Source organism: Nostoc sp. CALU 1950, from assembly GCF_051172895.1.
Lineage (GTDB): Bacteria > Cyanobacteriota > Cyanobacteriia > Cyanobacteriales > Nostocaceae > Nostoc > Nostoc edaphicum_A.
In genome coordinates, this window is the sequence record NZ_JBDNJQ010000003.1 from 1 (window position 1) to 57,671 (window position 57,671).

The following is a 57,671-nucleotide window of genomic DNA, read 5'->3' on the forward strand; positions in this document are numbered from 1 at the left end:
AGAGAAACTAGCGTTGCTAGTTTCTCTCCCACCCTTTTCATGATTATCATTATTGTATTATTTTTTGGACGGGTATACTACGCAATAATTGTTAAAAGTCAGGGATGCTTTTAGGCTGACAAGATAATATTTTTAACCTCTAATTCCTTTTAATTTGCGTTCTCTCATATCGCTTTTAGTCTAAACTCCAGAATGATAGCAATCGCATTGATATATGGAATTTGGAGACAGGCGAACTAATGCGTACCCTCAAAGCACATTCTCAGCCTGTTCTGTCCATTGCAATTAGTCCAGATGGAGAAACTTTAGTTAGTGGTGATAACAACAGCATAATTAAAGTTTGGAGTTTGCCTACAGGAGAGGAAAAATTTACCATAAATGCACAATCAGGTAGTATTCTTTGTGTTGCTATCAGTCCAGATGGACAGAATCTAATCAGTAGTTGTGGGGATGGCACTATCAAAGTATGGGATTTAAAAACAGGACAGGGAAAAGCTATCTGCAACAGACATGCAGGTGTGGTTCGTTCTGTTGATATTAGCCCTGATGGGCAAACTCTGGTTAGCGGTAGTGTAGACGGGACTATTAAAATATGGGGATTGCCATCAGGTCAGGAAAAAGTGCGATCGCACTTCTGTAATTAAAAATAATTACCCCATAGAGAGCGTATTTATGAAATTAGGCGATTGTAGCGATCGCACTCAATAATTCCATCATATAAATAAAAAGTAAAAGCACGATGTCAAAAAATTCCAATCGCCCAACAGTTTATGATGCTGTCCTTGGTGGTCAAGAAAAAGCGCCTCCTGGTGCTGTAGTATTAGGAGGACTAGAAGGTGTTAAAAGACGGTTGGCAAATCCGGTAGTTGAACAAAGAATCGCTGCACTAGAAGAAGCACTCAAGTATGGCGAAGCAGGTTTGGAATTAGTAATTTGGGCGTTGGACGATAAATTATGGAAAGTACGCCAAGCAGCTTATTCACTACTAGCTTCTCGACCAGAACCTATAGTACAAGAAATACTTCAGGAGTATGGTAATAAAATTGACAGATATGATGCTTTCGTGGCGATGGCGCGTGCTGGCGGAGTGTCCGATGTCGATACGCTGATGGATAATCTAGAATATGACCGCAATAGCGCCACCTACAAGTTAGTTGACTTTACACTGGGCTTAGTTGATACTTCTCAAGGTCAAGACCGAATTCGACATTACCTGTTCAATGGCACCCAGCTACAACGTAATTATGCAGCACTTTACTTTAAACGAAAAGGTGCAAAAGATATTTTAATTGAAGCAGTGCAGCAGGGCTGTATTGACAGAGTGCAAGCATTTTCTAAATAAAACAGCAATGTCAGAAAATCCCAATCAACCAAGAGAATATGATGCAGTACTTGGCGGACAAGTACCACCTCCAAAAGATGGTGTGGTTTTAGGAGGTATTGAAGGTGTTAAACGACGGTTGATCAGCGCTACATCCCTAGAACAACAAATTATCGCCGTTGAAGAAGCCCTAAAGTATGGCCAAGCTGGTACAAAATTGGTGTTTCAGATTGTAAATACTGAATCGGAAAAGTTGGAATTTACAGTATCGTCACTGCTGGGAGAACAAGCATTAGCAAAAGTACAGTTTCATCTACACAGTGATATACCATTAATCTCTGCGGTTGATGTAAACTACAGTCGTTTGCAAAATTTGCTTGCTTCCAGAAAGTGGAAAGATGCAGACCAAGAGACTGCTAGTATAATGCTGCGCGTATGCGATCGCAAACCACAAGGATTTTTAGACCCATCAGACGTTGAAAAATTCCCTTGTGAAGATTTAAACACGATTGAAACTCTCTGGCAAAAATATAGCAATGGACGCTTTGGCTTTGTTGTACAGACGGATATCTGGCAAATTGTTGGCTGTACATCCAATCCTGACTGGGAAGCGTGGTGTCGCTTTGGTAAAGGTGTGGGATGGTTTTCTCAAGGTGCTTGGCGGTATTGGAATGACTTGACATTCGATTTGAGTGCTAACGTAGGACATCTACCCCGTGGCGGTGCATTTATAGGTTGGGGGTTAGGTGACTTTTGGACAGGTTGCAGAACCCTGTCTGCGCTTGCAGAGAAATTAGCAAACTGCAAAATAGCCTAAATTTGGGAACACTGGTATTAGCAACAGGTAAAAAGCGATGTCAGATAATACCAATCAACCCAGAGAATATGATGCTGTGCTTGGCGGAAAAAATCCTCCGCCAGTCGATGGTGTAGTTTTAGGCGGATTGTCAGGCGCAAAACGAAGTTTCGCTAACAGTGATGAAAATTACCGCGTTTTAGCGCTTTCGCAACTCATTAACTATAGACAAGAAGGCTGGGATTTAGTAATTCAGGCTTTAAAAGACCCATCACAACGGGTACAGCTAGCAGCATATAAATTATTGCGGGATATCTCAGAATTAAAAATAAAACAGGCAATTTTAGAATTTAATCCCTATCGGTTTTTTGAGTGTGTTTATACAATTGAACTTAATCAGTATTATGATGCAGCGATCGCCATTCATCCCGATGGCAAAACCCTAGTCTGTTGCGATGCTAGCGACACTTCTGATGAAGAATCTCAAAGAAATAGCAGTATTATTGGTGGGACTTCTCTAGATTTTAAAAAGTGGGATTTGAAGACAGGAAAAAGCCTTCGCACCATCAATAAAACCTTTGGTACCAGAATGAAGCACTACCCAGAACATTTAACTTTCAGTTCCGATGCTCAAACGTTGGCGATAGTTGGTTTTCAGCATGACAAGACCATTATAACTGAAATTTGGAATCTCAATACTGAGCAATTAAGTCATCTTATTAGCGGACAACCGTTGGGGGACTCTAGAATTAGAACGCGTAATACTATTACCGCTACTACTCTTAGTTCTGATGGCAAAATATTAGCTAGCGGTAATGAAGCTGGTCATATTATCGTCTGGGATTTAGAAAATAAACAAAATATTGACATTACCAAAGGACATTTACAACGTATAACTTCTGTCGCTATTAATGCAGATACAAACATCCTCGCAAGCGCTAGTTATGATAAACCTATAAAAATCTGGGATTTTAGAACTGGAAGTGAAATTTACACATTGGTAGGAGAGGATACTTTTGACTATCATTCTAATCGTGTATTGCTGGCAATTAGTCCGAATGGAAGAACTTTAATAACTAGCGACCATCATATGCCAAAACTCATCAGAATATGGGACTTGAGAACTGGTAAAGAAATTCATAAATTATTTAGTAATACCGATCCATTGAGATGTTTTACTTTGAGTGCAGATGGAAAAATCTTTGTTAGTTGTGGCGGTGATATTAATATCTGGAATTTGCAGACACAAGAATTACTTGCTAAACTTCCTGATGCCACAAGGGTTACTATTAGTCCAGATGGACAGACTATTGTCAGTTACGTTGGGAAATTCATTCAAGTATGGCGAGTTCCATAGAATCAAGGATAGGTGCGATTCCAAATAAGTGCGATCGCATTTCCTGAATTGGGAATACTGGTATTAGAGTGGAGGAAGAAAATTATGCCAGAAAATCCTAATCAACCGGGAGAATATGATGCTGTAATTGGTGGACAAACACCACCTCCAGTTTCCGGTGTAGTTCTAGGCGGAATCGAAGGCGTTAAGCGTCGTCTTTTAAGTAATAATTTAGAAGTAAAAATGGCTGCACTCACTGAAGCTATCAACTATGGGGATGCAGGCTTAGAGTTAGTCATTCAAAGTTTACAGAATGAATCAGTGCAGTTAAAAGCGGTAGCATATAAGTTATTACATAAAAGAAAAGAAGCTGGTATTGAACAGGTTATTGCAGCTTTAAATCCATACCATTATAAATTTTTTGAATGTTTAACAACTTTAAGCGGACATACATCAGATGTATTGGGCATAGCATTTAGTCCTAATGGAAAAACTATTGCTACTGGAAGCTGTAATAATGACGTCAAATTATGGAATATTCAAACAAGCCAATTAATTTGTACATTCGACGAAATATTAACTCCTTACTCACTTGCATTCAGCCCAGATGGAGGAACTTTGTATGGGAGTAATTGGAATGAAATAAAAATTTGGGATTTACAAAATAAGCAAGAAATTCGTACTCTGAAAGGAGATTTTAATGCTGTTCAGTCCCTTGTTGTTACTCCTGATGGAACTCTAATTAGTAGTAGCCAAGATAACAATATTTGTGTTTGGGAACACCCTCTTTCAGGAAAATACTATAATTTGGAGCAACATTATTGTCACGTTTTGGAATTCAATATTGTTAATCTTGCACTTAGTATTGATGGGAGAGTTTTAAGTATTGGCAGTGCTGTTGATAGGGCGATAAAAATTTGGAATTGGAAGCAAAGACAACAAATTGCCACTTTAGCGAACGAAACATTGGATTCAAATTATGAGCTACCAGTACTCTCTTGTGTTGCTATTAGTCCAGATGGAAAAATTGTTATTGGTGGTGGAGAAAATCAAGTTGATGTTTGGGATATAGGAAAAAAAGAGAAAATTTATACAATTACCCTGGAAGCAAATAATAGTATTCGCTCAATATCTGTTAGTAAGGATAGTAAAACTTTCTTTGGTGCTTTAAATCGCACTATTAGAATTTGGAATTTACTTACAGGCGAAGCAATTCACGATTTAGAAGGACATTCAGCTAGTGTTACTTGCATAGCTGTTAGTCCTGATGGAAAAACTATAGTTAGTGGAAGCCATTATGGAACTATCAAAATTTGGAGTATACCAGACTAATACTAATTCGTAATTCATAATTCGTAATTAGGACTTTTGCAAGAGGTTAAATATTTAGGCTGGGCATCTTTCCCAGCCCAAGCACTTATTTACACCCAACGCCCTACAACTACTCGCACAGTTCCATCTGCTAATACTTCTTCATCCTCCACATTAAAACCTTGTTCTTGCACTGTTGCCATCAAGGTTTTATGAGCATATTTTTGGCTGATGGAGTTAACAAACTGCTGTTGATTAATTTTTGCTCCCCAAAAGTCTGCAACTATTTCGTAATTTTCACCACTGCGGCGAAAACCTAAATCATAACCATTCTTCTGGCGAATCACATACTCAGCTTGAGTCGTATCGCCTTGATATCCGCGTACATTCGTGTTGCATTCAACTTGATAGTTTAATTCTTGCAAAACTTCATGCAGAATTTCACCGTGTTTGATTTGGACTTTGATAGTTGTGAAATGAGACATAATACCAATTTTGGATTTTAGATTTGGGATTTTGGATTAAATAACGAGGCGTAGGAAACACGTATTTTTTCTATTTTAATCGACTTCTAAAGGGCCTATTCCTTGTTCGGTTGAATATTGCTTTAATTCTTCTACCAACAGCACATCATTAGAGGCGGTTCTGGCACCGGCTTGTGCTGCCCATTGCTTTAATGCTTCAATTTGTTCATGTGCGATCGCAGCTAGTGGCACTGTCTGCGCTACAGCCTGTAAAATATCCTCTGTATTAAAGTCTCGGCGCTGTCCCTCAACTCTTGTGGAAAACGCTTGGTGCATGGCATCAACGATTACCTGCTCAATTTCCGCACCGCTAAAATTGAGACTTTGTTTGGCTAACAAAGCTAAGTTAAATTCTCGCAGCCGATTCGGGCGTAACCGTTGCAAATGCACCTTAAAAATCTCTTGGCGTTCGGCTTCTGTAGGTAGATTCAAAAAGAAAATTTCATCAAATCTTCCTTTTCGCAACAACTCGGCTGGTAATATTTTCACATTATTTGCCGTGGCGACAATAAACACACTCGCGGTTTTCTCCTGCATCCAGGTAATCAAACTGCCAAATACGCGGCGCGATGTCCCCGAATCCCCATCAATGCTACTGGTAATATTGCCAAAGGCTTTATCGATTTCATCAATCCACAAAACGCACGGTGCCATTGCTTCAGTTAGCTGAATCATTTGACGCACGCGGCTTTCACTTTCGCCGACAATCCCACCAAATAAACGCCCAGAATCTAATCTTAATAACGGTAAGCGCCATTCATGGGCAATTGTCTTGGCTGAAAGAGATTTACCTGTTCCCTGAATGCCCACAAGTAACATCCCTTTGGGGTTAGGAATACCGTAGCGTCTGGCTTCTTCGGTAAAAGCATCTTGGCGCATTAGTACCCACTGTTTGAGTTGATCTAATCCACCAACTCGTTTGAGTGATTCTTGGGGTGTGAAAAATTCTAAAATCCCAGTTTGGCGGATTGCTTGCTTTTTTTCTTCCAATACGCCGTCAATGTCAGACTCATTTACCTGCTGTTTAGCAGCTAAAGCTTTTGCCAACACTCTCGAAATTCGGGTGCGACTTAAACCTTGACAGGCTTTAACTAACTGTTCTCGCGCCAAGCCAGAAACATTTAATTTATCTGGTACTACCAACTGTTGAATTAAATTATCTATTTCGCTAACGCTAGGTAAGGGAAAATCCACTACTGTCACTTCTTGCAGTAACTCGTCGGGAAGTTCTAAAGTATGGCTGGTGGTGATGATAATTTTACGCGATCGCTTTAACTCCCGCGTCAAGTTTCGCAACTCCCGCACAATTGGGGCATTTTTCTCCATAGTCGGATTTTTCACAAATGGATGCAAATCCCGCAGTACAAACATTGCAGGTGTTTGGGCATCGGCTTTGCCAATTCGCCCTAACGCCGCCATCACCGAACCTTTATCTGCACCATTGTCACTCCAACCCCGGACAATATCCCAAAATAAAAGCTGTCGTTTGGGCACAGAACGCAATGCAACTTGCTGCAACACTTCTTCCACAGGTTCTTCTTCAACGGAAATCACATACAGTAAGGGATACCTTGCCCGAATCATCAAATCAAGTTGCTCTACTAAGGAGGCGTATTGCTGATTCTCGCTGTTATGAGTTGCATCTCCTTTTCCATATTGATGAAAATTGCTCATTTCTCTTGAAAATGGGTATAAGGGTATAGGAAGAAGAGTTTTTAGCATTGCTGATTTGAAGTATGAAATTCCCAAATCAAGTGTTTAAAACTCTTATCTTTGCGCTTTTGCGCCATTTCAAATGTTATGTTTATTTCTGCCGTGCTGTACTAGTAATTATTTAGTCTTAATTAATACTATATTCTTTCCAAGAATACTAGTATAAATTCATCAAAAAAATATAAAAATTAAGGACTTCCAGTAATCAACAGTCTGTACCAACGTAAAAAGGCTGGCGATCGCCAAAGAAGCAATCCCAGCTATCTGCATCTTTGCATCTTCTGAGGTTTTATTTGGTTTTGTTCATTTTTAGCCAGTTGTAGAGTGGGAACTGAACTCCATTGAGCGCTGTATCAATATGTAGAGCGTTTCTACAGCACTCACGCTTACAACTGGCGTAGTATGGGACACCAGTTGCGGAAAGTTTTGTCCTATCCTTCGTACAACTTCTTCACTGTCCCGTTGCGTTGCTAAATCCATTGAAACTGGAACCCAAAGACATTGGATGCCAAATTGCCAAAATTGTTCAGGGCATTCTCCCATATTCCAACTCCAGAAGCTTCAACAGCTTTTCTTCCACAACGGTAAGATAAGGACGGCTCAACTTCCCCAAAGACTGCAACAGACTTTTGACTGTCTCCAAAGAGCAAATCTGAATACACCCGATTAATGCGATAAGCCTAACGGCATGGCTTCGCTTACCGCCGATTAGCTACATCTGCTGACATCCAGACTCCAGGTAATTCAGTGGCTTCAGGTAGTCAATCCATACAAAAAACAAAAGATTAGCTAATAGTATTTATGTAACACACTATAACCACATAATACCTTTATGCGAATTGAACCATACGAAGATAGCCAACTTGATACCATCAAAAGTCTTTCACTTCGGGCATGGAGTCCAGTCTTTGATTCGATTCAAAAAGCGATGGATATTGAGGTTTACCATTCATTCTACCCTGATGGTTGGCGTGTAAGCCAGCTTAATGCTGTCGAGTCCGTCTGTACTACAGCAGACATGAAGGTGTGGGTTGCCATCGACTCTGATTCAACCGTGGGCTTTGTAGCCGTGAAACTCGATTCAGAGAGTAGTATGGGAGAAATCTACATGATTGCTGTTGATCCAGATTATCAACGTCTTGGCATTGGAGCCGCTCTGGTCGAGTTCGCTCTTAATCAGATGAAAGCTGCTGGTATGTCCATTGCTATGGTCGAGACTGGAGGTGATCCTGGTCATGCACCAGCACGTTGTACTTATGAAAAGCTGGGTTTCGGGTTGCTACCAATTGCCAGGTACTTTAAAAAACTGTAAAACGCATTGAGACAGGATATTTGTAAAAACCTGTATTTCGAGTCTCACTAATGCTTGATTTCTCATTACCGAACAAGGCTTTTTAGTCAAAATTTTATTTTGTAGAATCACTTACAGCATTGTGGCATTGCTTCTTTGTTGCATTAATCTCTAATTTCCGACTCCAAGACAGTCAGCACTTTCTCTTCCAGTCCAGTCAAATAAGCCCGATTCAGCTTCCCCAACGACTCCAGAAACTTCTGCACCGACTCCTCCAGCCCACTCGAATATACCTGATTGATGCGATCGCAAATCACCCGCATCTGCTCACACTCGGCAGGCAGGTAATTATAAGATTTGAGGTGCTGCAAACCAACCGTGTACTCGCCATCCCACATTCTCACAGTGCAACTGAACTCATTTGCTTGGCTGACAATCGCCCAGCACCCAGCTTTGCCTCTAAGTTCGGGGTTGTCCTTTGCAAGGATTTGGCACACTTCACCTATCTGGTAGGTATTGGGTACTTTCGTGCGTTTCATGATCCTTTGCACCACATCTTTCACAATCCTACCAGTCGGCACTTTCCCACCAGCAAGTTCTACTGCTCTTAGCCACACTTCTTGCTGTTCCTGGGGTTCAAGCTTTGTCATGGGTCGCACTTGGCGCTCACTCGTGGGCAGAATTTGTGATCCATTGGTTGTCAAATTCTCATTTGCCACATTTTGACAACCAATGGTTGTCAAATTTTCGTAAACACCAGCTGCTGCAATCAAGTAATTTGACTGTTGCCGACTATGCCCAAAGCGATCGCGGCAGTATTCCTCAAATGTTTTATGCGTGGAGCGATAAAGCCGTCTGTCCCTCAATTCTGTCAGTGCTTTGCCCGCCTCAAAAAACGCCCGTTCCACCTTCCGCTCCAGGTGCAGGCGATCGCGCTGTTCTTCCTCTGTCAACTCTGGAACTTCAACAGCAGTAACCGTAATTGTTGCTGTAGCAGGATCTACTTGCTGGGAGATATCCTCATTTGTAGAGCTAGCTGGTGGTTCCGAGCCACTGGATGCGCCAGAGGTGGCTTTTTTGCGTTTACGAGGTGGTTTGTTCATGTTTCCACCTCTTTTAGTTCAATGGCATTTGCTCAAAGTGTGATAGTTAGTTGCGATAATCTCTCCCAAAGTACTCACCAACAAAACCTGTGGATTGACAGTAGCATGATTAAATATCACAATCTTCCTCCAGGTTTACACCGAAGGAAACTCCCAAAACTTCTTCGATTTTGCGAAGGTTTTCAATTGAAAGCGCCCCTTTAAGAGTTTCCTTTTCGATGTCATACCAGTAAGTGCGCGACAAACCAACTTCATCACATATTTGCTCTAGAGACTTACTCGAATCTAATCGAGCTTGCTTAATCCGCTCTCCTAGCCCCTCAATTTCAATTTCCTTGACTTGTCTTATTCGCATTTTTGCACTAATCACACTACCACCTCCTTAGAGTAAAGCGTTAACTATTAGTTTTACTATACACTACTAACTACTAGTTGACACACTATAAACTAATAGTGTACTATGAAGATGTAGAGAAAGCGCCCCCGACTACCAATCTAGAGCGCTTCTCTAATCCTAATTTCAAGGAGTTTAACAATCATGACATATCCGACATATAGCCAACAACAGCTGCAACTGAAATCTATTGCGCGGCTCAAGCAAATCTACAGCGAAATCGGCTGCACAGTCGAAGTAAGCGACAAACGCTGCAAGGATGCCTGGATTTCCGCCATTGTTAACTATCAGGCAAGCAAGGTTCAGAAACTCGCCCCCACTGCCCCCGACAACCAAGCCCTCGCCCAAGCCGAACTCGACAACTACATCGCCGACCAAGCCCAAACCGTAGCTCCCGAACCCCTCAGAATAGTCGAAATCTCGTTTGACCATCACGAATATTACGCTGATGACAAACTGGTAGCCAGCATCAGCCATGACGACAACCACTTAACGCAACGCTGGGTAGTGATGGTTAACGAGAAAGAAGTATTTCGTGCCAACACTCTAATGCGTTGCGATCGCTTTATCTGCACTCACTACAAAGACGGTTCATTACCTGTGCAGGAAAAAGCAGAGGTGCAGGGAAGCAGGGGTGCAGACGGGAAAAACTTACAACAGCTTTCTCCTCTGCCCCTCTGCACCTCTGCCCCCATGCCTTCCTCTTCTACCGAAAACCGAATCATGGCGCATATCTTCAACGAGTGCCAGAATTATGGGTTTGAAATTCTCGATGATGGCATTTACAACAACAAGGGCGTGAAACTGGGGCAAGTCGGATGCACTGACGGGAACTGGTGGGTGAAGAGGCGTTATTCAGTCCAGCAGCAGTATTCTAACTCGGTGCTTGATGCTGTGCGATCGCTGTCGATGGTGGACGTGTCTACTGATAGTAAATCCATTTTTGATGAATATTTTTTAGAGCAACCGTTAGAACAGCTAACTCGCGATAAATTACAACGGCTGCTGGAGAGAGCGGAGTTAGTCACAGCGTAATTCAGTAGTCAGAATCCAGGAGTCAGGAGTCAGTAAAGAAACAAAGAGCAGGGTGCAGAAGTTAATAAAATCTGCCTTCCTCCTCTTCTTCCCACCTCTTCCCGAAATTCTGACTTCTGAATTCTGACTCCTGAATTCTTCTCTCATTTTCCCTTTATTCACCTATTCACATCTATGCAACCTACAATCTCAATCCCCCAACACTGGGGCTACCCACGCTTTGCTTTGGATCGGCGTACACAACAAGGTTTGATTCTAGGACTTTACCACTACCCATCAGGCACAGAATTGGCTGAACAATTCGGTGATGGCTGGCGTGAGAGTGGCTGCAATTTCAGGATGTTGACCGCCCAAGTCTACTTCATATTAGCAAGATTAATGAACTGGTGAAAACAATTAAAAAACGCATTGCCGCTCTTGATGTTGAAGCGATTAACTACCTATTAGGAAGACGAGCATGATTGACAACATTAACGCACTTCAAACAAGTTGGTATCTTTCTCCACCTTGGCGTGGAACAATTCCACCCATTGCAGTTAATTTACTGGAGAGAGTTTTTCTCCGCACAACAAGAACGTTCGGTTACTGCTGCGGTATCCAATGGAAACACGAATGTTGGATTTATTCAATTGATTGCGGTAAAGAAATACTCCACGCCACACAAAACCAAATCATCGGGACTGGAGAGTTAGAAGTCATCACTGTGCAAAAACCTGTTTTTGTTTTGGGCGAACGAGTGATCCTCTGCTCTCACGACAAAGGAACAAAGCAACGGCTGGTTTTGGGGATTGCACTGGTGCATGATTCTTGGTTTTACCTTGTTGAATTGATGTCACCAACGTTAATTAATACACCAACTATATCGAATCGTTTCTCATTAGTTGGTGAAAAAAGTTTAGTGCGGGTAAATGTTTAATTCTCTTTAATCACACAACTAAAGTTATGTCACAAATTGAAATCGTCGAAATCATCGAACAAATAAAACAAGAGATTCAGGTCAACGCTAATGGTCAGGGTAAAGCCAGTGTTCGGGCAGCAGCAAGACTGGCTGGAGTTGATGAAAAAGCAATTCGTAGCTCTTTAGATAGTGCGGAACTGAAGCCTTCAAGATTAGCTATAATCCTTGCAGAGCATGGTTTTCATCCTGCGGAACTCCGAGAATGGAAAACCAACGGTATCCCCGATATTGCGATCGCTATTATCTTAGACTACTACGCTCACGAAGCAGGGCGATACTGTACTAAACAAGCCAGATTAGTTTGCAAAGCATTTAATACCATTGGCGTTAGAGCATGGATTCAAGACATTTTAGGATGGGTGAAACCGCCAACTGTTCAACAGCCACAATCGCCAATAGAAATCATTCTTCAAAATGCACAGAATCTAGTTGCAATTGCCCAACAACTTTTTGAGCAAGACTGCCGTCAGCGCGAACTAGAGCAAGCTATTCTTGCCCAACAAAATCTCAATCAACAACTACAACACCGTCTCAAAGCGGTTGAAGTTGAACAGGACAGGGTAAACACTCCATGCGGACATAAATATAGTATTGTTGGTTTCGCTAATCTTCAAGGTTTAGAAATATCGGTAAAAGAAGCGGGTACTAAAGGTAGAAAAGCAAGTGCATTGTGTCGGAAACAAGGAATAGAAATCGAACGCATTCATGATCCACGTTTTGGAAAAGTTGGTTTATATCCAGAAAGTGTGTTGATTGAGGTTTTTTCTACTGGTCAAAACTAACAGCAATTGTTTTCCCTATACATTTTTAGCTGGAGAAAAGTATCATGCAACAACTCAATTTGTTTCAGGAATCAACCCCAGTTTTACCCATCACTTATTACCCCGATTTCTTAAGTCAAGAACTTGCAAACGAATTCTACCAACACTGCTTGAAACTGGAGTGGCAGCAGAACCAAATCAGAATTGCGGGTAAAACAATGCCCGTCCCCCGCCTCGAATGTATTTACGGTGATGCTGGATGTGATTATCTTTATTCCAACAGCGTGTTTTTGAAGCCCCTAACTTGGACAGACAATCTGGCTAACTTGCGTGATCGCATCACGGCTTTGACTAGCTACAAATTCCGCATTGTTATCGGAAATCAGTATCGCAGTGGACAGGACAGTATCGGCTGGCATTCCGACAATGAACCATCGATGGGATTTAACCCAGCGATCGCTTCCATAAGCCTGGGGTCATGTCGCAAATTCCAAATCAAACCGAGAAATGGCAAACCGACAGATTTCTGGCTGGAACACGGCAGCTTACTCGTGATGCACCCAGGCTGTCAGTCTACGCATCTGCACCAAATTCCGAAAACCAACAAAGTGGTTAGCACCCGAATCAATCTCACCTTCCGACCACATACCGGAGGTGGGAGATCATTCTGACAAGGCCAGTGATCATGTAAAATGACAGTTTCTTAGTTCATCTGTACTATTAAGTCCGGTTAAAAAGCAGTCAATAGGACGAAAAAAACAACTACCAATACAAGTCCTGTTGATCGCTTCTCTTAAAACCACGCTTCTTTAACTCGTGTCTACGTAACTCACCTAAAAGGCGGTATGACTCAATACCCCAAGCTTTGCATTGCTTCAAAATACTGGAGGGGATATGAATATAATCGAAACCGATTCTCAAGCTCTACACTTACAAGAATGGTTAAATAGTGGCGTTGACGAAGAAATCATTGCTCTGAATGTGCGATCGCTGTCTGGGACTTTACCCTACGAATATCTCCTCTACAGTCCCAAAATCTCCCGTCGCAATGATGGACGATTACGCGATCGCGATTTGAAAAAATATCAGCACATTGAATTCGGCGGCTGGTGGTGCAGTGGCGTTGACCCCCTGAACGAATACGTCCTGATGATGTGGGGCTGCTTCAAACCCGACCACCCCCGAAGAGATCGCCAAAAGATCCACAAATTCATCAAGTACGAACATCCATATAGAGAAGAGACACGCGCTTTCTTCCTCCTAGTCCCGAATCGCATTTGGGTGAAAGTTTCCAATCGCAGCGGCATCCCCATCACTGAGGAAGACCTACAGCATCCTGGCGGCTTCTGGCATTGGGTTTGGAAGCATAATGTACCAGTCACAATTGTCGAAGGGGTCAAAAAAGCAGGGGCGTTACTGACTGCTGGTTATGCTGCGATCGCAATTCCGGGAGTAAACGCTGGATACCGCACACCCCAGGATGAGTACGGTACTGCCATCGGTAAACCATTCCTCATCCCCGACTTGAAACATTTCGCAACACGGGGGAGACTTGTCAACGTTTGCTTTGACCAAGACAACAAACCTGAGACAGTCCAGCGAGTCAGAACCGCTATCAGTCGCATGGGACGGCTGCTGGTAAATGAGGGTTGTTCACTGCGAGTGATTGATTTACCGCTAGGGGCAGAAAAAGGGGTTGATGATTTTATTGTTGCCAAAGGACAATCAGCTTTTGACGCACTCTACAACACTGCCGTTGTACTGGAGTTATGGGAGATTAAGCTGTTCACTCTGCTAACTTACCCACCGTCAATCGCACTCAACCAAAGATTCCTCGGCCATCTGCTTGTTCCCGAAGGCGAAAAACTGATTATCCTCAAAGCTCCCAAAGGAACAGGTAAAACCGAATGGCTGGCAACTGAGGTGGCGAAGGCGCATGACCAAGAGAGACGGGTATTAATAATCACCCATCGTATTCAACTGGGTGAGGCGTTGTGTAATCGGTTTGGTGTTAACTATGTTACCGAAGTCCACACTTCGGAAACAGGCACATTATTAGGATACGGGGTGTGCGTTGATTCGCTGCATCAAGAAAGTCAAGCGCGATTCAACCCCAATGACTGGTCGAATGATGTCATTATTATTGATGAATGTGACCAAGTATTCTGGCATTTGCTCAACTCTGGTACTGAAGTGCAAAAGCGGCGTGTGTCCGTTCTCAAAAACCTCAAACAACTAGTGCAGAATGTTCTAGGGAGTAGTCAAGGAAAGATTTACCTGTCTAGTGCAGATGTGTCAGATACTGATGTGAAGTATGTTTTATCACTCGCTGGAGAATATCGGGTTAATCCTTTCGTCATCGTCAACAACTATCGGCATGTAGCCGGAAACTGTTACAACTATTCTGGCAGTAATCCGAAGAATTTGATTGCTGCACTGGACAAAGCTATTGCCAGAGGGGGGCATCATTTATTATGTTGTTCTGCTCAAAAAGCCAAGTCAAAATGGGGAACCCAAGCACTTGAGGAACGCTTTCGCCGCAAATTTCCACATCTGCGAATACTGAGAATTGACAGCGAATCCGTTGCTGATCCATCTCATGCGGCTTTCGGTTGTATCGCTCACTTGAACGAAATTCTGACTCAGTATGATTTGGTTATCGCATCTCCAAGTTTAGAAACTGGGGTCAGCATCGATATTCGAGGACATTTTGATGGTGTTTGGGGGATATTTCAGGGAGTGCAACCGGTTAATTCTGTGCGGCAGATGTTGGCAAGGGTTAGGGAAACTGTTGACCGTCACATTTGGGTGAGAGAATGGGGGATGGGTGTTGTAGGCAATGGTTCCACATCCATCGGAGGATTGCTGCGAAGTCAACACGTCGCAACACAGGCTAACATTGCGCTGTTGTCGGCGGCGGACAATGACGATTACAGCTTTATTGACCAGAATTTTCAGCCGGAGTCATTGCAGACTTGGGGTAAGCGGGGTTCTGTGATTAACGTGGAGATGCGGCGCTATAGAGAATCTGTGCTTGCGGGGTTGGTCGAGGATGGTTACACCATTATCGATGCCGACGATGTTGATGATGACGAGAGTGGGGCAGTAATCGAGTCGGTTAAGGCGGCATCTGTTGAATTGTATGCTGCGGAGTGTCAAGCGATCGCGCAAGCTGATGAACTCTCTGGGGCTGAACTGAAGAAGCTGCAAGACAAACGGGCGAAAACGAAAACCGAGCGACACCAGCAGCGCAAGGCGGAATTATCCCGTCGTTATGAAGTTGATGTAACGCCTGATTTGGTCGAGAAAGATGACGACGGCTGGTATCCTCAACTGCGGATGCACTATTATTTGACACTGGGACGGGAATTTCTGACGAACCGTGATGCTAAACGAGCTGCATCGCAGTTAGAGGCTGGGGAGAATTCAGTTTGGAAACCGGATTTTAACAAAGGACAGTTATTACCTGCTGTGTTGTTACTCGAAAATCTGAATCTGTTGCAGTTTCTCACGCCAGACGTTCAGTTGCGGGGAAGTGACAAGAGGATGGTGGAGTTTAAGGCTCTGGCTGTTCAGCATAGGCACGTTATCAAAAATTACTTGAATGTTTCGATTTCTGAAAAACTGACCCCGATTGCGATCGCTCAGAAGTTACTTGCCAAGATCGACTTGAAGTTGGATTATGTTGGTCGGTTGGGTAAGCGTGAAAATCGGGAGTGCGTCTATCGGTTTGTTGCCCCTGATGATCAGCGTAATTCAATTTTTGGGCAGTGGTTTAATCGGGATGAAGTGTTTCTTAGTGAGTCGGTGTCAGTCAGTGATAATATAGTTTTATCGACACCAGTGATTGACACAACCTCCCGAATATTAGAAGAGGTAGTGGAAAGCCCCCAAGGACAAGCCTGGAAAGGGCTGAAACTGAAAATACAGCAAGGCTTGGACAGCGCTGGCTCGTTCTACAACCAGTTAGTCTCCACAATTGGCTCGGCTGTTGGGGTGGCTGGTAGTGAGCCTTACTGGAATGGGTATTTGGGGCAGTGGCAGGTTTGGGTCAGCTTTACGGATGGGTGTAAGTCTGTGGTCTGTGATTGGCTCAAAACGGCTTAGACCAATGAAGCTCCCGCTTAATATTGAATAAGTTTTTGTGGTCTAGTGTAGTTGTTCAGATTTGCAGGTACTTCAATATGTGGATGTAATTTGGGATCACTTATGGGCACAGCCGCCGTCAATTTTAAGGGAATTTCTCCTGCCCATACTGGTATTTGATAATCAGCTTCATCATCAATGGGCCCACCAGTGCGAATCTTTGCTGATGCTTCTGTCAGCGGTAAAGATAGGACTATAGTTCTGGCTAATTCGTTATGGCAAGGCGATCGCACTTGCGACCACCGTCCAAGAATAACGTGTTCTGTAAATGCTTTCAAGGCAGCTAATTTTTGCTCTGCATCTTCGACCAGTGTTGCTTTACCAAATACAACTACTGAATGATAATTCATTGAGTGGTGAAACGCCGAGCGTGCCAATACTAATCCATCAATTAAAGTCACTGTTACGCAAACATCAATACCTTGTTGCAGGGTTCGCAGCATTCGACTAGCAGGTGAACCGTGGATGTATAAGGTATCCTCAACTCGTCCATAGGCTGTAGGGATCACAAAAGGCTGTCCATCTGCGACAAAACCTACATGGCAGACTAATCCTTCATCCAATATTTGATAAATGGTATCGCTTTCATAGTTTGCTCGTTGGGGTACGCGTTTAACTGTTGTTCTTTGGCTGGGGGCTTTTTGTTGAGGCATGGCTGGAAATTTGTACTCTATATCGTTAGAGTAATCAGGTAAGTGGAATGGGACAAGTGCCACTTTTTGAATAAATTACCAGTCCACTTATCTCATTTGTAATTCCTAACCCGAATGGATTTTGTTATTAGTATTGACCTAAAAGCAGCTTTGCCTTTGTATCGTCAAGTTTACGCCCAACTACGTCAGGCTATTCTTTCGAGAAGATTAACCCCAGGAAAAAAACTGCCTTCAACGCGAACGCTTGCTCAATTGCTTAGTGTTTCCCGCGCCACTATTACCCAAAGTTATGAGATGCTCCTAAGTGAAGGTTATCTAGAAACAATTGTCGGTTCGGGAACATTTGTCTGTCGTCAACTCCCTGATGAATTACTAAATACCACACCGATTCAGCCAAAATCACAACTACCTCATTCTTCAATATCCTTATCAACTTATGGCGAAAGTTTGAGCGATCGAGCTTTTTTACACCTACCAGAAGCAGAAGTAGAAATTAGCTTTAGTTATGGGCGACCAGCTTTTGATCAATTCCCAATAGACTTGTGGCGTAAGCTCTTGTCTCGCCATTGCCGCTTTAGTCGATACGTGCTTGACTATACTTATGACTCTACGGGATATCAACCTCTAAAAGAGGCGATCGCTGACTATCTGTCACGCTCCAGAGCGGTTAAGTGTGAGCCAGAGCAAATCATTATTGTTGGTGGTTCACAGCAAGGACTTGACTTGATTACACGTATATTAATTGACCGTGGTGATTGGATAGCGGTGGAAGAACCAGGTTATTTAAGCGCTAGACGAGCTTTTTTGGCACAGGGAGCTAGTCTATTCCCTATATCTGTAGATCAATCTGGCTTAATAGTCAGTAGCCTAACAACAGATATCATCCCTAACATTAAATTCGTCTATGTCACTCCATCTCATCAATTTCCTACAGGTGCTACGTTATCTCTTTCTCGCAGGTTAGAGTTATTAGCTTGGGCGCACAAATCAGGGACGATGATTATTGAAGATGACTATGACAGCGAGTATCGTTATGGTGAGCGTCCCATACCAGCATTGCAAGGATTAGACCAAGCTAACTCAGTGATCTATCTGGGTACATTCTCTAAAGTACTATTTCCGGCTTTGCGTCTTGGTTATTTAGTTTTACCACAGAATTTAGTGCATATATTTGCTCGTGCAAAATGGCTCGCAGATCGGCAATGTAGTTTGTTAGAACAGTACGCCCTGACTGATTTTATTACCGAAGGACATTTAGAACGCCATATTAGAAGGATGCGCGCGCTCTACGACCAACGCAGGCAGACTTTGGTGCAGTCTTTGTTTTCTTATTTCGGTGACAAAATTGAAATATCTGGCGAAAATGCCGGAATGCACCTGATGGTCAAAATCAATACTGAACTCGCTGATGATAAAATAGTCCAGCTTGCTGCTCTTGCTGGCGTAAGTATTGGAGCAGCGTATCCTCAATATTTAAAACATAGCCCTGGTAGCGAATTTATCTTAGGATATGCTGAACTCAATGAGCAGAAAATTCAAGAGGGAGTACGCCGACTAGCTCAGATAATACTAATTTAAATACTACCCCAATTACTAACGCACTATGAATGTAAGTAAGAATTTATTGCTCTTGTCTTACTATTAAGTCCAGTTCTATTTTCAATTTTTGACAATCGCTTCAAGCTGACTAAGCAGATTTTCTAGCTGTTGAGTTTTTTTCGGATCACTCCAAAGCATCTTGTTTTTCTTTGCCACCTCAATCGTGTTAGTTAAGCGTTGTTTCAGGCTTACAGGTTCGGACTCGGACAGTGCTTTTTTACTACCATTCAATGCTTTAACTCGTTGCTTGATTTCAGAAAGGCTAAGGAAATTATTGATAGCTTCTTCTAAAACTTTTTGCCTGCTATCTTTGTCTTTGACACTAGCAATCAAAATTCCTTTAGTGTAATGAATTTTACCTTGACGAATAGCATTCAATATTTCTACTGGTTTTTTAAATAAGGGAAGTCGAGTTGCAACGAATGATTGCCAAGTAATTCGCCCGAATGAATTAAATACCTGTTGAACAAGTTCAGCTTCTTGACTAACCAAAACGTTTTGGTTAACAGTATTTTTTGTTGCGTTGTTCATTCGGTAAAGAAAACTAACAACTTGCTCAGTTTCATAGCCCAGTTGAATTTCAAGCACTCGCAAGGTGTTGTCTAATTCCTCTAAAGCACTGAAGTCACGACGATTTGTATTTTCTGATATCGCAGCATAAAAAGCGGTATGATCATCCCAATCAAAAACCTTGACTGGTATCTCTTCCAATTTTAGTATCGCTGCTGCTTTTAATCGCCGAAGTCCTGCAACCAACTCATATTTTTCAGATTGAGTGGGATGGGGACGTACCCACAGAGGAGAACGAATTCCATTGGGTTGAATATCATTTAGCGCCCACTGTTGTAGCTCTTCTAAATCATAGTAATGCCGAACTGGTTTGCCATCTGGAATAAATGTGAATGTACAAACAATTGCGCTGTGCGGAATGATTTGTTCTTGAGCTATTTCCGCTATTTGCACAATTTCCTGAGTAGTGGCTTGTCCAAAGACAAAATTCAGCTCTTCATTGTTAGCAATATTATCCTTGAGTTTTCGTCGAGTCATGATTCTGATTCAAATAACTTCAAAGCTTCTGTTAGGATTTTGACGTAAGCACTTGCCGCCGCTTTAGGAGCTTCTCCCTTCATACGAAACACTGTACTACCTTGTCCAGGTGCATCCTTAATACATTGACGGTCAGGAAGGGTAGTATTAAGCAAAGGTATAATACCGCTTTGCAAAGCTTCTCTAGCTTCTCGTAACAAAATAGTGTTGTCTTTTACTGCATTTAGATAAATCGCTGCTATCGGTAGCCCTCCTCGAATTTCCTTTGCTTGACGCACAAATTGTACAATTTTACCTGTACTTGCTAAATCGATCATGGAGTCCCTGCAAGGAATAAGTACTAAATTAGAACGGATCAAAATTGCTTTTGTCACCTCACTTGCATTTCCTGGTCCATCAACAATTACAACATCATAAGACTCTGCTAACTTTGGAAGTTCGTCAAATAAAACCTCTGGATCACCAATGACCTTACAAGGCAAGTTCAGATCCTTCAACCAACTTGATGAGCTTTCCTGCCCATCTGCATCAACTAAAATAGTGGAATGCCCCATCTGGGTAAACCAATCAACAGCATGAACTGCTCCTGTTGATTTCCCTGCTCCACCTTTCTGGTTAGCAAATGCCAAAATTTTAGGAAGCTTTTCAGATTTGGTCGTAGTCTTCGTAGGCTTGGATTTTACCATAGGAGCAATTCTCACTTTGCAACAATTGTATTAGTCTTCATAGAATTATCATTTCTAAGATAATTTTCAAGTATTCTTTTAAAACAGATTCAGCAGAGTATTTATTATCGAAATAAGTCAATCAACCAAAATATATGGCTTGATGTTATCACTGATTCAAAAAAAAGAATAAAAATAAAGTTAACCAAAACGTTTTGGTTAAATAAAACGAATACAAGTAACCCCTCTGACAGAGAGACTAATGAAATCTACCGAGCGTCCATCTAAAACACCAGAGAAACAAGAGCCAAAGCTCAACGGTCAAACTTCCAAATTTAGCCCTACCCCGGCTGATGACAAATTGCCAGAAGAACTCATAACTGAGCCGCAGCCTGTCAATGAAAAACCCGTAGAGCCGCCAAAAATTGAGCCACAGGTGACTGGCAAGCGCAACAAGAAAAAAATAGATTTGCCACCAGCAACCAAACCTCATATTTCCTTTCAAGACCGTCTCGAAGAACCAGAATTACCGCCAGAACCCTGTCAGCACATGCAATTCCTGGATTGCAACTCGGAGGTAGGGCGTGTGATATTCGAGTGCTACCACTGCAAACAGGGGATAATCAGCGAGTACACCGGAGATCCCGTAATGGGCGAGTACAAAGGACGACCTTCAGTAATTTTCGCAAAAGTAAAATGCCCCAACTGTGGGCAAACAGCGATTAGACTGCAAGCAAGGGAAGTACTTTCGACAACAGCGATACCTTCACCTTGGCAGCAATGATGGTACACACCAAGATCAAGAGTGATTGGTGAAAGATATTTACGATTGATAATGCAAATGAGATTTTTACCCTCAATAATAACTGCACTAACGGCACTGACACTAACTAGTTGCAGTACTACTACTGCTGAACAGTATGAAGCTACAGCGCTCACCAGTTACTCCTGGCAAGTCAAGTATGCGAATAACCTAACAAGTCAACCACAGCCACGTATTGAAATCTTTGCGAATACTTCAGTGGTGAATCGGAATGGAGTAAAACCACCAGGAGCAGTTGTTGGGCCAGACGACCGTGGGCTATGGTGGCCTACTTTACCTCCGCGGCCAAGTGTTGATGAAGTTGAACAACGTAAAAAATCTCAAGAAGAGGCAGGCAAACCTGAATTGATGAAAGATGTTCAGTACAAACTGACCTACGGAGTGGGTAATTTACAGAGGACACTACCTACTAATTATGATGTTTATCGGCAAGTAGTAAAAGCTTACCCCCAAAGAACCCCTTTGGAATTAACTTTGGGTGTGAATGATGATTCAGTTGAGAAAGCTGAACCTGTAAGCAAGTAATAACGCACTCGTTACATAGTCAGCAAGAAGTTAAAGATCAAGACTGAATTGCTTTTCAACAAAATATTGACAGTAAAGTATAAATCAAAGAGTCAACGATGATCTAATTTAATTTCTGCTGCGTTGATAAAAAAGATTTCAAAAAATCCTGATGGGGGCTATATGGGGGCTATATATACCCCAACAATAGCTCAGGACTTTGGGAACATTTTGACCCCTATATAGGGTATATATAGGGGCTAAGTAGGGTATATTTGACTAGCTGACATTTTGTACCCCACTTAGCCCCCAAGGGGTTATGATAAACTCTTGAGATTAGGAAAAAAAGGGGAAGTTATTTTATTTTTCTTTCTCTTGCCCTTGCAGATCACTTGAACAGATAATTTTCACAAATAAAAGTTTATTACTTGGAGCAGATGTCAAACATTCACACCTTACAAAAAATTTTTCCTGCGGGTTTCGATAACGGTTACGGAAGCCTAAAACTTTTAGTCGATGGCTTTGAAGTAGTTCGTGTCCCCAGCTATATAACTAATGCCGAGATGGAAGATGTACCAGGACGGGTAGTTTTTAACGGTAATGCTTACACAGTTGGAGAGTCAGCTTACCGTACAGGAAATTATTTTGACCGCAACACAGACAATAATGAAAATAAAGTCAATAACGCATTATTGACTTTATTGGGTGCATTGGCACATCTACCACACCGTAAGGCTTGGCACTTAAAATTAGTCGTCAGTTTACATGATGTTGCTCTGGCATCAGAACTACAAAAAGTACTAAATGGAGAATATCAGCCAATACTTGCTGGCAAACAATCAGACGTGAAGGTAGAAGTGCTGAAAGTTGTACTAGAAGGTATGGGTGCATTGTTTGGGCATCCACTACCCAAAAAATTAACCATTTTAGACTTTGGCAATGGTACGACCCTGTATTCTCGTTACAACCGGGGTCAACGAGAAGTTCACACTGCCTACCCTATCGGTGTAGAAGTTCTCATCGATGATATCTCCCAAAAAATGAAACATTTAAATGGCGGAAAAATCGGAGATCCATCCAAAATCCGATTTTGTTTGGAAATGGGGCATACCAGATACAGCCGTGACATCGAGATCAAAGATATATACAGCGCTTCTTTAAAAGATTGGTATGAAAAATACTTGAAGAAAGTGGTGAATCTGACATTGGATGCCAAGCACCAAGGGGATGAAATCTGGGCGATTGGTGGAGGCTGCCTTTTACCAGGGTTCAAGAAGCTTTTAGAGAAAAACGGTTTCAAAATTTTGGACAATCCGGTGGAAGCTAATGTCTTTGGGCTTCTAGAAATGGCGAAAACCATTAGCAGCAAAAATCTAACGGGCACATCTCTTAAGTGAATATAACTATGGCAGATAAAAAAGACTTAGCACCGGAAAAAGTTCGCCTCAAAGATAATTACCGAGAGCGCATATTTGCAGAATCGCAAAAACTAGATAAAAGCTACCTGGACACGCTTTACTTTATAGTTGATTGCTATTTTGTTTTCATCAAGGCTGGATTACCTGCACAACTTTTACCTAACTCACCTTTTAATACTGAATCAAACCAACTCACGTCTTGGACTCAAACTCCATTTGCAGACGAGAAAGAAGAGGATTCTTCAGGAGAAACATTCAGCCTTGACTTTGATTTGTAGCCAAAATGTAGGATTTATGTCTGATTTCTGAACAAGCGATCGCAGCACTATAGCGTCATCGCTTTCTTTTGCATAAAGGAGATAATTCTAGCACCTCTGTTTGCTAAAGTAATTCTAAGGCGCGTGAATTTCCGAACAATCCAGAGACATCACAACAATGAGAATACTTCATGGCACCTGGATACCAAACGAGGAAACTGACTTTATTCAGTCAGGGTCTTTTTACTTGTGGGTAGAAACTCAATTATCCCAAAAAAGTCACATCAATAGTCAACAAATTCATCCTGGACATTTGGTTAAATCCGAATTAATCGCCTTTTTAGTACAGGAATTGGGAATTAAAGAACACAATACTCAATTTGTCCAACGCATATCTCCTAAATACTTTGCCTTACCAACCACCAATAATCAGCCCCTACCTTCACCAGAATTAACCAAGTATTTAGAAATTGAGTTGACTGACAGCTATGAAGAATTCCAATACTGGCAGGTAGATTGTTATGAAACAGTAGTATCTACCAAAAATGCCACAGCACTTAATATTATCAAATTACTTAAAGATATCCATTTTTTAGCAATATATAATGCGGAGAAGTTTCAAATTGGTTCAGATTTATTATTTTGGTATCATTACACTCAAAGTTTTAAACAAGTAATCCTCAAAGACCAATTTATTCCCGCCCTAAAATATCGACAGTTATCATCGGAAAATCCGAAGAAAAAAGGCAAAAGCAAGGCTGATAAAGTAGCATTTGAAATTTATGCCACCTGGGAAATTATTTCGTCACAATATGAAGCAAATATTCTTAAATATATTGACTATATGCCACTAATATGTGTGGCAGGTAAAGCAACAGTTAGCTATCCTATTGAGTTTTTTGATCGAGAAACACTATTGCGTCACTTTTCCGAATATGTACTTGATGATTTAGTGACTCACACCCCATCAACAGCTGCTTTTGACAAACAAATTACTGATTCTCTAATTGAATCTTGCTTTTACCCTCGTCAGCATAACCCACTAACAACAAATACTGCCCTCGATGAATATCGGCAATGGTTGATATGGAAAACCAAAATTACCCGCACTCAAGCTGATTCACCTTTTCATCTATGCTTCCAGTTACATTCTCCTGATAATGAACAAATAGACAATTGGCAAATTCAATTTCTAGTAGCCAGTAAACAAGACCCCTCTTTGAAGTTGGCGTTAGCAGACTACTGGACAATGAATCAATTTACCAAAACTGGTGTACATAAAGATTTCGGTAAAGATTTTGAAACAAATTTACTGCTGAATCTGGGGTATGCAGCCCGGATGTATCCCAAACTATGGCTTGGGTTGGAAACAGCGAGTCCAATCGCTATGCAACTTACCTTAGATGAAGCATTTGACTTCCTTCAAGAAAGTGCTTGGGTGTTAGAAGACTCAGGATTCAAAGTAATTGTACCTGCTTGGTATACTCCCACAGGTCGTCGTCGTGCCAAAATTCGCCTCAAAGCATCGGGTAGCAAACTTGCTGCAACGAAAGGGGAAACAAAAAGCTATTTCGGCTTAGACTCACTGGTGGAGTATCAGTATGAGTTGGCAATTGGGGAGCAAACTGTCACACCTATTGAATGGGAACAACTGATTAATGCTAAAACTCCCCTAGTGCATTTTCGCGGTCAATGGATGGAATTAGACCGGGATAAAATGCAGCAGTTACTCGAATTTTGGCAGTCAAAAGGCTCAGAACAACCCCAGATGACCTTACTGGAGTTTCTCCAACGCAGTGCTGAATTGGGGTCAGAATGGGAAATTGAACATGACGAAGCTTTGTCAGAGATGATAGCAAAGCTACAAGATAAAAGTCGCCTAGAACCAATTTCTGAACTTGATAATCTGCAAGGCACACTCCGAGAATATCAAAAGCGTGGTGTTTCCTGGCTACAATATCTAGAAAATTTGGGATTAAATGGCTGTTTGGCAGACGATATGGGTTTAGGTAAATCCGTGCAGGTGATTGCCCGATTAGTGCAAGAGAAGGAGTTACATTCAGCTCTGAAAGTAGGAGAAGAGATTACTTCTTTATCTGCCCTGCCCACACTATTAATTGCCCCTACTTCTGTTGTCGGCAACTGGCAGAAAGAAATTGCCAAATTTGCGCCTCATTTAAAAACTATGGTGCATCACGGTAGCACGAGGCTACAAAATCTGGCTGATTTCAAAGCTGCTTGTCAACAAAACGATGTGATAATTAGCTCCTTTACTCTAGTTCGCAAAGATGAAAAGTTATTGAGCGGCATCGAGTGGCAACGTTTAGTACTGGATGAGGCACAAAATATTAAAAATCCGAAAGCTGCCCAAACCAAAGCGATTTTAAAACTAAGAGCTAAACATCGGCTGGCATTGACAGGCACTCCTGTAGAAAACCGCTTACTGGATTTATGGTCAATTTTTAATTTTCTCAATCCTGGTTACTTGGGTAAAGAAGCCCAGTTTCGGAAAATTTTCGAGATTCCGATTCAAAAAGACAATGACCGTGTGAAATCTGCCACCTTGAAAAAACTGGTAGAACCTCTAATTCTGCGAAGGTTAAAAACTGACCAATCTATTATTAATGACTTGCCAGACAAAGTTGAACAAAAACTTTACACTAACCTGACCAAAGAGCAAGCATCGCTTTATGAAGTGGTGGTACTAGATGTAGAAAAACAATTGCAATCAGCAGAGGGAATTCAACGCAAAGGATTGATTCTTTCAACCCTGATGAAATTGAAGCAGATTTGTAATCATCCAGCCCAATTTCTGCAAGATGGGAGTGATTTTTCACCACTACGTTCCCACAAACTCAGTCGGTTAGCAGAGATGGTTGAGGAGGCAGTTGATGAAGGAGAAAGTTTACTTATTTTTAGTCAATTTACGGAAGTGGGTGAAAAGATTGAAAAACATCTCAAACATAGTCTACATTGCAATACTTACTATTTGCATGGTGGCACTAGTCGCCCACGTCGAGAACAAATGATTACCGAATTTCAAGACCCAAATACAGAACCATCGGTTTTTATCCTTTCCTTGAAAGCAGGGGGCGTAGGTATCACCCTCACGAAAGCCAACCATGTCTTTCACTTTGACCGTTGGTGGAACCCAGCAGTTGAAGACCAAGCAACTGACCGTGCTTTCCGTATTGGTCAAAAAAAGAATGTCTTTGTGCATAAATTTGTTACTATCGGCACTCTAGAAGAGAGAATTGACCAAATGATTGAAGATAAGAAAAAACTTTCTAATACTGTTGTTGGTAGTGATGAATCTTGGCTCACCGAATTAGATAATGAAGCCTTTAAGCGGTTGATTTCATTGAACAAGAGTGCAATTTTGGAGTAGATATTATGGCTAAATTTAGTCGAACTTGGTGGGGCGATCGCTTTATTCAAGCACTAGAAGCTTTTACAGATGATAACCGACTCAAAAGAGGGCGTTCTTATGCTAGCGGTGGTAAAGTCAAAAGTTTTGAGATTGACTTAAATAAAATTACTGCCAAAGTCAGAGGCTCAGTTAATCCCTATTTTGGAGTCTACAAAGAACCAACTTATAATATAGAGATTCAGATTACACCTATTGCTAAAACCCGTTGGAATGAAGCTATCCAAAAGCTTTCTTCTAAAGCCAGTATCATTTCTCGATTGCTGCTAAATGAAGTCCCGGAAAATATTGAAGATACTTTCTCTAATTTGGGACTACATTTATTGCCCCATAGTAGTAAGGATTTCAAAACTAAATGCGATTGCCCAGATTATGCTAATCCCTGTAAGCACATTGCTGGAGTTTACTATTTAGTGGCTTCTCAATTAGATAATAATCCCTGGTTGTTATTTGAATTACGGGGATTACCGAAAGCAGAACTTCAAGCCAAATTAGCTGATTCTCCTTTGGGAAAAGCTCTATCTGAGGAATTGAATACTAAGGAAATTCCTTTAGAACTTTCTAATTCGCTGTACACTAAGCTAGAAAAGCAATCTCTTAACCAAATGCCAAATACCAGAGAATTTTGGTTAGGTACAAAGCGATTACCACAAACTATTGAAGTGGCGACTCCAAGTAGTATCTCTGCAATTTTGATTAAGAAACAAGGGGATTTTCCTGATTTCTGGCACAATGATGCTTCCTTTATTGAAACAATGGAAGAACTGTATCAGCGAGTCAAAACCAAAAATCATCAGTTCTGATTTCAGCGCTGATAACGACATCGTAAAGTAATTTTTTTTAGATGTTAATTGCCGTTATATTTTTTACCTTGAAAAAGCATACGCACATATTTTATGCCTTGAAAAACTCCACTTCTGAAGACGTATTTAATAATGGATTTATTTGACCAGCATCTTGCAAAAATAACTGAAGAATCAGCACCCCTAGCGGCTCGGATGCGTCCACGGACACTTGATGAATTTATTGGTCAAGAGCATATTATCGGGCAAGGAAGGCTACTGCGGCGTGCTATTAGTTTGGATCAACTGTCTTCCTTAATCTTTTCTGGGCCACCAGGGACTGGCAAGACTACTTTAGCGCGGGTTATTGCCAACACCACCCGCGCTCAATTCATCGCTATCAATGCTGTACTCTCAGGAGTTAAAGAAATTCGAGCGGCAATTGAAAAAGCCCAAGAAGAGCGCAAGTTTCATAATCAACGAACTATTCTTTTTGTCGATGAAGTCCATCGTTTTAACAAGTCTCAGCAAGATGCTCTATTGCCTTGGGTAGAGAATGGTACAATCATTCTCATTGGTGCTACCACCGAAAATCCTTTTTTTGAAGTCAATAAGGCACTCGTAAGCCGTTCGCGGATTTTTCAACTTCAGCAATTAACTGATAAAGATTTATACAAAATTGTTGAGCAAACACTAGCTGATTCAGAACGCGGTTATGGCAAGTTAACAGTACAAATTGACACAGATGCTTTAACGCATCTAGTTAATGTTGCCAATGGTGATGCTCGTTCATTATTGAATGCTTTGCAACTAGCTGTAGAGACTACACCCTCCGATACTACAGGTGTTATTCATATTCCCCTAGCAGTGGCAGAAGAATCCATTCAACAACGTGCTGTTTTATACGACAAAGAAGGGGATGCCCATTTTGATACCATCAGTGCTTTTATCAAGAGCTTACGAGGTTCTGACCCAGATGCAGCACTCTACTGGCTGGCCAAAATGGTTTATGCAGGTGAAGACCCGCGTTTTATTTTCCGTCGGATGTTAATTCTTGCAAGCGAAGATGTCGGATTGGCTGACCCACAAGCAGTTGTCGTTACAAATGCCTGTGCTGAAGCCTTTGATCGCGTGGGAATGCCGGAAGGACGTTATCATTTGGCGCAGGCAGTAATTTATTTAGCGACTGCACCAAAATCCAATAGCATCATGGGCTTTTTTGATGCCTTAGCCGCAGTTGAAATTGAAAATGTTGCTCCCGTTCCCACTCATCTTAAAGATGCCAATCGCGATAAAAAAGGTTTTGGGCATGGGGCAGGTTATCTCTATCCTCACGCTTATCGAGATCATTGGGTAGAACAGCAATATTTACCCACCAGCTTGCAAGGTCAATTGTTTTATCAACCTTCAACCCAAGGTTATGAACACCAAATCGCAACACAAGTGGCGCGTCGTCGAGAAGCTCAACTTGCTGCAATAGTAGAAGGTATTGGTGTTGCACCAATGGAAGTTATGACTTATGGAACTGTTGACCAAGCAGATGAGCGCTGGTTGCAACGCACACTTTCTCAGGTAAGTACACAATTAGCATCTGTGCGCGAACGCATTTTCAATTTCGCTCAATTACAACGTCATCATTTAGTATTGGATCTAAATGCCGCCACTGGTTTACTTACTTGGGAAGCAATTCGGCAAGTTCCTGAAGGTGGGGTTTATGCCTGTGTTCGCAATAGCTCTGATGCCAATGCTTTAATAGAACTTGCTGCGGCACTTCCTGAAACAATGCGACCAATAGTTTTTACTGCATCTGTTGCACAGATACCTCCTATGCTGGCATCTCTTGCACCAAATGTACAGTTTGACTCTATTATCGGGCGCAATGTACTAGCCTCGGAACTAGACAAGGGACTTGCTGCTCAAATTTTAGCTCAATTGCTCCTGCACTCAGTCAAGCTTATTTTAGCTGAGACAGTACCTCGTCATACCCAAAGGTTTTACCGCTTACTGCCCAACCAAAATTTCGATGCCCAATTGTATGAGCGATTAGTTTTAGCAGAAGAAGCTATTTATACAGATGCCTCTGACCCCATGCTTAACTGGGACGCTGATGATTTGCGTCACGCTTTTGCCTCAAATGGACACTGCGTACAAGTAGTTCTTCAGCAGTATTTGACACCTATGCACATCTCTGATAATTTTATCAAGCGTTTATTTACTGCTAATCCTAATCGACCAAGTTATGCAGATCGTCTAGCTGCTAATTTGACAAGTGAGGAAATAAATATTATTAAAAATTTATTTTTTCGTTACTTACTCAACCAATCCGTTAATTGGTCAAGCACTGTGGCATTTTTAAATATTAGCGCATGAACATAATAGGCTATCAAATCACAGTCATTTATAATTATGATTTTCACTCCTGCAATTACTCGGAAGTACGTCTTGATCAAGACGGAGAACTGAAGCTGAGGTAATATTTTTCCTTGCCTTCGCTTTATTTGTAGATGAGTATGAACTGTTCAAAAGGATTTTAGAGAATTATGCCAATTAAAAAACACATTAATCTGAATCTTGGAAGTTTTCTTAATACCGCAGATAAAAAGATAGTTGTCAATTTAGCTAGTGAAGATATTTTAACTTTAATCACGCAAGAGTTAAAAACTCGTTACTCTCCAGAAACTCAAAAACAAGCCCTTGAAGGAAGTTCTCAGCTATTACCTGATTTTGTATTACAAGAATTATTAAAGCGCCAAGACCAGGTAGTAAACGTTAACCCCGATACCTTGATAGTGGTTAACTGTCAAATAGCAGAGGTAGAGGTCGATGACTTGGGATTTGATTTAAATGTCGAAGCATATTTTGTAATTGGAGATGCTAATGGTCAAAATCATTTTCGCGCTAATAGGATCGGACTTTGGTCAAATATATGGGGTGATGAAGAACGGCTTTTCGATTTAGAAGATGAACTAGGTGAGCAATTCTGGACAAATTATCAAATCCAATTGCTTTTTAATGAAAAAAATCAGCAAACAATCGAGCTAGAAATATCACTTACAGATGACTATGAAGCAAGATTACAATTTTACCCTTCTTTTCAAAAGTTTTTACCATCCATAGTTCCCTTTACGGATAATGACTTTTAAAATCCGCGATTAAACCAGAATACGCCTAGCAATTCTGGCAGTCCAAGATGTGTCTTTTTTCGCATTCCCTAAGTAAGGCGACAGTTCTATTTTAAACTTTAAACTTACATACGTGTTTCATGCCTCGAAAAACTACAGTTCCATCGCAATCAATTAAAGTAACTCCGCTAGCTCTGTCTCAATTACATATCCGCTTAGAGTTTCTAGAAAAACAACATCAATCACTACTCAAACAGATCAAGAAAAAGCGCACAGAACTGAAGAACTTTGTCGAACAGATGCGTTCTTTTGGTGCGGAATTTCTTACTAAAGCTACTCCACTATTCCAAAGAATGGCTGAGTTAGATCGGGAAATTCATACTCTGTTTGATGAAATTTTTACTACTAGAAAGCTTGGTAAACAAACCCTCAAAAAGATAGAAGCAGTTTACTGGAATCTACAAGTGGCAGGAGTCATCAGTGTAAACCCCAATAGTAGACATTTAGATATAGAGTTAGACAAACCGTTTGATAATGAAGATGAAAATACAATTAGAGATTTTTCAGAGGAAACTACTTCAAAACACTATCAAAATTGGCAATCACAACAGCCTATAGAATCTCCCTCCGTAGCTAGAACAGATGAGCAAAGAAAAATTCGTCAAACATTTCTGAAGTTGGCTGAAATCTTTCACCCTGACAAAGCTAGAGACAGCGAAACACAGAAATATCATACAGAAATCATGAAAGAAATCAATAAAGCTTACCAAGACGGGGATTTAGCAAGACTTCTTGAAATTGAGCGAAGTCAACAAGCTGGAGAAATTATTGATAACAATAGCGAAGATGATTTAACTCGTCGATGCCGAACTCTAGAACAACAAAATCAAATTCTCCTCACTCAATACGAAAAGTTAAAGCAGGAACTGTGTTTGACAAAAAATACTCCCGAAGGAACGATGGTTGCTGATTCTCGAAAAGCTGCTAAAAAAGGTATTGACGCTATGACTGATATGGTAGAAACAATTGACAATCAAATTAACGTCGTTTCTGAGATTCGGGATTTTGTTAAAGGCTTTAAAGAAAAGAAAATCACTATTCAAGAATTTCTTGATGGTCCAGTTTCTTTGCGCTCCACGGACGAGTCAATTATGGAAGATATTCTTGAGCAAATGTTGTCCGAGTTAATGAGATAGTAGTTTAATTATTATTGAATAATATTTGAAAATCCTAACGTAACAGGATTATTCAAAAACTCCTGCTCTTTCAATAATAAACCATTCATGATATAAAACTGCTAAAAAAAATTCCTCTCCCTTCAAGCGATCGCATACCGCGATTGTTATGAAAGTTAAAGATAAATATTATGATTGACCACGACCGCCTTTTCAAAGAATTATTATCTACGTTTTTTATTGATTTTCTTGATTTGTTTCTACCTCAAGTAGCCAGCCAAATAGATCGTAATTCCATCCAGCTTTTACCCCAAGAAGTATTTAATGATGTCACTTCTGGCGAAAAGAAGGAAATTGATTTACTGGCGCAGGTGCGTTATCAACAGCAAGATACTTGTTTTCTAATTCATGTTGAAAACCAGTCTTACACTGAAACAGCCTTTGCAAAGCGGATGTTTAAATATTTTGCGCGCCTACATGAAAAGTATGATTTACCGATTTACCCAGTTGTAATTTTTTCTTTTGATGAACCCAAACGCGCCGAACCCCAAAATTATCGCGTCACCTTTGGAGATTTAAAAGTGCTGGAATTTCAGTTTGTAGCAATCCAGTTGAATCGTTTAAGTTGGCGCGATTTTCTCACGCAGCCAAATCCGGTGGCGGCAGCATTAATGTCAAAGATGAATATTTCCAAGCAAGAACGTCCACAGGTGAAGGCGGAATGTTTGCGGCTGCTGGCGACCTTAAAATTAGACCCAGCAAGGATGCAACTAATTTCTGGGGAAGAGTTGATACGTATTTGAGGCTCGACGATACTGAGAAACAGGTCTTTCAAGCGGCAATCAGTACAATGGGATTAGATGAACAGGAGGAAATTATGGAGATTGTTACAAGTTGGCAACAGGAAGGCGCTCAAAAAACAAGAGAAGAGATTGCATTAAATTTACTCAAAAGAGGAATGATTGTGCAAGAAATCTCACAAGTCACGGGTTTAAGTCTTGAACAAGTTCAGCAGTTACAAGCTCTTCTTTCTCAAGAAAATTAATGTCAGTTGTACAGATGGGTGAAAAAGAAAATGAGTGCGATTACCCTGACAACGAATCGCACCCAAAATCTTATTCAAACCACAACAGAATTAACAGACTTTTTATAGGAAAAACCCCAGTAAGGGCAAAAGCGAATTTTAACAGACTTAATCGGTTCATTACAGCACAAAGTTACTCTTCCTCATCCTCATAATCTGCATAATCTGCATAGTCTTGACCGTGTTTTTCGTACCACAAACGTTCTTGCTCTTGAGCCGCCTCTCGCTGTATCCTTTTCCGTTCTGCCATCTCTGCTTCTAGGCGTTCTTGCGCTAATTTCTCCTTCTCAATTCTTTCTTTCAAAAGCCTTTTCCGCTCTTGGGTTTCTTGCTCTACCCTCTCCCTCTCAAGTCTGATTAATCGCTGCTCGATTCGCCAACAGTAAAAATCTAATGCTTTACCCGTCGCGGCTCCGGTAACTGCACCACCGACTAAAAAGATCAGTCCAGTTTTCCAGCCTTGAATAGGGCCACCACTCCACTCTAAACTTTTTTGATTCAGCCACACCAACACAGAGAAGACAAAAATTCCAAACACTGAGTTGATAAGCGCAAAAATCCTGGGTGTTATCTCAGTCTGTCGCAGTATTAGCCACTGTCCCAGCCAGAGTATTGCACCAAAAATCACCGCAGCGATCGCCTCCGGCGCGCGGGTACGCGATCGCGCTCATTACAGCATTATCTGGATACCTGAACGGATCTAGTGCCATGTTAATGATCAATGGCGTAAATATCAGCGCACAGAGCAAAAAGCCAATTAATAAGCCAGCAACGCTTATCAGGCTCCAGTAGCGACCGAGATAACCAAGGCGGAATTCCAATATCCACTCTTGTACGGGAAGCATTGTAATGTAAAACGCGATTCCTGCACTGACTTAAATCTTGCATTGGCAGTTGTTTTACCTTTGTATTTAGCATATTTGGCATAGTAGGGTATCGGCCGAGATATATGCAAAATCGGACACGTCGTAAAGTTTGGTAAAGTTTATTATCAAAAGCCTTAATTTACCGTTGTTTCAGCCTCGACCTCAACTTGACTATTGAAATGAAAACATTCCCTAAAAGGGTCATTTATGGGCAAGTGTTAAGGACAAAAAGGGGTGAAAGCTCCCTCTGAAAAATCATCACACTCAATGCCGGCGATCGCTACCCTCGACATATCTACCTTGCCTTTATCTGTAGGCATTTATCATAAAGCTAGCTATTTGACAAGATACTTGTTATACTTGTTTACATGAACAATGATTTCGACTTCAAATCTCCTGAGCTATTTGGTTCTGTTGTTTTCAGACCTGATTTTAATAGCTTTAAGACTATCAATGCTTCCCAAGCTTGGTCTTTATTCTTTACAGGTGGTAGAGAAGACAAAAAACTAGATTCTAACCCTCGAATAGGTCTTTTGTTTACTAGTATTTTGCTAGGTCTTACTGTTTCTGGGTTCGCCAGCGCACTGATTACCCGGACAATATTTCCTGCTTAAGTGCTTGACTAGTAGCTAATACGAAGTATAACTCTGAACCACCAACTTCTTGGTGGTTCAAATTTTTAGTGTGTCTTCACTAATATCTAAGTAACGCCATAGTTTCGGCTAACCTGCAAATCTTTTAAAGTCTGACTAACCTTGAGGATATCAGGACAAATATTCATCTAAAATTTGGTATTTTCATCTAGGAGAATTAATGCTAGACTTTAACACCTTGACGGTCTTCTCAAGCACTTACTGCATTGGCATTTGTGCCTTTCTAATCCCACTCAACCTAATTGCTACCTCGTTAACAATAGGTTTGACATTATTGTGTCGTCCACCTATTGAGATTTGGCGAAGTGCTGCAATTGCCAGTACCTTTGCTTTATTAATCATACTGCACGTATTTGCTTGGTTCATGATTGGAGTTGTCATGGCTCCCACATACATTTTATTGGGACTAGGAAGCATCTGTCTGGGAGCAAATCTAGGAGCAATTCTCCTATACAAACGCTTTGCAAATGCGTTTGTAGCGATGAAAGTTGAATTTTCCTAAGTACACTGAAAAGTAGCCTTTTATAGCGCAACCTTCTAGCCTACTTAGTTTTTCAAAAATCAAATCAAGAATTAACGGGAAAGTCAGGATTCAGAATTAGTCCGAGCTAAAAAATCAACTTGAGCAATGGCTAAATAATTCGTAAGAATTCAGGAGTAAGAATTCAGCTATTCTGAATAGTTAAAAAAATTAAATAAAGCTTTGATAAATAAGTATCGTAGTTTTAACAAACTCCTTATATATTCTGGCTCCTGGCTCCTGAATTCTTACAATCTATCTTTGTAAGTCTATTTGTTGTGTTTGAGATTTAGCTAGTATTTTATCAATTTGACTATTCGCGTCCTCAAAAGTTTGCAATATCTGTGGAGTTAGTTTGTTAGTCTGCACCTGACCAGATTGCAAGTTTAAAATTACCTCCCCATTTTTCTGCGAAATAGTTAAATTCCTCTGCTGGGTATTGAAAGCCAAGTCATAAATCTTTCCTAAAACTTGAGTGCTATTTTCATGAGGCTTACCCCAAACCATGCCAATCCTTTGAGCAATTTGAGTCAGCCGACCGATTCTTTCAAGCTCAAATGTATCTTGATTCATTACTGTCAACGCTTCGGCTGATAATTGCTCACCAGCTTTAAATTGATTGGCAACTTCCACAATGCGTTTTTTGTAATTCTCAGACTTCCCTAACTTATCTGCGGTATTGTACCAATTTCTCAAGTCATCAATAGTAACTGATTGAGGTTGGACTTCTTGGTTGGGTGCGGCTCTGTTTTGTGGTTCAGGAAACGGGACTATTTTCCCGTCCACATAATCCCCCAATGGCTCTAGATGTAGTCCTCACACCTGCTGTTTTTCGGTGAATAATTCTGGTAATGCTTTGGGTGAGTGCTTTTCCATGTCAGCCCATTGCTGTTGATAAACGGGGTCAGCAATCATATTAGGTGTGATTTGATACTGCTTACCCACTCGAAAGGCGACTTGCTTATCAATGCCTGTCGCCAGAGCAATATCACCTTCCTTAAACCCATACTGTTTGTAAAGCTCTTTAGCTCTGGTGGTGTGAGTTCTGCCGTATCCGCGCATGGCATCAATGCAAGTATTTACAGGTAGTGGGTTCGGCTCACCATGCATCATTAAAGGGTAGTTCATTGGAATCGGTTTGCCTTTGATGACAGGAGAGGCGACATTTTGAACCTCTTGGCTTGAGTGGAATTGAGCGCTTTGTTGAGGCGGGGATTGTGCTGTTTGTTCTGGTGGTTTCAAAAACTGCGGTCGTGTAGCGAGGGAATTAACTCTTTGTTGATAGTCACTATCCGTTTCAATAATTGCCCCGAATTTCTTGGTCATGCTCGACAAAGTTTTGGCAGGGATGGAGCTATCAACCAAGTTAAATACAGCTAGACCTTTTTTAGTTTCCCTGATAACATCTTCTATTGGTACTTGCTGCCATTCAAGTTTTTGAGCAGTTAACCATTTTGTCACAGTCTCAGCTTTCTGGTTGTCAACAGCCAAGCCCATGACTCCGAGTTTTTTATTTGATTCTGTTGAAAATAAGAAAGTAGGACGTTCTTTAATATGATGTAGAATTTTCGCACTACTCTCAATCATCTCTTGTTGTTGAGGATTAACTGATTGAGTCCCAAAAGCCTGAAATTCCTTCGTCCAAATAGTAGGATATTCAACGGTATTAGGGTCAATTTGAGCGCAAATCACAGAGAAATTACTTTGAATAATAGCGTCGGCGTGTGTAAGTTTTCCGGTTTTGAGCAATCCAAGTTGTCTGAGCGCGTCTTTGTCTTTTTTGAAGTGCAATACTCCCAAGGGTTCACCATTCAAAAATACAGCATCTCTAGTTTTAGAAGCTGAGGTTTCGATAGCCAGTTTTCGGTAATCTTGATCATTGAATGTCTGACCAGAAAAATCATAGAAGTTAATTTTATTAATTTTGAGGAGATTTCCATTGGGAGACTCACCCAGGACAAAAGCTTGATCTCCTGTCTCAGAGATTGACGTGAGCTTTAATTTTAGGGGATTACCATTTTTCAGGTAATCAATTTGTTTTAACTGTTGGACAGAATCACTGTCTAACTCCCCCAGAGTCAAACCATCAATTTTGATTTTTACTGTTTTATCAGGAATCGGCACAGTGCCAAATTCTAAGTTTACGGGTTCGTCGTTAAAAACAAGTCCTGCATAAGAGAAGTTCTTGAGTTCACGGATAGTAATTTCAACCGGCTCGTTTCCTGGTAGTCCAATAGTTGCTGATGCTGTGGCAGGTTCTACCCCAACCATACAAGAGAGCGCTTTCGTACCAATGGGAAGCTGTGCAGTTCTGGTTTCAAGCATGGCGAATTCCTTATATTCGCCGTCACTATCCTGGACAAACATTAGCCTGGAAACGTGGCGCTCATGCCCGACTGGATGGTGAGAAGCTCTGATCTCTATAGGATGTTTTTCATGAGCGTTCCAGTCTCGACCTAAAAATTGATTCGCTTCATTATTCAGTGTGACTAACTTTGGTTCGGTAAATTGCAGTTGCTCCAGGCGAGAAATAATCTCATTGGGGAAAGCAGCGAAGGCGAAATTGGAAACTTTTTTAGCGATCGCTTGGGGATTTGCGTTTTCTTTTCTTGCAACTTCAAGTTCATCTTGGCGGGATGCACAGATGTTCCAAGCGGCGGCGGCTCCTGCAAGTTTTTCTGACTCTGGTATTGAAGCGCAAAATGCTTCTGCTGCATCATTTGCCAAGGCAAAGAGTAGTTTAGTTTGGCTTCTGGTAAGTTCTGGTTTTAGTTCTAAGAGTTTAGCTCCTTGCGTGGTTATCCCCGCCTTGAGGTTGTGGTCAGTTACAGATTGCTGGCTAACTGTTCCCAACTGACGGTATGCAGGTTTTCCATCTTTATCGATTTCTTCATTAATCTGAGCGACTGCTAGTAATTTGTGGGGGCGTTCGCTACTTGTAAATTTAATTTCTTCTAGGCGAATGTTAAGTGTCTGGGCTTTCCAGATTAGGGGATGCCCGTAACGAGTTAGATTGGTAATTTCGAGTTGGCAAGACTGTGGAGTTTGGATGATTGCTGATGGCCCCTTCTCGGTTTCCCGCCGTCGCTCCATACGTACCGCAGCGTTGAACTTCAGATCGAACTCGTACTTCGCGGCGATCGCTGCAAATTTTTGTTGTGGTGTAAATTCTACTCCTTTGAATAAGTCTTTAAACTGGACGATGGGACGCGATTCTAACTGTGATTCTTGGAAATATTTATTGGTTTGGCTAATCAATAATTCTACTGGTGAGTAGCCCTTTGGCGTTATCCCCGTGTTTAAATAAACTGACGAAGATTTCTTATCTTTAATATAATTAACATCACGATACAAGTAGCGGCTGTTTTCCCTGATTTTATCCATCTCAGGTTTTTTAGCACTTTTGAATAAATCAACAGCTATTTGGTTTTGATAACATCCTTCTTCAATCATGCTCCGGTACATTTGACGGTTAATGTCCATTGCTTGCTGGATAATTTCGGGAGTTCTTTGAGAATGAGCAATTTCAACAACCCCTTGCATATAAAGCTTGTATTCTTCTCGAATTAACTTTGGATCTTTCTGGCGTTCTTGCTCAAACAGGGTTTCGTAATGGTTAGAAACTTGGTCTAGATAATTTGATTTTTGCTCAAAAGTACCGTAAGTCTTTAGTACCTCAATTTCTGATTCTAATGCCTCTAGTGCCGTCACTTGATTGTTGATTATGCCCACGCTAATGCTATCGCTCATGTGGATAGCTATCTCTTCAAATGGAGGCTGGCTTCCATTTTCCGAATAAAATGATTGTTTCTTTTCTTTAACAGTAGGACGATAAGCATTTTCAGGTTGGTTTCTGTACTCGGCTTCGGCTGTGAAGTTGGGATATTGAAGTGCAAGTGCTACGCCAATACAGTCCCCGTCGAAATCACGCGCTTGCCGTTCTGATTCGGTTTCAAGGGGATTAACTTCTTTGTGTTGAATACTTTGAGCTTCTAATGCCTCAATCCTAGCAAGTATACGTTTATGGTCTTCATCATTGACTACAATTATTCCTTCTAATGGTTCACCATCTGGCCCTAATCGGTCTTCAATAAGCTTGTTGTTAGAAACACACAGACCGTTAGAATTGAGAAAGGGAGAACGAAAATTTAATACTTTTTCATTTTCATCCATCCAAGTCACACAAATTTCGCCATTCTTGAGTTCTTTGGAAGGGATAATCATTCCTCGGTCAAAAGTTAGTGTCTTGCCAACCGCAATATCACGCCACTGACTTTGTACAAACCGACTCAACTCTTGTTTTACCTTTTCCGTTTCTAGTAGTTGTTGATGACCAAGTAAATCAGCTTTGATGAGTTTGTACATGAACATATCATCTTTCTGAGATTCATTTGATTCATCGTTTAGCTCTAAGTCTTCATCAGAATTATTCTCTACTTGTTTACTTAAAGTATCAGTTTTAACTGATTCAATAATTTCTTGTTCTAAAGATTTTTTTTGCTGTTCTGAAAACTCTTTTCGCTTTTCGTAGTTTTCACAGTACAGTTGTGCAACAATTCTAGGATCATCTTGAGCTTCTGCTAGCTTTTGGGCTTGTGCTTCTAGTTCTTCTGCAAAATCTTTAATACCTTGAGGGAATGATGCTAATAATTGAGATATGGCAGTTTTACCTTTTTGAGATTGTGCCTTTTCACCCAACCAAATAGTTTGCTGATATAATCCTGGCTCAATTTGAGCTTTAGATGGGCCTCCGGGCTTATCCTTGTCTGTACCCTTAAAGCTACTAATGGGGATAATCAGGTCTATTTTAGGCGTGTTGTTGGGGTTAGCATACTTTATTTCTTTTAAGTCGTGTGGTCTTAATGTTCCCTTGCCAAAACGATATTCAGTATCTTCTCCATCCCCTTCTTTCCAACCGAAGCGATGCTGAATTACGCGATAACTTTTGTCTGATTGTTCTTCTCTTTTGGTTAACTTATCATATAATTCAGTTGAAATTTGCCCATAACAATCTCCTACAAGTTTCCAAGCAACCTCGTTCTCAAGGATTCCTCCATTTTTTCCCTTTGCATCGGTCGAATCATCTACTACTAGAATATTTAATTTCTCACTAATGGCATCCCTACACGAACCTAGAAAAATAGAGCCATAAGCACCACGGTCTTTACGGTCTGGACAAAGTTTTTCAATTACTTCTAAACATTCTGGTGGGCCATATAATAAACGTGTCTTTGAAGATAACAGAAGAACATGACCATCTGGATGATTTTTTAAATCCTCTGATTTACTGTACTCATCAATATGTCCAAATGAGAATTTTTTTTCAGGGAAGTAAGATTCAAGTAGTGTATTGTCTAACTTCTCAGCTAAAATTGATTCAGGATTTTTATTATTGGTATCTGGATAAATCCACTGATTTAGTCTAGTATCGAAGTGTTTGAATTCTAGTGTCATAAACTTTTAATAATTTGTAATTTTTAGGAGGTTTTATATGTCGAGAATTAAACGTTGGATAAATATGCATAAGAAGGAGTTCAACCCAGATGGGACTTTAAAAAATGAGGCAAGAATTGAAATGTTGTCTAGTGGAATGATTCCAGAAGCCATTGATGACTATGCCCGTAGGTTAAAAATCAAATATGATGAGTGGAAGCATTTAGATGAAACCGACCCAGAGCCGTGGCCTGTTTACACTGCCTACGATTTCTTTACAGCAGAAGAAAAGCGGCAGTTTAACCCAGACGGTTCTCTTAACCCTAAGTACGTTCAAGAAGCTCTAGACAAGGGCATCAGCGAGGGCTGGCTTGAAGAGATGGAGCAACGCAAAAAATTTGAAGTCGATAACTACAATAGAGTTTCTGCTAAACATGCAGAACAGGGAATCAACTTCGGCGCATGGCAGATGAGAGGGAGGATTGAAGACAGCAGAACATACGTCCAACGTCGGCAGCAGATGGAGCAAGACCTGCGTAACTTTGAGCCGGAAGACAGTTTGCCTTTCGACAAGGACACAGCATATTAGGCGGGAGCGATACACAGTGAGTGATAATATAAGCTGAAAGCATTATCAAACAAAGCTCTCAGCTTTTTGGTAAAATCCTTTTAATGAGGTTGAACAGCAGGTGGGTTGACAACAGCCGCAGATGGTTTAACAGAGCGAAATGCCCCATTGAGAAAGGCAATCATTCCTAAGATGGCGAAGGCTGTAATGATTACTCTTTGCAGTGAATTGAATGCCGAGCGTTCTCTGACTACTTCAGCCCACATTACTTGCAGTTGGTCTTCCGTTGTCTGCTTTGAAGCTAAATAATAGAGAGCTTCAATACAAGGGGATATGTCTTCCCCTTGTTGAACTTTCTGATACAACAGATTTTCTAGTCGCTCTTTCTGTTGAGGGATAGTGAATGAGTCTGTTGACTTTTGAGGGTATGTACCGTTGTTGTGGCTTGGTAATTTTAGTTGTTGCATGATTTCTTTAAGAGATATTTGAGATGAAAGTAAGTAGGGAAAGGTGCAGAAGAATATTCCTCCACACCAGATTCTGCAAGTAAAAATGGAAATTATAATTACTCCCACCGCAGAGTTTATATTTTCTGCCCTCAAAAAATCAATCGACAAGAGTACGGAAAAAAACCGTACTCTTGTCTGTAGAAAAATAAGTCTATTTATGCTAAAGCTCTAATTCAGTCTTTTACTTTGAGAATTAATCAAATACTTTCTTCTGGGTGTTAGAGATGGCGCACAGCCTACTTGGAGTCAGCGAACTTTCAGCTACAAGTATTTTTACTTTTTTCCATAGCTATCGAAAATCCCCTGAATCAGCAAACGTACCTTTAATAAATCAGCATTTAAAAACGATGACTTTTTTACTTTACCAATCCCTGGAAATTTGCACTTGTTAAACACACTTGCCCCATAACATCTACAGCCGAGGGATTGTTTTTCTGATAACGCTTTCCGTTGCTGCTCAGTTTTCTGCCAGCACGAGTCTTTGGCCACATCTGCGCCAAGTCCACTCAGGGATACTAGAGATTCAAAGGGATATTTAGTCAACATCATCTGGTTAAATGTTTTGCCCACAGAGTTGAATTCGTTCGCTGGGAGAATGCCACCTCCAAAGACGACTTGAGGAACCAGCACAAGAATTGTTAGCAGAGGTGCAACACTTTGACTTGGTGCAATTGCAGAAACTAACAGTCCCAAAATCATACTCCCAAAAGAAGCGAGGAAGAGGCTGAGGTACATGAGAGTCAAAGTACTGTTATCAACATTTAATTTCACCGCCGTGGTCATGCAAACAAAAAGTATTGCTGATTGATAAAGTGCTAGCAAGAATGCTAATTGAAACTTGGATGCTACATAAGGAACTATCCCTAGTCCGGCACTGCGCTCACGGCGATAAATGGCAGTTTCCTTAGCAATCTCCGACATCGTAGCTAGCGCTCCAGACATTACAGCCATGATGACTGTGACAAACAGCATTGTAATTGCCTGTCCTGCATTGCCAATCTTAGTGTTAAATAAGTCAGGCTTCCACAGTGCAAAATTCAATGAACCTAAAATCGGCGCTCCTAGAAGCATTAACGCTAAACTGATTTTGTTCTTGAGCAGAATAGCCAAGTTACGGCGGCATAGCACCCCCCATTGTTGGAGAAAATCCGGCTTAACTAGTACGGGCTTAATTGAGTTTTGGGGAATGGTCTTTTGGCGTTCACCGACAAACTTTTTGTAGAAAGCGTAAGACTTAAATCCCTGCTCCCATTCTGATGGTGACAACTGGTGTTCAACTCTGGCATAAATTGAATCAAAATCTTTGACTTTGAAATAGCTAAAGGCTAACTTCGGAGGGCCAACATAAGCAAGTCTGCCCCCCTTAGCTAGGAAAACTACCATGTCAGCGATCGCCACATTTTTGGTAGCATGAGTAATCAATATTACTAGACTTCCAGCATCTGCTAAACTCCGCAGAAGGTGCATGATTTGTAATTCTGTGCCAGGGTCAAGTCCTGAAGTTGCCTCATCCAGAAAAAATATGCTGGGATTGCTGATTAGTTCTACCCCAATACTTACACGTTTGCGCTGCCCACCACTAAGTCGCCCAATTGAGACATTCTTGCGCCCAGTAAGTTGCAGTTGTTCAAGTACTTCTTGTATGCGTTGCTGCCTTTTTGATGGCGATGCTGAAGGCAGACGGAGATGAGCAGCATAGTTAAGTGCTTCCCCCACAGTCAGTTCTGAATGAACGATATCGTCCTGCGGCACATAGCCAATTTTATTTTTGAAAGCGTTGAAATTCTTGTAGAGGTCGCAGCCGTTAACAAATACTTTACCTCTAGCGCGGCGTTGTCCGTTGAGTGCGTCCATGAGAGTTGACTTCCCGCCACCACTAACCCCAGCAATAACGACAAACTCTTGCGGAAAGAAAGATACAGAAATATCGTTGAGCAGAGTTGTACCTAATATTGGGCTGCTAGATTTTTTTAAATTGATTGCATCTAATCTCATGCGTTCAATTGAGAGAGTTTGACGTTGCCTTGCCTGAAATATTGGAATTTTGGCTGGTGCAGGGGAGCTAATTTTGATTTCTACGATCACCGAACCAAGCTCTATAAGATTCCCGTCTGTTAAAGCTCGGAATCGATATGCTTCTAGCCGAATCCCTGCCACCCGTGTGCCATTGGTACTACCTTCATCTAGCAAATAATACTGACCTTCTTTAAACGCAATCTTAGCGTGTCCTTTATCTACGCTCTTATCAGGAATTACCAAGTCATTGTATTTATCGCTACCAATACTGAAAGGAGTTTTTTCAACAGTGCATTGCTGAATCGGAATCGTGTGAATAGTCAGATGTAGAGTCTGCATTTGTGCATTGTCAAGAAAATAGTTTCTATTTTTGTCGCACTCCAGCAGATAATACAACAGTTAGCAAGAAGATAAAAGCAACTGGCTAAAAATACAAAAGTTTTTTTTAAAGTCAACAAGAAATTTTTGATAGCAATGGATTCATTCATTACCGTAATCATGCTTTAAAATGGAATCCTTGCCACCAAATATTTGCTGACTATGAATTATTACTCCAATGTGCTAAAAAATATGTAATTAGTACATTTAAAGTCAATCCTCAAGTTTTAGTTAATTATATTGGCTCTCCTAGACTAGTTATAGAAAATTAATACTTGATATCAGGTTAAGTCCTTATATAGTAAGGGATTCAAGAATCAGAAAGTATGTTGTTATTAAATCTTTCATTCTATCTTAGCAAAACCTAGTTACATCAAATGTTTGAACTCTTTTTTAGTATTAATTTATCAAACCCAGTCTAGGAGAGCCATTATATTCAGTCGTCTGAAGGGACTATTGGTACTTCAACTTATAGCCAGTGGGCAGAAGAACTCAAACAAATAATCAAATCAGCTTCTTTTTACTCACTTGAATCATATCAAGTTGAGCGTCTACAGGAACTTACTAGAATGTATAACAATATAGCTAATAACCGCGCACCAGCATTTGTATAGTGTGCAAATTTGAAAGCGATCGCCTGGGAGCAAGCCGCAAAGAATCTACGTATAGGCAATCACTTTCAAATTAGGGCTTTAAACACCAGGGTGCATGGTCAAAAACCCGTTTTTCTCCCAAACTTCTTTAGGTGGGGTGGAATTTTTTACAGTTGGGGATTGATGATAGTCTGGAACCAAATCAGTTTTACGTTGGTAGCCAAAATTGTAGTCTAACATCTTGATATAGGTAATGTGTGCAGTCCAGACATCAGTAACTCGGCTACCTAGAGAGAGGGTATCGAGATACTTAGGCATCTCGACGTTGCCATTCCAAACAATAGGTATGCCCTCTTTTTCAAAATGTTGAGTTAATTCCTTATGCACAAACTCAGCAGTCCCGCCGCAAATGATAACTTCATCCAATACGGCAATATTTCTAATCCAGCGAATTAAAGCTCGACAGTAATCACCACGGACATCTAGTAAAACTGAGTTAAACAACTTTAAATCAGATTCAACTCCAGCAGATGTGGCTTTGCGTGATAACGAATGTAATGCATTCACGTTGCCCAAGCTTGCTGACACTAAAGCTTTTGGTATACGTAAATCATCTTTTGCTAGCCCAACAGCAGTACGCTCCACAAATTGCTGCACTAACCAATTCATCCCCAACTCTGTAGATTCAGCTTTTGCTTGATTACCTTTAGCCGAAACAAAAAAACTAGCATTCCGGTAGCCCAACATCAACAAACCAATACTTTTTTGCCCAAATAATGCCCCCAAAGCCCGACTACGGTAAGCCATAATCCCACTCCCCTCTGGAGCCACGTAAAAATTATGTAGCTTAAGTTTTAACTTGCCTGTAGGTGTGGCAATTCCTTTTCTTAGCGCTGCCGACAGCTTCTTGCCCAAATCCTTGCCGTCCGACATTTCTCCTGGTGGTAGCAATAATTGCACGGAAGCATCAACACCATTACTCAAGCCCAATTGAAGACAAATTTTCCATAATAATCCCGCTATTTTTGGTAAAGCATAGTGATATTTCAGATCCCTGAGCGCTGGTGTGCCAGCAAAAGTATTTTTAGCTAGAGCGCCCAAGACATAATACTCATCATCTATTCCTACCCAAGTACAGTCTCCTGACAACTGAGTAATTGAGTTTTTTCCCACATCTGCAATTTCTGGCTCCATTGCTATTACTATCGGCACACCCGAAGGATATATCTGAACAATTACCTTGCTCTGACTCCCACCTAAATCAATGGACACAGCTACCCTTGTGTAAACGGGTGCAATCTCTCTTTTCGACGTATTCATGAATTTTTCTCAACTATTACTCGACATTAAACAAGCTGTTAATCTGCTTTATTTCTTCTGGCAGAACTAGTTCTGCCAAATCATCAGCGTCCTCATCCAAGGTTTGGTCATCCTCATCATTAATGGTGGACACCAGCCTTTGATCCGAGGCACTGTCGCCAACTTCAGCGTTGTTCGCAGTCACAGCAGTTTGGACATGAGATGACAAAAAAATTTCACGAATCAAAGCCGCTTGTGCTTCTAATTTTTTAATTGACCAAATTGCCCTCTGCCTGAGTTCTTCACCATCCACTCCATCAGCAGATATGGCAAAAGGCGACCAATATTCAAGCAGGGTCAACATTACTATTTCAGGTAGGTTCCCTAAATCGAAGGGTCTAGAGTGGAGATAATTAATTATCTGTCCATCAATAGTGCCTAACCTTCGCCTAATTGAAAAAAAGACTTGTTGGTTCTGTTCCATTTTTTTTTCATGCAAAAGTTTCTGTACATTTACAGCCGCGTTGCTTCGGTTTTTTACTTGCAGAAAATCAAAATGCAGAATCACTTATTAAAGTCTAATCGATTTTTTCTGTTTTAAAAACTGAGTTACAATCTCCCCTAAATCTATGCAATTAGTGGGTTTTAAATGACAAAATTGTATACCAAACTACATTTTCTCCAGACTATGCCTAGACTAAGTTTGAACTATCCCTAGACTATGCCTAGACTAAGCAATCTTAATCAGTTTTTTCAAGAAAGTAAGTTCCTTAGACTATGCCTGGACTATCCCTAGACTATGCCAAAACTTAGCGCTCTTAATTGCTATTTTTTGCCCTCAACAATTCTTCGCTTAGAGAATAACATAACCATACTCACTATGGTTTCATGCCCTGCGGCTGGCTGCACCATCTTTCGCTGCGCTCATGACATGAAACCGCCGTTCGCTTGGAAGGTTTTTGAGTACTACACTCACAGTACATTTGTAGCATAAATCTTTTATGTCGCCACTAACAATTCTCAGAATTGAAAAACTAAAAACATTCGGCAACGTTGCCGGAAGTGATGACCATGTTACCAGAAACAGAGAAACACCCAACGCAGATCCAACCAAAGAGAATGTCCGGTTGATTGGGGGAGAAGACGATCGCGCATTAGAGGAGATAGTTAAAGAAAAAATCTCTACGCTCAAGCATCGCCCTCGGCATGATGCGGTGTTATGCACGGAGATGTTTCTCTCGGCATCACCTGAATATTTCCGCCCAAAAGATCCATCTCTTTCTGGGCAGTGGTCTGATTCACTAATGCAGCAATGGGCGATCGCATCTCGTGACTGGATAGATCAAAACTATGGATCAAAATGCGTCAGGGCAGAGCTTCACCTAGATGAAAGTACCCCACACATTCACGCCTACATCGTGCCATTGAACGATAAAACCGGGAGAGTCAGTCATGACGCGATGTTTGGCGGCAGAGGTGGACAGGGAAGAATTAAGTTATCCAAACTCCAAGATAGTTATGCTGCTGCACTTGCTCCTTTGGGCATTGAACGCGGGGTCAAGGGCAGTAAGGCAACCCACACCAAAGTCAAAGAATATTACCAAGCCGTTAACAGTGAACCACTCACCGCAGTCATTACAAATAACCAATTAGCGCCAACACCGTTTGAATCAGCTAGGAGTTATGTAGACAGGATTCAGTCTGATGAACAGTTCCAAGCGATTAACCACCAACTCGCTGACCGAAAGTTCCTGATAGAACGATTAGAACGGGCAGAGCAACGAGCCAGGGATAGCGAGAGGGAGCGACAGCAATTAGAAAAACGGGTGCGATCGTTAGAGGCTCAGACTCAACAACTGCGCGACTTGCCCTTGGAAGATGTGGCTTGGGAGTTGGGGCTACACAATAGCCAAGGAAAATGGAAGGGTCACGGACACATCATTAATATAGATGGGCCCAAATTCTACGACTTTGAACCCGAACAGCAGAAAGGCGGCTGTGGGGCGATTGACTTGGTGATACACGTTAACAATTGCAATCTACGGCAGGCGGTCGTCTGGTTGCATGAGCGATTTGGTGAAGCAGGGGCTATTGGAGCAGCGATAGCATTTAGTTATCAAGTGGCTGCTGAGATTATACAGTTAGAACCACGCGACAAATTCACGCTACCAGTTGAGGATAAAAGCAAGTGGCAGGGAGTCTCCAACTACCTGACCCAGAAACGGGGGATACCTGAAAACTTTGTGGAAGTTCTGCATAAGCGGGGGTTAGTTTACGCTGATGATCAGCAAAACGCTGTGTTCGTCATGCGGAATCTTGGCGATCTCCCCCAGGCTCAAGGTGCGTTCCTGCGGGGGACACGGGGAGAAAACAACACGTTTAAGGGCTACGAGTTTGGGACTAAGCGGCGTGAGGGCTGGTTTCACTTTCACTTAGGCGGACAGCCAACAGATCCAGCAGAAAGGTTAGTGCTGTGTAAATCCCCCATTGATACCATCTCTTTTGCCATGCTGGAATATCAAGCCAAGGGCGACGTACCGCTCAAAAGAACGCTCTTCCTGGCAATAGATCGCCCTAATACTTTGCCTGTTGAGCAATTGCAGCATATTTTTAATGTACAGGTAGCATTTGACTCTTCCGAACTTGGAAATGCAGATGCACGGGCTATTAAACAATTGCTGCCACAGGCTAAAAAAAATAAATGTTTTGCGAGAGATTGGAACCAAGAACTGGTCAATCTCTCGCAGAAATTACAACAACATAATTCACAACAACGGCATCAAAATCATGAAATGGAGCTTTAAATAATTCGTAATTCGTAATTATATTTTGTGATTGTAAAGTGTCAGCATAAGCGTTGCGGTAGTGATAGCGCAGTGCCATTCACCCTACCCTTTAAATTAAAAAAAGTAAACCTGGAAATATATAACAAAGAGAAGTAAAAAATCAAGATACGAAAGTACTGATTATTTCCGTACCTTTATCGATTCCTTTGTGATTGGCAGATATGGGATAGTGATATCGTTCTGAGCCAGAAAACGATGGTAGAAGTTTGGCAGTTTTGGGAATTTGAGCATTTCTCGAACAATATAGTACGAGTGATAGATGCTCCAAGCGGATTAGAGTTGTTTGCGGTTGATGTATTCCAAATAATTGCTCCAGCCCTGAACGATGGAAAGGTAATATTAATAGATGCGAAGACAAATCAGCGACAAGTGATGATTAATCAAAAAATAGTCGTCGTTAATACTTTGAATGCCTTGGGGATTCATTCATTGACAGGTATAGTAAAAGCTGATGTGGTCAGGCAATTTATGCAATGGGTAAGGAGCCAAATAGTACCAATTTTTAGAAAACAGACAAATTTGGATATAGAAACTAACATTAAGCATATAACTTCAGGAATTATTTTTCCAAAGAGAGATTCTTTAATAAACTACCTGTATTCAAAGGGGCAGAAGATATGGGAAGTAGAAATAGAAATTATTGAATTATATTTAAAATTGATTTATAAGAAAGTTCCCCTAGCTGCTAATTGTCCAAGAACTAGTAACTATCAAGAATTATCCTTCAGGCAGCAGTATTTAGAATTGGTAAAACTAGTCTTATCGGAAGTTACAAATTACGAAGAACTGTATACTAGATTAGTAGCATTAGCTCCAAATTTATTAATAGCTCAAGAATTAGATTTCTCTATATATAAATTTTTAAAGTTAAATAGTAATTATGATTTGATGAAGATTATAGAGCAGGGTTTAATTCTTCAAACCTTCAAGCCAATTACGGATAATTTAGCAGATTTTAGCAAACAAAGATATTTAGAAATATTTTACTTTCAAATACTGGAATGTTTCTCAGGGGACTAAGGGGAGTATGGAAAATATAAATTATTTTCCTCCCACGCCTTCTAACGGCAAGGTTTCATGTTATCAAGCGTGCCATTTATCTACCCCCTAAACCTATAGTTTTTGACCACTAATAATTATGAGGAGAAAGAAAGTGACAGATAGTATCGAACTTATGAATAATGGTTCAGAAGACAAGGCGAATGAAGAATCAATTGAGCAAATAACCAAAAAGAGATTAGTGATAGTAACTGGAGATAAGGGTGGTGTAGGTAAGTCTACTTTTGCAAGGGGACTAGTGCAAACATATTTGGATAAAGGACAAAGATTTATCGGCTTTGATGCTGATAGCTCCAATTCTCAATTATTAAGATTTTATGGTCAGCATTGCCATATAGAACCACTTGATATTTTTAAAACAGGCAATATAGATCAGTTCTTTGATGAAATGAAAACAAAAGCAAATCCCAAGCCAGGAGGAGATGGTGAAATAATCCAGCCAGAATCTTTATTTTTACTAGAATTACCACCACAGTCCAGAAGAATATTGCGGAAATTTGTAGAAGAAATGACTTTCCTGGAAACAGCCGAAAAACATTACAATATCCGCGTGACTATGGTAGTAGTTATTAGCCGCGTTATCGATTCTATAAATCAACTAATAGATTTGCATAGCTTTTGTGGGAATCAAGTAGATTACATAGTAGTAAAGAACTTATTTTTTGGGGAGCCTGATGAATTTACGAGATACAAAAACTCTCCCGAAGTTGAAAAAATTAAGCAACAACTAAAGTCGCAAAAAAGCCCATTTTCTGACATTAAAATGCCAGAACTAATAGAACGCAGTTATGATTATCTGGATGAAAATAGCATGACTTTTAGGCAAGGGATGGAGCAAACAGATTTACCTTCGGTTAAAGGTAGAGTCACAAGTTGGTTAAGAACTTTCAAAGAAGAGATTGAAGCAGTAAAAGAGTCGTTAGGTTTAAATAATGTTGAACTCTCCTAAGCGAATGATTATGACTGTAGGTGACTCTCGTGTAGGGAAGTCTACAGTTACGAAACTATTAATTGATTGGTTTCAAGTTCAAGGAAGAAAAATTCAGGTCTACGACCATGACAATCGTGAGAGATTAAAAGCTTATGAAAATTTAGTGGCAATTGAAAGCTTAGACTTTTTTAATGGAGGTACGGATAAAATTTTAGATAATTTTATCAAAAATGAATTAGATATAATTATTGTTGATATGCCAGGGCAATATGTAGATAAGCTCTGTCAGTATATTGTGGGTTCGGATCTGTTCGATCTCTTAATTACATATCAATGGAAACTAACTTTTTTGCAACCAATTTCGCACAGAAGAGATTGTGTAGCTTACCTGAAAACTTTGGGAGAGTTTGCTACTGATAATGCTAACTATGTAGTAGTAAAAAATCAGCATTTTGATACGAGATTTGGAGAGTATCAGCAATCAATGCAGGATAAGTTACAAAGAATGGGTGGGACTGAGATATTCTTGCCAGCGTTACATCGTGACCATTACGAAACATTGGAGAGAACGGGAAAACCTTACTCACTAGCTTGTAGAGATAAGTCAATTTATGTGGTTTACCGGACTTACATTTACCACTGGATTAAAAACTTTTACGATTCGATTTTAAATAATGATAAAGCAATTGAATATTTAGGGGTAAAAAATGAGAACAGAACAAATTTTACAAGGATATTCGGAAGCAGAACAACAACGCATAGCTCAAATATCCCATGAATTAGGAATAGCTGAAGATGACCCGATGTTTAAGTTGATGGCAACATTAGGCAGAAACGAAGAAACAATGATTGACCTGCAAGCACGAATGGAGGCAATGGTAGAAGCTTGGGCAGTAATGATTGACCAGAAATTAGAATCGACTAGCAAAGTCGCTCAGTCGATGCACTATACAGTAGTATCGAAAGCTGTGCGTGATGAAATGAAAAATGTAACACCATCAACCTTAAATAGCTCATTCAAAGGTTGGGGTTGGTGGAAACTTTGGTCTATATCAGGGATATGCACAGGAGTAATGGCGGTAGGAGCGCTTTTAGGTTCGCTGACAACTTGGAATGTTGTCTCAAATTTGGGTGGAACTCAGTCAGTTGTAGTGTCAGCCAATGAGATGAAGATTTTGCAGTGGGCAAAATCAAGCGAAGGAAAACAAATGTACCAGTTATTGTTGTCCAACCAATCAGCCGTAGCAGCCTGTCAACAAGAAAACCGATTACAAGGATATTGCTTGATTCAGCTTAAGAAAACCAAACCCAAAAAGTAGCTTAACTAACTCTAGAGGTTTCTGTTTCTAAATAGCCAAGTTCTCTAGCCATAATGATCGCGTTAACACGACCCCTAACTCCTAACTTGGAAAAAAGATGGCTGGTGTGCCCCTTAACTGTACTGACTGTAATAAAAAGTTTTTCGGCGATCTCTTTATTAGAAAAACCACGGGCAATTAAGTTGAGAATTTGGGCTTCTGTAGCAGTAAGGGTTTCTCTGTATCTTTTACCCTTAATTTTTGTGTTGCCAGAAGCGAAGTTTCTAAAAAATCTTTTAGCAATCTCTGGGTCAATGAAAGAACTATTTTGATGAGTAGTATTGATAGCGTGTTTAATTAATTGCAGATCCATCTTCTTAAGAATGTATGAATCAGCGCCATTTTGGAAGGCAGAATTTACTACATCTTGACTAGAGTGATAAGTGAGAACAATGACTTTACTATCCGTTCTCGTCTTAATGTTATAGATGAGATCCAAACCACTAATATCTGGCAAAGCAATATCGAGCAAAACAATATCAGGCTTAAGTTCTTCAACAAGCCTCATCCCTTCAGTTCCGTTATCAGCTTCCCCACACATTTCAAAGTCTTGCTCTTGATTAATAACTGATTTGATTCCGAGCCGACTCAGAGCTTCATTTTCAATAATTACTAATCGAATCATCTTGATTACTTCGATTACAGGAACATAAAACATTTATAACATATTTAGTTAAGTAAATGTTTCCGTCGTTGCAATATTAAAAAAAATTTAGAATTTAGGTAAAATTAAAGTAAAAGCTAGAAAGCTTTTGGAGATGATGAAATTAGATTAAGCAGATTCTATAAAACTAGAGAATTATCAGATGCGCTATTTATACGACCCAAAACTCTGGGATCAAATTGAATTGATGGTGGAATGGCTGATATTTATAGGTTTGATGATTGCGGCAACGTTCAGATTTAGTAGCAATTTAATGGAGGCAAGCTTTTACATAATGTTGGGAACAATAATTGCCCCATTCTCAAGAATAGAGAGGCGGACAAAACGTTATTTATTGATTGGTGGTTTTTTCTTGAGTAGATTGGCTGGTTATTTTAGCTAGTCAAAAATGGGTGGGGGGGTGAAGTTTGGTTAAAGTTTGTGGTGAAATGACAGTACCTTACATCTAAACAAGCAAGAGAACTCTGCGCTCGTTATAATCAAGCTCTTAGTGAATTAATCAAAATGATTACCCATCCATCTAGATGATTGGTTACTCGACTAACTCCCGACACCTCCCACAGTCCCCAAAGGGGCTTAGTCACCAAGCTCAGTGCTATTATCTTTATCAATATGATTAGGCTGAGATGTAACCTGTTGTCTTGTTTGCTGTTTATCAAAGGCAATGAGTCGATTAGTCTCTGAGTATGAAAGGTTATTTTGTGTAATTTGAAACTCATTAGAGTCATCTTTATAGGCTGTAAAAGCTGTTTCGGGATTGCCAGTTTTTCTGTGAACACTGAGAAGTTGCATTCCTTCTTTAATAAACAGTTGCAATCTGTAGGCTATGCCTTCATAAATGCGTCCTTGTTCAGTATCCTTGCCCATTGTCATGACAGTTCTCATAACTGCTTTAATAAGAGATTTTTCAGCAATATCAATAGCTGGTGAGACATTGTTTTCTCTAAATTTATTTATATTGTTTTGTGTCTGACTCCCTGTTCGCTGCTCCTTTTCCTCTTTGCTGACCCTTTGACCTAAAGGTAGTTTTTGCACTCCCGATTCAAATATCTGTTGGAGGAATGTATTCTTCTTCTGGGCAATTAAGTTTTCAACTCTTGCTGAGTTATCTGGTTGAGATATAACAGATGACTGTTGGGTTACAGCAAATTTCTCTAAATACTCTGTGTAATATTTCTGTTTGAGATTTTGTCTGTAGTTTTCAATATTTTGAAGATTTTGAGATAAGGTTGTTCTCAGTTCTGACTGGAGATTTTCTCGCTCAGATGCATCCAATGTGGTGGTTGATTGTAATGACGGTGGATGTTTCTCCAGAAAGAGTGCTAGTCTGTAAGCCATCATGTTGTTAGAAATGCCACTGTCACGATTGATATTGCTGACTGTTTCTTGAAGTGAATTAGATGATTGGTTAGAATACATGGCTAATGTAGTTTACAGTTCATTTTCAGCAGAATTAGATTGAGCCTTATGATGTGGTTGTTGAGGTTTTTGGGAATGTACTTCAACTTTTGGGGTGTAGGTGTTATGAATGACTTCACTACGGGCAGATATCAAATCTTGGATAATTTCATTTAGTGGGGGAAGGGAAATATCAGTTAATCCTTTGCGGCATTGCTCAACAACACTATGAATTAAAAGTTTATGGTAAAGTTCACGTTGCTCACCAAGGGTAAGTTTGCCAGTATGTTTAAGTTTCTCTTGTAATGGATAATTACCTTGCGCTGCGACTCCCGCCCATAAGCCAGTAGTTTCTAAATCTTGCCAAGGTTTAGCAATTAACGGGTGAACGGGCAAGAGAGTATTACGAATAGAGTTAGAAGAATCAGTAAGATGTTGTGAATCAGGTTGTTGATTTATTTGTTGTCGCAAATCATGAGTAATTTCGCTTAAAGGTGGAAGTACGAGATTGGTTCTTTGTTGTTGGCGAATTTCAGTCTGAGCTTGAACCTGAATTTTATGATAAAGTTCGCGTTGTTCGCCAATGGAGAGTTTGCCATTGGATTGAATCTTTAAACGAAATTCGGCATTTTCCTGTTTTGCGATATCAGCCCATCGATGATTATCTTCTAGCTCTTGCCAGTATTGACCAAGCAGAGGATGAAGGGGTAGAGGAATGCTCTCGATGTCAGATTTGCTTAATTGATGTTGAGAAGTAGATGTTTTTTTGATTGGTTTAGCTACTACTGTATTGGCTGGCTGCAAATTGATATCTTGAGAGTTGCTAGCTAGGTCAAACGTAGAGTACGGGGAAAGAAAATTTTGTTCAACCTGTGCTGCTGTGTAAGGAACAGAATTACTTTTTTGTTGCCTATTTTCTAAGTCTTGCCAAAGTTTAGCAATTTTCGGGTGAATAGGCACTTCCATATTACGGGTAGCATGAGGATTGGCAGTTGCTTCCTTGGCAGGTTGTTGAATATCCAACTTTTGAGCAAGTAATCTGAGTTTAGCTAAGTCTTGTTCAGTAATAGCAAGAGTCTTAAGTTGATGTGTCATACCTGAATCTGTTCTGCTGAATTCAAAGCTGGCAGCAACTCTTGTAGCACCCGTATGTTCAGTTTTCAGAAGTTGCAGAGTAGATGTAGTATCAAGTTGACTTTTCTGGTAGAGAATACGGTAATTGCCCAACTCCAAATCATCACAACCAGTCCTTTTTAGAGTTTGAGTGAGGATTTGCAAGATTTCAGAAGTTTTAAAGCTCTCTAAAATTGTGTGCGTACCATTAAGGGAGAGTGAACCAAGGGTATTAGCAATCTTCCTGGGGTCTTCATCGACTGAAGGTAGTTGTTTGCCTCTTTTGAGATAATCAGCAACTAACAAAAACTCCTGCCTTTCGATTGGAAACATATCTTTAGGTTGCTCAGACAGAGTGATAGCTCCCCATTTATCGGCATAAAATTGCATTAGTGCCAAGGTTTCGTCAGCGCGGCGATGAATACTGTAATTATTGCCGGATTTTATGATAGTAAAAGCATCAGCCTGATAAACTAAATTACCATCTTTTTCAACACCATAATTCTTCACAAGGGCATAAGCTACAGAAGCAATTTCCTTATTTTCTCTAGCTTCTAAACGCTTTCTGAAAAAATTCTGCTGGTATTGTTTAACCTGTTCTCTTCTTGCCCAAGAATCAAAGGAGTGAACCGATACCTCCTTTAAAGGTAGAGAAGCGTTTTGAGCAGGAGCAACTTCTTCTTTACTTTCATCGGCAAGTACTTCAGCATCTATTACTTGCCCTCCTACATTTTGGGATGAACTTTCTGGGGTTGTAATTAGGTCTGTTGGTTGTATGATTGACAACTTGGAACGAGTTTTTCCAAAAAGAGCAATTGTCTGTTCTTCTTCCACACTTTCTCTTGACGGACTTAGATTAACAGTGCCATCACCAAGTTGTTCATAAAGATGGATCTGTTCACCATTTTTCAGAAAGACTGTCAAGCGTAAATCGGGTGGCTTATTTTTCTTAATCCAATCATCCAACGGGACAGATGCCATAAGTACTTGCTTACAGGCTTCTACCCCTTGTACAACAATCAAATCATCTACACCTTTTTCTGGCCCTGGTAACTCAACGACACTGACCTGAGCGCCAGCATCAGATAAAAGTTGACCAGTCCGGGATGTAGCGATATCAATGTTGCGCTTAGTTTTATACCGAGTTTCATAGTCAAAGCAAATTTTGATGTCCCTGTTTGAGGTAGCAAAAACTGCCAATTCATCATGTAATACAGGCACAATTTGATTTCCCAGCCCATCTTTACTACGATAGCCAGCATAAATCCCTGGTAATCCGATTGCTGCTTCACCCTGGCTCAATAAGCTAGCGGCCTTCTTAGCTCCTTCAGTGAGTGTGACTGGAACATTGTGCTTCCACACACAGTACCAAAACCCACTGGTGCGATCGCTAATGCTTGGCTCAACTCCAGCCGATTCATAAATTTGTCGAGCGATATTTATCGGCACATCCAGTAAGAAGATGCTCAAGCCAGTCTTTGGTGGATGCTCATATTTGATAAACTTACCTGGATTATCGAGCTTTTCTCTCTTGTTATTAGGTTTGTAGCATCCCCAAAGTTTCTGGGTTGGCTTTTGTGATGGTTGGAGTGAAGCAAATGAGCGAGGATCTACACCAGCATTACACCACCAGCCGCCATCCTCAAGGTGAGAATATTGGTTGAGTATTCCAGTAGATAGTCGTCCAGTATTAATACGTTTTAGTTCTGGGCTGTACATGAGATATTCCCATGCTTCATGCTCAAATTCTATTGGGTCTAAATGTAAACTCTTAAAATTAAGCTCGACAATTTCTGGAGCGATCCCACTCCCCTCGACTAATTCTTGCCAGTGATTTGGATCTATATCTATGCGTGATGTCAGAAGAGGCAGGGGCACGGGAGAAGGCGGCTTTTGGGCAGGAGGGAAAAAACTTATACAAATTTCTTCTTCACTTGTTTGCTCCTCCTCTTCTCTACTCCTCTGCTTCTGTGCCCCTCTGCTCTCTGCCTCCTGCCAAATTATTGAGTCAGCCTCTTGAGCCAGTGGTATAGCCACCAATTCAACAGGTGTAGCAGAATTGGGCAAAAATGGAGGTCTATCAGAGGGTGGCAAAAGCGGAGGTGAATCACTCGGAGATAATTTAGGAGGTGTGCTAGAGCCAGGTAAAAGCGGATCTGTATTCTCTGGTGGTAAAAGTGGAATTTCACCAGAAGATGGTAAAAGCGGAGTTAATAGTTCTG

General features: G+C 40.7%; 51 protein-coding genes (1 of these 51 running past the window's edge). 32 read left to right on the forward strand and 19 right to left on the reverse strand.

What is annotated here, in order from left to right:
- The first annotated feature begins 239 nt into the window (after positions 1 to 239).
- The 5 genes from ABF638_RS01315 to ABF638_RS01335 all read left to right on the forward strand — a co-directional run bounded on the left by ABF638_RS01315 (position 240) and on the right by ABF638_RS01335 (position 4,785).
- Positions 240 to 644 (forward strand): WD40 repeat domain-containing protein, encoded by a 405-nt coding sequence (locus ABF638_RS01315; protein ID WP_435019569.1) that lies wholly within the window; start codon positions 240 to 242, stop codon positions 642 to 644.
- A gap of 95 nt (positions 645 to 739) precedes the next feature.
- Positions 740 to 1,342, forward strand: coding sequence for a hypothetical protein (locus ABF638_RS01320; RefSeq protein WP_435019571.1), 603 nt, complete (start codon positions 740 to 742; stop codon positions 1,340 to 1,342).
- Positions 1,343 to 1,349: 7 nt separating this feature from the next.
- Positions 1,350 to 2,138, forward strand: a complete 789-nt coding sequence (locus ABF638_RS01325; RefSeq protein WP_435019573.1) for a GUN4 domain-containing protein — start codon at positions 1,350 to 1,352, stop codon at positions 2,136 to 2,138.
- A gap of 37 nt (positions 2,139 to 2,175) precedes the next feature.
- Positions 2,176 to 3,474, forward strand: a complete 1,299-nt coding sequence (locus ABF638_RS01330) for a WD40 repeat domain-containing protein (protein ID WP_435019575.1) — start codon at positions 2,176 to 2,178, stop codon at positions 3,472 to 3,474.
- Positions 3,475 to 3,558: 84 nt separating this feature from the next.
- Entirely contained in the window at positions 3,559 to 4,785 is a 1,227-nt protein-coding gene (locus ABF638_RS01335) for a WD40 repeat domain-containing protein (protein ID WP_435019577.1), read from the forward strand.
- Positions 4,786 to 4,874: 89 nt separating this feature from the next.
- On the opposite strand, the gene ABF638_RS01340 is transcribed toward ABF638_RS01335, so the two are convergent.
- From ABF638_RS01340 to ABF638_RS01350, 3 genes are all read right to left on the reverse strand, one after another.
- Positions 4,875 to 5,249: a DUF1257 domain-containing protein gene (locus ABF638_RS01340; RefSeq protein WP_094333579.1), complete on the reverse strand. Its 375-nt coding sequence runs from the start codon at positions 5,247 to 5,249 to the stop codon at positions 4,875 to 4,877.
- 75 nt (positions 5,250 to 5,324) lie between these two features.
- Entirely contained in the window at positions 5,325 to 6,872 is a 1,548-nt protein-coding gene (locus ABF638_RS01345; protein WP_435019767.1) for an AAA family ATPase, read from the reverse strand.
- A 438-nt stretch (positions 6,873 to 7,310) separates the two neighbouring features.
- Complete coding sequence (locus tag ABF638_RS01350) at positions 7,311 to 7,544, reverse strand: hypothetical protein (protein WP_435019579.1); 234 nt, start codon at positions 7,542 to 7,544, stop codon at positions 7,311 to 7,313.
- 289 nt (positions 7,545 to 7,833) lie between these two features.
- Between ABF638_RS01350 and ABF638_RS01355 the strand changes: the two genes are divergently transcribed.
- Entirely contained in the window at positions 7,834 to 8,313 is a 480-nt protein-coding gene (locus ABF638_RS01355) for a GNAT family N-acetyltransferase (RefSeq protein WP_435019581.1), read from the forward strand.
- A 143-nt stretch (positions 8,314 to 8,456) separates the two neighbouring features.
- Here ABF638_RS01355 and ABF638_RS01360 read toward each other — a convergent pair whose 3' ends face one another.
- Complete coding sequence (locus ABF638_RS01360; protein ID WP_435019583.1) at positions 8,457 to 9,395, reverse strand: hypothetical protein; 939 nt, start codon at positions 9,393 to 9,395, stop codon at positions 8,457 to 8,459.
- Positions 9,396 to 9,504: 109 nt separating this feature from the next.
- Positions 9,505 to 9,750 (reverse strand): helix-turn-helix domain-containing protein, encoded by a 246-nt coding sequence (locus ABF638_RS01365; RefSeq protein WP_435019769.1) that lies wholly within the window; start codon positions 9,748 to 9,750, stop codon positions 9,505 to 9,507.
- 183 nt (positions 9,751 to 9,933) lie between these two features.
- On the opposite strand from ABF638_RS01365, the gene ABF638_RS01370 reads away from it, so the two are divergent.
- The 6 genes from ABF638_RS01370 (at position 9,934) to ABF638_RS01395 (ending at position 16,650) form a co-directional block, all read left to right on the forward strand.
- Positions 9,934 to 10,824, forward strand: a complete 891-nt coding sequence (locus ABF638_RS01370) for a hypothetical protein (protein WP_435019585.1) — start codon at positions 9,934 to 9,936, stop codon at positions 10,822 to 10,824.
- A 174-nt stretch (positions 10,825 to 10,998) separates the two neighbouring features.
- The gene (locus ABF638_RS01375; RefSeq protein WP_435019587.1) at positions 10,999 to 11,214 is read left to right on the forward strand and encodes a hypothetical protein; all 216 of its coding nucleotides are present in this window, start codon (positions 10,999 to 11,001) and stop codon (positions 11,212 to 11,214) included.
- A 67-nt stretch (positions 11,215 to 11,281) separates the two neighbouring features.
- The gene (locus ABF638_RS01380) at positions 11,282 to 11,740 is read left to right on the forward strand and encodes a DUF1392 domain-containing protein (RefSeq protein ID WP_435019589.1); all 459 of its coding nucleotides are present in this window, start codon (positions 11,282 to 11,284) and stop codon (positions 11,738 to 11,740) included.
- Positions 11,741 to 11,766: 26 nt separating this feature from the next.
- The gene (locus ABF638_RS01385; protein ID WP_435019591.1) at positions 11,767 to 12,564 is read left to right on the forward strand and encodes a hypothetical protein; all 798 of its coding nucleotides are present in this window, start codon (positions 11,767 to 11,769) and stop codon (positions 12,562 to 12,564) included.
- Positions 12,565 to 12,608: 44 nt separating this feature from the next.
- Complete coding sequence (locus tag ABF638_RS01390) at positions 12,609 to 13,214, forward strand: alpha-ketoglutarate-dependent dioxygenase AlkB family protein (RefSeq protein WP_435019593.1); 606 nt, start codon at positions 12,609 to 12,611, stop codon at positions 13,212 to 13,214.
- A gap of 223 nt (positions 13,215 to 13,437) precedes the next feature.
- The gene (locus ABF638_RS01395; RefSeq protein WP_435019595.1) at positions 13,438 to 16,650 is read left to right on the forward strand and encodes a plasmid replication protein, CyRepA1 family; all 3,213 of its coding nucleotides are present in this window, start codon (positions 13,438 to 13,440) and stop codon (positions 16,648 to 16,650) included.
- A 17-nt stretch (positions 16,651 to 16,667) separates the two neighbouring features.
- On the opposite strand, the gene ABF638_RS01400 is transcribed toward ABF638_RS01395, so the two are convergent.
- A complete protein-coding gene (locus ABF638_RS01400; RefSeq protein ID WP_435019597.1) occupies positions 16,668 to 17,342 on the reverse strand; it encodes a pyridoxamine 5'-phosphate oxidase family protein in 675 nt (224 codons plus the stop codon).
- 114 nt (positions 17,343 to 17,456) lie between these two features.
- Between ABF638_RS01400 and ABF638_RS01405 the strand changes: the two genes are divergently transcribed.
- Positions 17,457 to 18,920 (forward strand): PLP-dependent aminotransferase family protein, encoded by a 1,464-nt coding sequence (locus ABF638_RS01405; protein ID WP_435019599.1) that lies wholly within the window; start codon positions 17,457 to 17,459, stop codon positions 18,918 to 18,920.
- A gap of 81 nt (positions 18,921 to 19,001) precedes the next feature.
- Here ABF638_RS01405 and ABF638_RS01410 read toward each other — a convergent pair whose 3' ends face one another.
- Both ABF638_RS01410 and ABF638_RS01415 read right to left on the reverse strand, forming a co-directional pair.
- Positions 19,002 to 19,988, reverse strand: coding sequence for a ParB/RepB/Spo0J family partition protein (locus tag ABF638_RS01410; RefSeq protein ID WP_292707789.1), 987 nt, complete (start codon positions 19,986 to 19,988; stop codon positions 19,002 to 19,004).
- Positions 19,985 to 20,674 carry a ParA family protein gene (locus ABF638_RS01415; protein WP_229475126.1) on the reverse strand — a complete coding sequence of 230 codons (690 nt, stop codon included), beginning with the start codon at positions 20,672 to 20,674 and terminating at the stop codon, positions 19,985 to 19,987. Before ABF638_RS01415 ends, ABF638_RS01410 begins: the two co-directional genes overlap by 4 nt.
- 529 nt (positions 20,675 to 21,203) lie before the next feature.
- Here ABF638_RS01415 and ABF638_RS01420 point away from each other — a divergent pair.
- From ABF638_RS01420 to ABF638_RS01470, 11 genes are all read left to right on the forward strand, one after another.
- A complete protein-coding gene (locus ABF638_RS01420; RefSeq protein WP_435019771.1) occupies positions 21,204 to 21,437 on the forward strand; it encodes a hypothetical protein in 234 nt (77 codons plus the stop codon).
- Positions 21,438 to 21,488: 51 nt separating this feature from the next.
- Positions 21,489 to 22,001 (forward strand): hypothetical protein, encoded by a 513-nt coding sequence (locus tag ABF638_RS01425; RefSeq protein ID WP_435019602.1) that lies wholly within the window; start codon positions 21,489 to 21,491, stop codon positions 21,999 to 22,001.
- Positions 22,002 to 22,417: 416 nt separating this feature from the next.
- Positions 22,418 to 23,377, forward strand: coding sequence for a ParM/StbA family protein (locus ABF638_RS01430; RefSeq protein WP_435019604.1), 960 nt, complete (start codon positions 22,418 to 22,420; stop codon positions 23,375 to 23,377).
- Positions 23,378 to 23,385: 8 nt separating this feature from the next.
- Positions 23,386 to 23,676 (forward strand): hypothetical protein, encoded by a 291-nt coding sequence (locus ABF638_RS01435; RefSeq protein ID WP_190964502.1) that lies wholly within the window; start codon positions 23,386 to 23,388, stop codon positions 23,674 to 23,676.
- 157 nt (positions 23,677 to 23,833) lie between these two features.
- Entirely contained in the window at positions 23,834 to 27,043 is a 3,210-nt protein-coding gene (locus ABF638_RS01440; protein WP_435019607.1) for a DEAD/DEAH box helicase, read from the forward strand.
- 5 nt (positions 27,044 to 27,048) lie between these two features.
- Complete coding sequence (locus ABF638_RS01445; RefSeq protein WP_435019609.1) at positions 27,049 to 27,885, forward strand: SWIM zinc finger family protein; 837 nt, start codon at positions 27,049 to 27,051, stop codon at positions 27,883 to 27,885.
- Positions 27,886 to 28,017: 132 nt separating this feature from the next.
- A complete protein-coding gene (locus tag ABF638_RS01450; RefSeq protein WP_435019611.1) occupies positions 28,018 to 30,234 on the forward strand; it encodes an AAA family ATPase in 2,217 nt (738 codons plus the stop codon).
- A gap of 170 nt (positions 30,235 to 30,404) precedes the next feature.
- Positions 30,405 to 31,007: a hypothetical protein gene (locus ABF638_RS01455; protein ID WP_435019613.1), complete on the forward strand. Its 603-nt coding sequence runs from the start codon at positions 30,405 to 30,407 to the stop codon at positions 31,005 to 31,007.
- A gap of 119 nt (positions 31,008 to 31,126) precedes the next feature.
- Positions 31,127 to 32,182, forward strand: coding sequence for a J domain-containing protein (locus ABF638_RS01460; RefSeq protein WP_435019615.1), 1,056 nt, complete (start codon positions 31,127 to 31,129; stop codon positions 32,180 to 32,182).
- Positions 32,183 to 32,352: 170 nt separating this feature from the next.
- Positions 32,353 to 32,964, forward strand: a complete 612-nt coding sequence (locus tag ABF638_RS01465; RefSeq protein WP_435019617.1) for an Rpn family recombination-promoting nuclease/putative transposase — start codon at positions 32,353 to 32,355, stop codon at positions 32,962 to 32,964.
- Positions 32,965 to 33,011: 47 nt separating this feature from the next.
- On the forward strand, positions 33,012 to 33,206 hold the full coding sequence (locus ABF638_RS01470; RefSeq protein WP_435019619.1) for a hypothetical protein: 195 nt from the start codon (positions 33,012 to 33,014) through the stop codon (positions 33,204 to 33,206).
- 172 nt (positions 33,207 to 33,378) lie between these two features.
- Here ABF638_RS01470 and ABF638_RS01475 read toward each other — a convergent pair whose 3' ends face one another.
- Positions 33,379 to 33,783 (reverse strand): hypothetical protein, encoded by a 405-nt coding sequence (locus tag ABF638_RS01475; protein WP_435019621.1) that lies wholly within the window; start codon positions 33,781 to 33,783, stop codon positions 33,379 to 33,381.
- A 34-nt stretch (positions 33,784 to 33,817) separates the two neighbouring features.
- Positions 33,818 to 34,090 (reverse strand): hypothetical protein, encoded by a 273-nt coding sequence (locus ABF638_RS01480; protein WP_435019623.1) that lies wholly within the window; start codon positions 34,088 to 34,090, stop codon positions 33,818 to 33,820.
- 389 nt (positions 34,091 to 34,479) lie between these two features.
- Between ABF638_RS01480 and ABF638_RS01485 the strand changes: the two genes are divergently transcribed.
- Both ABF638_RS01485 and ABF638_RS01490 read left to right on the forward strand, forming a co-directional pair.
- Positions 34,480 to 34,725 (forward strand): hypothetical protein, encoded by a 246-nt coding sequence (locus ABF638_RS01485; protein ID WP_435019625.1) that lies wholly within the window; start codon positions 34,480 to 34,482, stop codon positions 34,723 to 34,725.
- Between the two features lie 199 nt (positions 34,726 to 34,924).
- On the forward strand, positions 34,925 to 35,266 hold the full coding sequence (locus tag ABF638_RS01490; protein WP_435019627.1) for a hypothetical protein: 342 nt from the start codon (positions 34,925 to 34,927) through the stop codon (positions 35,264 to 35,266).
- 273 nt (positions 35,267 to 35,539) lie between these two features.
- Here the strand turns inward: ABF638_RS01490 and ABF638_RS01495 are convergent, their stop codons facing one another.
- A complete protein-coding gene (locus tag ABF638_RS01495) occupies positions 35,540 to 36,070 on the reverse strand; it encodes a hypothetical protein (protein ID WP_435019629.1) in 531 nt (176 codons plus the stop codon).
- A gap of 30 nt (positions 36,071 to 36,100) precedes the next feature.
- A complete protein-coding gene (locus ABF638_RS01500) occupies positions 36,101 to 40,738 on the reverse strand; it encodes a hypothetical protein (protein ID WP_435019631.1) in 4,638 nt (1,545 codons plus the stop codon).
- 64 nt (positions 40,739 to 40,802) lie between these two features.
- Here ABF638_RS01500 and ABF638_RS01505 point away from each other — a divergent pair, with 64 nt between their 5' ends.
- Positions 40,803 to 41,306, forward strand: a complete 504-nt coding sequence (locus ABF638_RS01505; RefSeq protein ID WP_435019633.1) for a hypothetical protein — start codon at positions 40,803 to 40,805, stop codon at positions 41,304 to 41,306.
- Positions 41,307 to 41,386: 80 nt separating this feature from the next.
- Here the strand turns inward: ABF638_RS01505 and ABF638_RS01510 are convergent, their stop codons facing one another.
- The 4 genes from ABF638_RS01510 to ABF638_RS01525 all read right to left on the reverse strand — a co-directional run bounded on the left by ABF638_RS01510 (position 41,387) and on the right by ABF638_RS01525 (position 46,564).
- Positions 41,387 to 41,752, reverse strand: a complete 366-nt coding sequence (locus tag ABF638_RS01510) for a hypothetical protein (protein ID WP_193948292.1) — start codon at positions 41,750 to 41,752, stop codon at positions 41,387 to 41,389.
- Positions 41,753 to 42,067: 315 nt separating this feature from the next.
- Positions 42,068 to 44,149 carry an ATP-binding cassette domain-containing protein gene (locus ABF638_RS01515; RefSeq protein WP_435019635.1) on the reverse strand — a complete coding sequence of 694 codons (2,082 nt, stop codon included), beginning with the start codon at positions 44,147 to 44,149 and terminating at the stop codon, positions 42,068 to 42,070.
- Between the two features lie 731 nt (positions 44,150 to 44,880).
- Positions 44,881 to 46,101, reverse strand: coding sequence for a ParM/StbA family protein (locus ABF638_RS01520; protein ID WP_163935835.1), 1,221 nt, complete (start codon positions 46,099 to 46,101; stop codon positions 44,881 to 44,883).
- 16 nt (positions 46,102 to 46,117) lie between these two features.
- Positions 46,118 to 46,564, reverse strand: a complete 447-nt coding sequence (locus ABF638_RS01525; protein ID WP_190937259.1) for a hypothetical protein — start codon at positions 46,562 to 46,564, stop codon at positions 46,118 to 46,120.
- Between the two features lie 517 nt (positions 46,565 to 47,081).
- Between ABF638_RS01525 and mobV the strand changes: the two genes are divergently transcribed.
- The 5 genes from mobV (at position 47,082) to ABF638_RS01550 (ending at position 52,235) form a co-directional block, all read left to right on the forward strand.
- Positions 47,082 to 48,884, forward strand: a complete 1,803-nt coding sequence (gene mobV / locus ABF638_RS01530) for a MobV family relaxase (protein ID WP_435019638.1) — start codon at positions 47,082 to 47,084, stop codon at positions 48,882 to 48,884.
- 237 nt (positions 48,885 to 49,121) lie between these two features.
- Positions 49,122 to 49,946 (forward strand): hypothetical protein, encoded by an 825-nt coding sequence (locus ABF638_RS01535; protein ID WP_435019640.1) that lies wholly within the window; start codon positions 49,122 to 49,124, stop codon positions 49,944 to 49,946.
- A gap of 133 nt (positions 49,947 to 50,079) precedes the next feature.
- Positions 50,080 to 50,934 (forward strand): hypothetical protein, encoded by an 855-nt coding sequence (locus ABF638_RS01540; protein WP_435019642.1) that lies wholly within the window; start codon positions 50,080 to 50,082, stop codon positions 50,932 to 50,934.
- Positions 50,935 to 50,944: 10 nt separating this feature from the next.
- A complete protein-coding gene (locus tag ABF638_RS01545; RefSeq protein ID WP_435019644.1) occupies positions 50,945 to 51,694 on the forward strand; it encodes a hypothetical protein in 750 nt (249 codons plus the stop codon).
- Positions 51,624 to 52,235 carry a DUF6753 family protein gene (locus tag ABF638_RS01550; RefSeq protein WP_435019646.1) on the forward strand — a complete coding sequence of 204 codons (612 nt, stop codon included), beginning with the start codon at positions 51,624 to 51,626 and terminating at the stop codon, positions 52,233 to 52,235. The genes ABF638_RS01545 and ABF638_RS01550 overlap by 71 nt, the downstream gene beginning before the upstream one ends.
- 1 nt (position 52,236) lies before the next feature.
- On the opposite strand, the gene ABF638_RS01555 is transcribed toward ABF638_RS01550, so the two are convergent.
- The 3 genes from ABF638_RS01555 to ABF638_RS01565 all read right to left on the reverse strand — a co-directional run.
- A complete protein-coding gene (locus ABF638_RS01555; RefSeq protein ID WP_163935816.1) occupies positions 52,237 to 52,899 on the reverse strand; it encodes a response regulator in 663 nt (220 codons plus the stop codon).
- A 615-nt stretch (positions 52,900 to 53,514) separates the two neighbouring features.
- A complete protein-coding gene (locus tag ABF638_RS01560) occupies positions 53,515 to 54,357 on the reverse strand; it encodes a hypothetical protein (protein ID WP_435019648.1) in 843 nt (280 codons plus the stop codon).
- A 12-nt stretch (positions 54,358 to 54,369) separates the two neighbouring features.
- Positions 54,370 to 57,671, reverse strand: partial view of a DUF3854 domain-containing protein gene (locus ABF638_RS01565; protein ID WP_435019650.1) — the 3' portion only. 274 nt of this gene lie beyond the right edge of the window; only the last 3,302 of its 3,576 coding nucleotides appear in the window; the start codon falls outside the window, past its right edge; its stop codon occupies positions 54,370 to 54,372.

Bases quoted from the DNA above. Each gene is read 5' to 3' on its own strand.
- ABF638_RS01315 (WP_435019569.1), top strand. From the start codon at position 240: ATGCGTACCCTCAAAGCACATTCTCAGCCTGTTCTGTCCATTGCAATT.
- ABF638_RS01320 (WP_435019571.1), top strand. From the start codon at position 740: ATGTCAAAAAATTCCAATCGCCCAACAGTTTATGATGCTGTCCTTGGT.
- ABF638_RS01325 (WP_435019573.1), top strand. From the start codon at position 1,350: ATGTCAGAAAATCCCAATCAACCAAGAGAATATGATGCAGTACTTGGC.
- ABF638_RS01330 (WP_435019575.1), top strand. From the start codon at position 2,176: ATGTCAGATAATACCAATCAACCCAGAGAATATGATGCTGTGCTTGGC.
- ABF638_RS01335 (WP_435019577.1), top strand. From the start codon at position 3,559: ATGCCAGAAAATCCTAATCAACCGGGAGAATATGATGCTGTAATTGGT.
- ABF638_RS01340 (WP_094333579.1), bottom strand. From the start codon at position 5,249: ATGTCTCATTTCACAACTATCAAAGTCCAAATCAAACACGGTGAAATT.
- ABF638_RS01345 (WP_435019767.1), bottom strand. From the start codon at position 6,872: ATGATTCGGGCAAGGTATCCCTTACTGTATGTGATTTCCGTTGAAGAA.
- ABF638_RS01350 (WP_435019579.1), bottom strand. From the start codon at position 7,544: ATGGGAGAATGCCCTGAACAATTTTGGCAATTTGGCATCCAATGTCTT.
- ABF638_RS01355 (WP_435019581.1), top strand. From the start codon at position 7,834: ATGCGAATTGAACCATACGAAGATAGCCAACTTGATACCATCAAAAGT.
- ABF638_RS01360 (WP_435019583.1), bottom strand. From the start codon at position 9,395: ATGAACAAACCACCTCGTAAACGCAAAAAAGCCACCTCTGGCGCATCC.
- ABF638_RS01365 (WP_435019769.1), bottom strand. From the start codon at position 9,750: ATGCGAATAAGACAAGTCAAGGAAATTGAAATTGAGGGGCTAGGAGAG.
- ABF638_RS01370 (WP_435019585.1), top strand. From the start codon at position 9,934: ATGACATATCCGACATATAGCCAACAACAGCTGCAACTGAAATCTATT.
- ABF638_RS01375 (WP_435019587.1), top strand. From the start codon at position 10,999: ATGCAACCTACAATCTCAATCCCCCAACACTGGGGCTACCCACGCTTT.
- ABF638_RS01380 (WP_435019589.1), top strand. From the start codon at position 11,282: ATGATTGACAACATTAACGCACTTCAAACAAGTTGGTATCTTTCTCCA.
- ABF638_RS01385 (WP_435019591.1), top strand. From the start codon at position 11,767: ATGTCACAAATTGAAATCGTCGAAATCATCGAACAAATAAAACAAGAG.
- ABF638_RS01390 (WP_435019593.1), top strand. From the start codon at position 12,609: ATGCAACAACTCAATTTGTTTCAGGAATCAACCCCAGTTTTACCCATC.
- ABF638_RS01395 (WP_435019595.1), top strand. From the start codon at position 13,438: ATGAATATAATCGAAACCGATTCTCAAGCTCTACACTTACAAGAATGG.
- ABF638_RS01400 (WP_435019597.1), bottom strand. From the start codon at position 17,342: ATGCCTCAACAAAAAGCCCCCAGCCAAAGAACAACAGTTAAACGCGTA.
- ABF638_RS01405 (WP_435019599.1), top strand. From the start codon at position 17,457: ATGGATTTTGTTATTAGTATTGACCTAAAAGCAGCTTTGCCTTTGTAT.
- ABF638_RS01410 (WP_292707789.1), bottom strand. From the start codon at position 19,988: ATGACTCGACGAAAACTCAAGGATAATATTGCTAACAATGAAGAGCTG.
- ABF638_RS01415 (WP_229475126.1), bottom strand. From the start codon at position 20,674: ATGGTAAAATCCAAGCCTACGAAGACTACGACCAAATCTGAAAAGCTT.
- ABF638_RS01420 (WP_435019771.1), top strand. From the start codon at position 21,204: ATGCAATTCCTGGATTGCAACTCGGAGGTAGGGCGTGTGATATTCGAG.
- ABF638_RS01425 (WP_435019602.1), top strand. From the start codon at position 21,489: ATGCAAATGAGATTTTTACCCTCAATAATAACTGCACTAACGGCACTG.
- ABF638_RS01430 (WP_435019604.1), top strand. From the start codon at position 22,418: ATGTCAAACATTCACACCTTACAAAAAATTTTTCCTGCGGGTTTCGAT.
- ABF638_RS01435 (WP_190964502.1), top strand. From the start codon at position 23,386: ATGGCAGATAAAAAAGACTTAGCACCGGAAAAAGTTCGCCTCAAAGAT.
- ABF638_RS01440 (WP_435019607.1), top strand. From the start codon at position 23,834: ATGAGAATACTTCATGGCACCTGGATACCAAACGAGGAAACTGACTTT.
- ABF638_RS01445 (WP_435019609.1), top strand. From the start codon at position 27,049: ATGGCTAAATTTAGTCGAACTTGGTGGGGCGATCGCTTTATTCAAGCA.
- ABF638_RS01450 (WP_435019611.1), top strand. From the start codon at position 28,018: ATGGATTTATTTGACCAGCATCTTGCAAAAATAACTGAAGAATCAGCA.
- ABF638_RS01455 (WP_435019613.1), top strand. From the start codon at position 30,405: ATGCCAATTAAAAAACACATTAATCTGAATCTTGGAAGTTTTCTTAAT.
- ABF638_RS01460 (WP_435019615.1), top strand. From the start codon at position 31,127: ATGCCTCGAAAAACTACAGTTCCATCGCAATCAATTAAAGTAACTCCG.
- ABF638_RS01465 (WP_435019617.1), top strand. From the start codon at position 32,353: ATGATTGACCACGACCGCCTTTTCAAAGAATTATTATCTACGTTTTTT.
- ABF638_RS01470 (WP_435019619.1), top strand. From the start codon at position 33,012: ATGGGATTAGATGAACAGGAGGAAATTATGGAGATTGTTACAAGTTGG.
- ABF638_RS01480 (WP_435019623.1), bottom strand. From the start codon at position 34,090: ATGCTTCCCGTACAAGAGTGGATATTGGAATTCCGCCTTGGTTATCTC.
- ABF638_RS01485 (WP_435019625.1), top strand. From the start codon at position 34,480: ATGAACAATGATTTCGACTTCAAATCTCCTGAGCTATTTGGTTCTGTT.
- ABF638_RS01490 (WP_435019627.1), top strand. From the start codon at position 34,925: ATGCTAGACTTTAACACCTTGACGGTCTTCTCAAGCACTTACTGCATT.
- ABF638_RS01500 (WP_435019631.1), bottom strand. From the start codon at position 40,738: ATGACACTAGAATTCAAACACTTCGATACTAGACTAAATCAGTGGATT.
- ABF638_RS01505 (WP_435019633.1), top strand. From the start codon at position 40,803: ATGCATAAGAAGGAGTTCAACCCAGATGGGACTTTAAAAAATGAGGCA.
- ABF638_RS01510 (WP_193948292.1), bottom strand. From the start codon at position 41,752: ATGCAACAACTAAAATTACCAAGCCACAACAACGGTACATACCCTCAA.
- ABF638_RS01515 (WP_435019635.1), bottom strand. From the start codon at position 44,149: ATGCAGACTCTACATCTGACTATTCACACGATTCCGATTCAGCAATGC.
- ABF638_RS01520 (WP_163935835.1), bottom strand. From the start codon at position 46,101: ATGAATACGTCGAAAAGAGAGATTGCACCCGTTTACACAAGGGTAGCT.
- ABF638_RS01525 (WP_190937259.1), bottom strand. From the start codon at position 46,564: ATGGAACAGAACCAACAAGTCTTTTTTTCAATTAGGCGAAGGTTAGGC.
- mobV (WP_435019638.1), top strand. From the start codon at position 47,082: ATGTCGCCACTAACAATTCTCAGAATTGAAAAACTAAAAACATTCGGC.
- ABF638_RS01535 (WP_435019640.1), top strand. From the start codon at position 49,122: ATGGTAGAAGTTTGGCAGTTTTGGGAATTTGAGCATTTCTCGAACAAT.
- ABF638_RS01545 (WP_435019644.1), top strand. From the start codon at position 50,945: ATGACTGTAGGTGACTCTCGTGTAGGGAAGTCTACAGTTACGAAACTA.
- ABF638_RS01550 (WP_435019646.1), top strand. From the start codon at position 51,624: ATGAGAACAGAACAAATTTTACAAGGATATTCGGAAGCAGAACAACAA.
- ABF638_RS01555 (WP_163935816.1), bottom strand. From the start codon at position 52,899: ATGATTCGATTAGTAATTATTGAAAATGAAGCTCTGAGTCGGCTCGGA.
- ABF638_RS01560 (WP_435019648.1), bottom strand. From the start codon at position 54,357: ATGTATTCTAACCAATCATCTAATTCACTTCAAGAAACAGTCAGCAAT.